Raw genomic sequence first — 57,671 nt, forward strand, 5'->3', positions numbered from 1 at the left:
GACTGAGGCAACCATCTGGTCGAATTATCATATCGTTGGAGAGTTACAGCCGGACTGGGTCAGTGTCCCCTATGGCAGGCCGATACAGAATGCCCGTTACTACATCCTTGATGCCGATTTACAGCCATTGCCCGTGGGCTTGCCAGGCGATCTTTATATAGGTGGCGATTGCCTGGCCGAAGGCTATGTGGGCCAGCCTGAATTGACAGCAGAACGCTTTCTGCACGACCCGCATGCCAAAGCAGGCAAAGCGGTTGCGCGCATGTACAAGACGGGTGACCGTGCCAGGTTTTATCCTGATGGCGTTATGGAATTCCTGGGCCGTCTCGATAACCAGGTCAAGATACGTGGCTTTCGCATAGAACTGGGTGAGATAGAAATCGCCATGGTCAGGCATGCAGCGATACGTGATGCGATCTGCATAGTGCATGACCACAATGAAGCTGGCCCGGCCTCGGGTAAATCCGACAAGGAATTGATTGCTTATTATGTTCTGCATCCGGGGCAGAATCTGGGGCCGGAAGAATTGCGCCTGCATTTGCAAGCGCAACTGCCAGCCAGCATGCTGCCCTCGCATTTCTTGCAGCTAAACAGTGTGCCTGTGTCCGTGAATGGCAAGGTGGACAGGAAAAACCTGCCGCTGCCTGAGCGCAAGGGCAGCGGACTTGGAGTGCAGCAGGTGGGTAATGATGCTGTGCAGGACATTATCGCTGCCGCATGGTCTGAAGTATTGTCTGTGCCGGCCGTGCATGCCACCGATGATTTTTTTTCGCTGGGTGGCCATTCATTGCGGGCAACCGCTGTCATGGCAAGGCTGCGGGCCGCCTTTGGCGTGGACTTGCCTTTGCGCCTGATATTTGAATACACTACACTGCATTCTTTGGCGACAGCAGTGCGTGAATTACTGAGTGGCCATGTGAAGGTGCAGGTGCCGACTTTACCCACTTTGAATCGCACTGAGGGCTTGCCTTTATCCCGAGCACAATCACGCCTGTGGTTTTTGCACCAGATGGAGCCAGACAGCGCCAACTACAATGTCGCACTGGCGGCGCGGCTGGACGGCAATCTGGACCAGGCTGCTTTCCAACGCGCTGTACAACAAGTGGTGGCGCGTCATGACATACTCAACCTGCGTATACAAAAGCAAGGACAGGGTGCAGTCATGCTGGCAGTGGCTGATGACGCTGACCTGGCAATTCATGTGGAAAATATCAGTGCACACAACCTGGATGAAACACAGATCAATGCCAGGCTCAAACAACTGGCCAGCCAGCCCTTTGATCTGGAAAGTGAAAGACCGGTACGGCTGAGTCTCCTGCTCAATGGCGACCAACAAGCATATGTGTTAATGCTGATACACCACATCGCCACAGATGGTTGGGCAATTGCCCTGTTTGCACAAGAACTCTTGCAAGCCTATGCCGCTGAAGTAAGCAACGCCCAGGCATTTGCAGAGCCCGCATTGCAATATGCTGACTTCAGTCACTGGTGGGAACAGCAGGTGCAGGACCAGTATGTAAACAAGGAAATGCAATACTGGAAGCAGCAACTGGCTTCTTTGGCACGCTTTAACTTGCCCACTGATTTCCCACGTCCTGCAAACTGCAGCCATGCCGGTGCGCGTATCAGCTTCGGGCTTGATGCCAAGCTGTCCGACGATTTGCGCCGTGTCGCGCGGCAGCATTCAGTCACCCTGTTCATGCTTTTGCTGACGGCATTTCATGTCGTCTTGCGGCAAAGGTCAGGCCAGGATGATATCGTTGTTGGCAGCGATATCGCAGGCAGGGATCATCCGCTGGCAGAAAAAATCCAGGGCTTCTTTGTCAATCAACTGGTCTTGCGCAGCAATTTTTCTGATTGCCACAGCTTTGCCGACATGTTGGGCAAGGTCAGGCAAACCAGCTTGCAAGCCTACTTCAACCAGCACCTGCCGTTTGATTTGCTGGTGCAGGAGCTGAACCCGCCGCGTGATGCTGGTGGCATGCCGCTGTTCCAGCACAAGTTTGTCTTGCAAAATGCACCGCTGGCTCAACTGGATAACAAGCACTTCCAGATACAGGCTGTTGACTTGCATACTGATACCGCCAAATACGATTTGCTGCTGACTGTCATTGATGAGCCACAATTACGTGCCACACTGGAATTCAGTACCGAATTATTTACTGCAGCAACTGCCGCAAGCATACAGCGTGAATTTCTCGCCGTACTGGGCCAGGTCGCAGCCGATGCCAGTATCAGCTATAGCAGCCTGGCGAGCATGCTCACACTAGATGGGACAGAGCGCCAGGAAGCTGCAAAACGTGATTTGCGCAAGAGCGGTCTGCAAAGGCTGAAAGACTTGCGCAAGCCTGGGGCAACTACATCATGAAAGATGCGATGACGGAGCAAGCAAGCATAACTGCCCATAAAGTAGAACGGATTTTGTGGGATGTGAGTACAGAGTCACCTGAACTGCATATGGCCTTGTCAGCTATTTTGCCCGATATCGATGCCCGGCTGGCAGCTCTACGCCTGAACCTGCCTTGCGCGCACGGTATCAATCCTTTCCAGTCGGGTGAATACCAGCGGCCTTACCGCCATCTGCGGGCCTTTTACCAGGATACTGGTGCAGGTGTGCTGGCGCACAAGGGTACAGAAGTGTATGCTCATGACCGTGACCAGCACTTGGCCGTCCTGTCGCAATTCCGCATTGATTACCCTGTACGAGGTAAATCGCTGTTTTCTGCGGCTGAGCATTTCGCGCTGGTCGAACAAAAAATCCCGCTGGCCATCAGTGCTTTTGAAGCAGTGGAAGATGCGAAGGCTGCCTGCATGTTGCAGCAAGCGCATCTACGGCATTTCGGTCAATTGGCTTGCCTCCCGACACCCTTGCTGGTGATTTCCTGGCCTGCGTCTGCACGCGATAGTCATCTCAATGCCTTGCGCAGCCTGCTGTCAGAAAGGGCGATGCGCATAGTGGAAACTTCGTCCGCAGATGGCTTGGCTGCAATCATTTACCATTACCCCAGCTTGCCTTTACGCGTTGCGCATTTGCCAGTGGAATTGAAAAAGTTTGGCAATACTCCCTGGCTGCAAAGACTGGCCAGCCTGACTGCGGGTTATGGCATGAAGCCAGAACAGGTTGTTGATCGCTGGATAGACCTGGTTGCGCGCATTCTGGCACTGGGTTTTTTGCCTGGCCGCACGGAGCATATAGGCATAGGCCATTGCCTGGAAATGCAAAATGCCGTTATCGATGGCGGCTTTGTCGATCTGGGTTCCATCATCCCAATGACAGAAGTCAAAACGGATGCCGCCTTTTTGGAAATGTTGATGGCTGCCTTTGCCGACCTCAGTAAAACCGTGCGTCACTTCATGCTGGGGCCAGTGGCTGATGTAGAAGCGGAGTACCGCAACCCATCGTTACTTATGCTGGCCTGCCTACAAAGAGTCGTACCTGCACTCTTAAAAAGACTGCATACCTATCCTGATCTGGAGCCGCGCCTGCAAGCCTATCTGGATCGCAGCGAAGGGAGCTGTTTCAGCGCACTCGTTGAAGAATTTCAATACTTGAGTCCGGCCATGCTCAACCCGGCGGAGCACGCATGATGACAGCGCGACTGCTTTCTGAAATGGTGCCTGGTCTGGATGCGATGTATAAACCTGTCGACCTGGTACAAAGGCCGACCCCCATTAGCCACGAAACTGGGTTGGCGGCACGCTGGAATTTGCAAGAGCTATGGGTAAAACGCGATGACCTCAGCTCACCGATATACGGAGGCAGCAAAGTCAGGAACCTCGAATATTTCTTTGGGGATGCGATCGCCAAAGGCGCGACCAGTGTTGCCACCATGGGACCGCTGGGTAGCCATCAGGTCTTGGCGACAGCAACCTTCGCCCGTATCCACGGTCTGCATGCCCGTGCCTTGCTGACGCCACAGCCAAACGTGCATGAGGCCGGGCTGAATAAGCGACTGCTGCCCGCATTGGGGATGGAATTCCTGCGCTGTGAACGCTTTCTCGACGTACCCATGGCTTTTCTTCGCATACGTTATTCCCGCCATCAGGGGCTGCGTCCTTACTGGATACCACCAGGTTCGCACCATCCCATAGGTGTGCTGGGCGTCATCGAAGGGGCTCTTGAAATTGCGGCGGCCATCAAAAGTGGAGAATTGCCCATGATTGATGACATCGTCGTCCCTACCGGTACTTGTGCCACCGCATCCGGGGTCTGGCTGGGTCTGGCGATGGCGGGTTTGCCTATACGTGTGGTGGCCGTGCGCATGGTGCCGATGATGATCACGGGCCCAAGCAAGATGAAAAAACTGGCGATGAAAACTTTAGCTTTGTTGCGGCAGGCTGGTTATACAAAAGAGCCACAGTTTGGCGAAATACTCTGGGTCGATGATTTTGCCGCGCCAGGTTACGGGCAAAGTAATGCCGATGCCGACGAAGCCGCCAAAGAAGTGGCAGAGGTCAGCAACTTCCGCACTGAGACTACTTATATTTCCAAGACCCTGGCCATGTTCCGCAAACAAACCCTGCAAGGGCGGCGTGTATTGTTCTGGAATACCTATAGCGCCGTTGACCCTGATCCTTCCTCCATTCTCGCAAAGGCGGCAGCATGAGTAGCTTGAGCTTATCCCTGCTAGACCTGGGCATCATCGCACCTGGCCAGAATGGTGAAGATGTCTTGGCGCAAACCTTCAGGATGGCAAAACTGGCTGACCAGCTAGGGTATGAAAGCCTGTGGCTGGCCGAGCACCATGAAGCCCATTTTTCCTGGGCGGCACCGGAAATGATGCTGGCTGCGCTGGCGCAAGCCACGCAACGCATAGGCCTGGGTTCAGCAGCAGTATTGTTACCTCTGTATAGCCCGCTGGCTGTCGCTGAAAATTATCGTGGATTATCTGCATTGTCAGGCGGGCGGGTCGTGCTGGGAGTTTGCGGCGGCGTGCCTGCCGATCCCGTTGCCCTGGCTGCACTGACAGGTACGGACGAACCACCGGGTGTCATCACCAGGCAGTTTGCCGATAAACTGGCAGCCTTGTTGCGTTACCTCGATGGTGATTTTCCTGAAGGACATCGCTTTGCCCATGCTGCGACACCATGTTTTGCAGAGAGTCCACCGCTGTGGATCATGGGCTCAGGTTTTGGCACGGCACAACTGGCAGCGAAGTCTGCCGCCAGTTACGCCTATTCGCTATTCCACCGGGCCAGTACGCAAGATGCCGCCATCACCAGTGCTTACAAACGCCAGTATGGCGAATATCAGGATAGTGCAGATAAAGCAAAAATCGCCATCGCCCTCAGTTGCGTCTGTGCCGACACCGATGACATTGCGCAAGCTCAAAAACAGCAAGTCGAAAGCTGGATAGGGGCTGCCATGCGCGTCAATATCAGTGGCACACCGGCATCCTGCCGCGACCAGATACTGGCGATACAGGAACGCTATGATGCCGCGAACATCATCATCTATCACATGTGGCATCTGGAAGAACGCAAGCGCGCAGCCATCGTGGCACTGGCTGAATTATTTCAATTGCAAACGGAATGGTAGACATGGCAGATATGAGGGCTAGCCCGCTGACATTGATGGATCAATATCGCAACTATATGGAGATGGATGCGCATGCCCCGGCCATGTCCTGGGTGCCAGAACGGTCGCAAGACCTGGTAGAGCACCTGAGCCGCCAGGAGTTGTACGCTGCCAGTGAAAGCATAGCCCGTGGCTTGCTGCAACTGAGCTGGCCTGACGATCATCCACGCATGATCATCCTGGCGTTTTCACCTGGGCTGGATTTTATCCAGGCCTTCCTTGCTTGCCAGTTGGCAGGCGTCATCGCCATTCCCATCGCCATGCCCCGGCTCGGACGTGAGGCACATATACTGGAAGCCATCGTCAGCAATTGTGGCGCGACGATGACCTTGACCAACGAGACTGAAGTGTTGCGTCTGGAAGATGTATTTGCATCCAGCAAGGCCTTGAATGGCATGCATATACTCAGCACCATACAATTGAAAGTATTGGGTGAAGGGCGTGACATGGCAGGGCGCAAGGCGCAGGATTATGCCTTCATCCAATACACCTCCGGTTCCAGCAGTCTGCCCAAAGGCGTGCTGGTCAGCCACAGCAACCTGGCAGCAAACCTCGCGCTGATACAAAAAGACTTCAAGGTCGATCCTGAATTTGTCATGGTCAACTGGCTGCCGCATTATCATGACATGGGTTTAATAGGAGGCTTGTTGACGCCAATTTACGGTGGCATACCTGGTGTGAGCATGGCACCATCCGCCTTCATCAAGCGCCCGGTGCGCTGGCTGCAACTAATTTCTACACAAGATGAAGGGCGTAAGGTCATGTCTGGTGGCCCCAATTTTGCCTATCAACTGTGTGCCGACCGGATAGCTGATGCGGATATAGCAGGTCTGCGCCTGCGAGCCTGGAAAACTGCCTACAACGGCGCTGAACCGATACGCGCCATCACCCTGCAAAAATTTGAACAGCGCTTTTCACCAGCAGGTTATTCCAATACAAATATGCTGACCTGTTATGGCCTGGCAGAGACCACGCTGTTTGCTACTGGCAACCATGATCCCGTCATCCGCATGGTATCGGTACTGGGACTGGAGCAAGGCAAAATCAGTGCAGCACTCAGTGTGGAGGACAGTCGCCAACTGGTCGCCAGTGGCGATGCGGATCCTGAACGTATCGCTATTGCTGACCCGGTCAGCAAGCTCAGGCTGGCCGATGGCAAGATAGGTGAAATCTGGATTACTGGCCCCAGTGTACCCGAGACGTATTTCAATAATCCTGAGCAAAGCCAGCTTACTTTTCATGCGCGGCTTGCAGATCAGGCACTCGCACGTTATCTGGTGACGGGTGATATTGGCGCCATTGTTGACGGGCAACTCTATGTGACAGGGCGCAGCAAAGAGTTAATGATACTTAATGGCCGCAATATATATCCACATGATGTGGAAGCATTGATACAGAATGCGGTAATCGGGATTGAGGATGTTGCTGTTTTTTCTTATGATGATGCGAGCGCGAAGAATGAAAGCATTATCGTCATCTGCGAGCTGGCACGCACTGCGCGAAGCTGGTTTGTCGACAGCCCTGAACAGACACTGAGTACGGAACTCGAAAAACTCGCCAACCAGATCAGGCTGGCAGTGGCCCCGTCAGAAATTGCGATTACCCATCTGCGCTTTGTCGGGCCTATGGGTATCAGCAAGACCACCAGTGGCAAGACCAGTTATGGGCAGAATCGCAGGGCCTTTGCTGACTTGCCACAAAGTGTCAGATCACGCAATGTATCAGCAGAATTTCGCAATAAAAACTAATTTCAATTGTAGCCAGGGTAGACAATGACAAACGTGACGGCAAGCAGGCAATGGGGCGCTGAACAGCTCGAGGACTGGTTGATAAAGCGTGTCGCAACCATTCAGCAGCAATTACCTGACGATGTCGATCCTGACATGCCTTTTAGTAGCCTGGGCCTTGATTCTGTTGATGTCATGGATCTCATCGTTGAACTCGATGAATTGCTGGGAATTGAAATTGAATCAACCATTATTTGGGATTATCCGACGATACGCCTGTTATCTGGCTATCTTGCCGATCTGCTTTCCGGGACACACGCACTGAAATGAGGTCATCATGTCAGTTTCTTGCTATACCGTTTGCCGTTCTACCAAACAGCATTGCCTGAACAAATTGCTGTTGTTCGTATTGCTGCCTTTCATGATGACAGCCTGTGGCGACAAGCCCAAGGCTGTGCCGCCAGATATCACACCCAGGGTGAAGACGGTGACAGCACAGGCAGGTGGCGAGCAGCGTTATCGTTCTCTTGTCGGTGAACTGCAACCGGCCGAGGTATGGAACCTGGCTTTCCCGGTGCAGGGCAGGGTCATGCAAATTGCGGTCAATGAAGGTGACAAGGTAAAAAAGGGGCAGGTGCTGGCCAGGCTGGACCCTCTTGCTTATGAACTCAAGTTGAAAAATGCGCAATCCGGTTTGCAAAGCGCCATAACAGAGCGCAAGGAAAAACTCGATGCCCTGGCCGCCCAGTCCAAACTCAGGGAGCAGGGCTACATGACTGGCAATATGCTGGAGAAGCAGCGGGTGGAATTGGCTGCTTCTGAAACGCGGCTCAGCAATAGCGAATCTGCCTTGGCACTGGCGAAACGCGACCTTGATTACACCGTCCTGCTGGCCCCGGCTGAGGGCAGGATTTCTGCACGTTTGATAGAAGCCTTTGCTGACGTGAATGCAGGGCAATCCATCATGCGTCTGGATGGTGCTGCAGGTTTGCGGGTAGCGATACGCGTGCCTGACAAATTAATGTCAGGCTTTAACCTGGGCACAGCCGTCAAGGTGCAAATAGGTGAGCGCAAGCTGGATGGCAAGGTCAGTCGCATAGATGCCAGGGCCACTGCTGGCGATGCTTTTCCCAGTTACATCAGCCTGACGGGTGACACCACAGGTTTGCGTCCTGGCGTGACGGCCAATGTGCAGTTTACGCTTGGCAGTGACGCTAGTCAGGAAGCGCAAACCAGGAAAAACATGGTCCTGCCCTTGCAAGCCATCGTTCCCGGTAATGCGCCAGGCCGCGGTTTCGCTTTTGTGCTGGATGGGCAAAGTGGCAAAGTCAGAAGGGTGGAAGTCAGGATCAAGGCAGTCAATGAACAGGATGTAGAGGTCGATGAAGGACTGAAGGCTGGTGATGAAGTGGTCGTGGCAGGTGTAGCCTTTTTGTCGGACGGCCAGGTGGTGAAAGCGCTACAGAAAGACGGCAAGGGTGGCAGCAGGATTTGAATGATGTATTTTCATAGGCCAAGAAATGATCAAGCTCACTGCATATGCATTCAAGAATCCGCGCCTGCTGATCGCCTGCATCGTCCTCATTACCGGTCTCGGCATCAGTCTGTTCCTGAACTATCCAGCGCAAGAAGACCCGCCCATCAAGGTCAGGGAAGCCATCGTCAGTGCTTACTATCCCGGTATGTCGCCAGAACGGGTAGAGCAATTGCTGACGCGGCCTCTGGAAGAAAAAATACGCGAAATCCCCGAAGTGCAAAGAATCACATCGACGGCTTTCACAGGCGGCACCATCATCAGCGTCAAACTCTATGACAAGTACTTCCAGCTTGAGCCTTTGTGGCAAAAGCTGCGCAACAAGATGGCCGATGCCCGTTCATCCCTGCCAGATGGTGTCAACGGCCCCGGCGTCAACGATGACTTTGGCAATGTTGCCATAGCCACGCTGGCAATTACTGCAGATGGCTACCGTATGGCAGAGATGCGCCAGGTGGCGCTGAAGTTGCGTGATAACCTGACTGGCTTGCCCGGCGTGCGCAGGGTAGAAGTGCATGGCCTGCCTGCTGAACGGATATACCTGGAGGGCTCACCCGCGCAATTGTCACGTTTGGGTCTGTCGCTGGGTGATGTGCTGGCCAGCTTGCAAAAACAAAATGTGGTGTTGCCTGGTGGCCAGGTCATCGCAGACAAGGCCATCGTCACGCTGGAACCCACCGGCAATTTCAGTGACATGGCTGATATAGAGAAAACCCCCATCCTGATCCCCAAAACTGGCCAGGCGATTGCCTTGTCCGATGTCCTGACTTTGCGCCGTGCCTATGTAGAACCACGCAGCACGGGTGCCTTGTTCAATAATAAACCTGCCATCGTGCTGGCGATATCCATGGCCGAGGGTGGCAATGTGGTGGCCTTTGGCCAAAGTCTCAAGGCGCGCATCGCCGAAGTCAAGCCTGGCTTGCCACTGGGATTCATGCTCGATTTTGCGACTTTCCAGCCTGAAGTGGTCAGCCACCTGATTGCCGATGTAGAGCGTACCCTGTATGAAACCCTGGTCATTGTGCTGATCGTTGTCATGGTTTTCTTGGGTATGCGTACCGGTCTTATCGTTGGCACTATCGTGCCGCTGACCATGCTGATGTCACTCATCATCATGAGCCTGATGGGCATAGAATTGCAACGTGTCTCCATCGCCTCGATGATCATTGCCCTGGGTTTGCTGGTGGATAATGGCATTGTCATTGCGGAAGACATCATGCGCCGCCTGGTTGCAGGTGAAGATCGCAAGCAAGCCTGCATAGATGCGGGCACCAGTTTATCCACACCCTTGCTGACTTCTGCACTGACCATCGTGCTGGCTTTCATGCCCCTGTTACTGGCCGATGACCAGACCGGGGAATATGTGCGCTCGCTGGCCCAGGTGACCAGTATCGCCGTACTCAGTTCCTGGGTGCTGGCACTGACTTTCACACCCTTGGTTTGCTACCATTTCATGAAAGTATCTGCCAGCCACCAGCAAGAATCGGAAGAGCATTATGACAGTCGCTTTTATCGCGGTTATCGTCGCTTGCTGGAAGGCATACTCCGGCAACCCCTGATTTTTTTGGCTGCGGTCACGTTCGCCTTTGTCCTCGCCATCTCAGGATTTGGTTTGGTGTCACAGCAATTCTTCCCGAATTCTGAACGTAACCAGTACATGATATTGGTCAATCTTCCGGCTGGTTCACCCTATGCAGAAACCGAGCAGGCTATCAAGAAAATCGATGCATGGTTGCTGGACCGGAAAACCAATCCTGAAGTCAGCAGCGTGGTTTCTTATGTTGGCTATGGCGGCCCGCGCTTCGTGCTGGCAATGGCTCCGGTGGCGGGCGCACCGCATCGCGGCTATATCGTCGTTAATGTCCCGCTGGGAACCAGTGTGGATGCGCCGCTGGAACGTACCCGCAACTACCTGTATGCCAACTTCCCTGAATTGCGCGCCGAAGTGAAGAAGTTCTGGCTGGGCGGTTCTGAAACTGGTTTGGTCGAGTTTCGTATCACTGGCAGTGATGCCACTACGCTCAAGACCCTGGCAGAGCAATTGAAACAGCAATTGCGCAGCCTGCCCGATACGATCGATGTCAAGGATGACTGGGAAAACCGTACCTGGAAATTGCTGGTCAAGGTAGACCAGGCCATGGCCAGACGGGCAGGTATTACTTCTTCTGATGTGGCGCTTTCACTCAACGGTGCATTGACAGGTATACAGGTCAGTGTCTTTCGGGATAGTGACCAGACCATCCCGATAGTCGTCACAGGCAAGGACAAGGAGATGATGTCCTACGACAAACTGAAAACCCTGAATGTGTTTTCCGAGAATGGCCAGACCTCGGTGCCACTGATACAAATCGCAGAACTCATCGGCGTGCCTGAAGACGGAGCCATACGCAGGCGCAATGGCATCAGGACAGTGACCGTGTCCGGCAAGAGCCTGAGTCTGTCGGCCAATGCCCTGGTCAAGCGCATGCGTCCGCAGATAGAAAAGATCAAACTGGATGAGGGCTACCGCATAGGTGTAGGCGGGGAGCTGGAAACCTCGGGCAATGCACAGGGCGCACTGGTAAAATTTTTACCTGTCGCACTGGCTTCCATATTACTCTTGATGCTCTGGCAGTTTTCTTCATACAGAAAAGTATTGATCATCGCCATTACCATACCGCTGTGCCTGGTCGGCGCCGTCGCAGGTTTATTGCTGACCAGGGCAAATTTTGGTTTCATGGCCATCATGGGTATCCTGGCGCTGGCTGGCATCATCATCAACAATGCGGTATTGCTTTTGGAACGCATCGCCGAAGAACTGCATGAGGGCAAGCCACATTATGAAGCTGTGGTCATGGCTGCACTCAAACGCCTGCGTCCGATAGTCATGACCAAGCTCACCTGCATACTGGGCCTGGTGCCACTGATGCTTTTTGGTGGGGAGTTATGGTTTGGCATGGCAGTTGTGATCGTAGGCGGACTGGCACTGGGAACGGTATTGACACTGGGCGTCATCCCCGTGATGTATACGATTTTGTTTAGAGTTAAAAAGCAGGTGTAGATTAGAACTCATTTCATAAATAGGATGAGTGCGAACAAGGCGATTTGGGATGCAGTGCAAGGCGTGCCCTCGCTAAGGCTGTTGCCTTAGCGAGGGATGGGTGACACACTACGCGCTGCAATGCGCCCAAATCGTCAGTTCCCGAAGGGTTTGCCTCATAACGCGCGCTGGACTGCAGGCGCTGACAATTCGACTCGTTGTCAATAGGGAAGCTATTGACTGCCTCGTCCGCCTTGCCAGCCCACGTTATGAGGCAAACGCATCTCACCCTATTTATGAAATGAGTTCTAGCTATTCCACTTCAACAGATGCAGTGACATTGAACCGGTAAACTGGAGCAAGCATGAACGATCAAACGGCAACACCCAAGAATGAATCAGGTAAGGCAGCGGAGGAACATAAAGTCAGCTTCTGGGCTTTCATCGGCCAAGCCCTGCACCTGGCTTTTACCTATCGCCTATTGGCCAGCCTGGTGGCATTGGCCTTATTGGTGCAGATAGCTTTTAATCTGCTGATGCCTTTGAGTTACCGCTATATCTTCGATAATGCCATCCTCAACAAGGACATGGGTTTGCTGGCGATGTTGCTGGGGATACTGGCGGTCGGTTTTCTACTCAATGCCGGTGCTGGCCTGATGCAGGACTATGGGACTGCCACCATAGGTTCCAGGGTATCCAAGAGCCTGCAGGAAAAAATGTTCAGCAATTTGCAAAAACAATCGACAGACTTTTTTTCCAAAACACCACAAGCTGACATCATTGCCTGCTTTGGTCCCGACGTGATGGCGATAGAAACGGCACTGGTGCGTGGTTTGCCCAGCTTTTGCATGCGCCTGGTCACCATAGTCACCAGCCTGACCTTGCTGTTTGTCATCGAGTGGCGGCTGGCCATGGTGGCATTGCTCCTCATGCCGATGATCGCTTTTGCTCCCAAACCATTCGGTCCTCGTGCGCGAAAATTTGGCCGCTCCAGGGATGACTTGCAATCCGGCAATGCAGGCATGGTGCAAGAGAATTTGCTGAACCACCTGACCATACGCACCTTCAATCTTAGCAAATATCGCGAACAGCAATTTGGCGACAGACTGACGCGCTTGCAGGAAGATGATTTCAAGGCCAATTTTTTCACCTCCATGATAGGCCGCTCTACCAATGTGGCTGCGGGTTTCTTGCAAATAGGCGTATTGGGAGTTGGTGCAGTACTGGCTGTGATGGGCTTTCTGACCACAGGCTTGCTGATTGCCTTTATCGGTCTCTTGCTCAACATCGGCGGTGCTACCGACAACCTGACTCAGGCAATCCCGCTACTGGTGCAGGGTATGAACAGCTATTCCCGCATACAAAAACTGCTGGGAGCGCAGGCAGCCTTGCCGGATAGTCCAACGGCAAAGGTGCTGCCAGCCATACAAGAGAACCTGAAGCTGCAAGGTGTGGAATTTGCCTATCAGCCAGATCATCCTATCTTGCGCGGTGTCGATATAGAAATCCCGGCAGGCAAGACGGTTGCCATTGTGGGTGGTTCCGGCTCAGGCAAATCCACGGTCTTGTCATTGCTGATGCGTTTGTATGATCCCAACAAGGGCAAAATCCTGCTTGACAATGTGGACTTGCGTGACGCCACAGAAGCATCGCTGCGCGCACAAACCAGCGTGGTCTTGCAGAACACGGCCTTGTTTGATACCAGCATCGCAGAAAACATACGTATGGGCAGGCTGGATGCAACAGATGATGAAATCGTTGCTGCCGCTAAAGATGCGGGCATCCATGATTTGATCGAGACTTTCCCGAATGGCTATCAAAGCGTGGTCGGTAGTCAGGGTGGCAGCCTGTCTGGCGGCCAGCGCCAGCGTATCGCCATCGCCCGCGCCCTGTTGCGAAACCCGCGCATACTCTTTCTTGATGAAGCCACTTCGGCACTTGACGCCCATACCGAAGCCGAGATAGGTGCGACCCTGGATGCCATTTCGGCGGACTGGACCGTGGTATCTGTCACCCATCGTTTTACCCACATCACCAATTACGATCTCATCATCGTCATGGAAAAAGGTTTGGTGGTGGAATCAGGTACGCATGAAGAATTGCTGGCCAAGGATGGCCGCTATGCCATGCTATGGCGCAAGCAAAGTGGTTTCACGATTACCGACGATGGCAAGGCCTCCATTTCAGTTGAGCGCCTGAGAGGCATACCTTTCCTGTCAGAATGCTCGGATGAAGTCTTGCTGAAGCTGTCGAAGTCGCTGGTGTCGGAATCTTTTGCCGCAGGCAAGCCTGTGTTTGAAGAGGGCGAGCCTGGCAGCAAGTTCTACATCGTCGCCCGTGGCAAGCTGGAAAATTATGTGAAGCTCGAAGGTGACAAGGAAACACCACTTGGCATGCTCGATGATGGAGATTATTTTGGTGAGATGGCTTTGATACGTCCCGTGCCTCGTACCTGGTCAGTGCGTGCCGTCGTTGACAGTACATGTATCAGCCTTGATCGCCAGCAATTCATGGAACTGATGGACGCTGATCCTAAACTCAAGGAAGCAGTGACAAGCACTGCCTATGAAAGAGCTGCGGAGTGGACGCAGGCCATCATGGAAGCTGCAGATGCATAGTTAACCCGGAGCTCAGTAGTCAAAGCCCTTGCAAAAAAATGCAAGGGCTTTTTTATGACGGTGTGATGAAATCAGAAACGCGTCAGCGCGGCATCCTTGTTCGCCTGTATATCCAGGATGGTATTAAAGCCGCTCACCAGGAAAACCTCATTGATTGAATCACTCAGGCTGCACAATACCAGCTTGCCAGTGGCTGCTTTGGTCTTCTTTGCAGTCAGCAAGATGACACGCAGTCCAGCGCTGCTGATATAAGTGAGATCGGAAAAATCAATCAGTATGTGGACTTCACCGGCGTCGATGGCACTGAGAATTTCTTTCTCAAATGCAGCAGAATTATTGCTATCGAGGCGACCAGCAGGAGTAAAGGTCTTTATGTTTGGCATATCATTCCTGACAGGAAAGTTTGTGGGCTAATTGCTCCATATTTTAGACGCAATTTTGATGCGCGCCATCCTTTTTACAACGCAAAAATAATAATATTTTTTTTAACTTTGTTAAATGCTAGACATCATTTCTGTGCGAGTGTACTATAGCCTCGCTGCCTAAAATTTCAGCTCGAAATTTAGACTTGAATAGGTAGCAAAGAGTTTCGTTTCATTCCGATATTAACTTCGTTGAACCACGTAAACTAGGGGTAAAAAAATGGCACATCTTTATGACCAACTGGCAACTGCAATCGCAAAATCCGCACAAGATCCTGCATACCGTACTAAACTGCTGTCAGATGCAAATGGCACACTGAAGGCTGATGGTGTTGACATCGGCGGTGCAAAAATCACTATGGAATGGACAGAGATCACCAATGTTCTGAGTATCCTCGTTGAAAACGGTGGTGCAAACTGGAACGGTTCTATCGTTCTCAGCATCAAGAAGTAACTCCCCGCTAGAAGAGTAGAGCACATGGCTCATCCGGGCTATGTGCCTGATGCGAAGATCAGTGACGCATTCATTTTTCTGAACAATATTCCCTCAATAAAGACAGTGCATCCTTAAAGACGGGCATGCAGCGTGTCGGCGTGTACCTGCTGTCATCAAGTTCGGGTACGTCAGTTTTCCTGCTCGCTAACGCAAGCACATGTCGCTGGTCATATAGCCTGAGAAAAAAATCCCAGGTATGAGCAGGGCGATTATCCAAGCCTTGCAACAAGCTGACGGAAGATACATCATCTACTGTGAACATCAGGCGTCGCGCGTCCGCAGATAAGCCTTCTCCAGTGGCTTTCAGGTAGGCTTCTTTCAATACCCAGAATTCATAAAATTTCTGTATCCGGCTTTTCTCGTCCTGGCGATTGACTTCAGTGATTTCCTTTGCGCTGCAAACGACGCCCATCAAGTCATCCAAATTGACATCATTGTGTAATAATTCTACGTCAACACCGATGTCGGCAGCGTAGGTGAGCGCTACCACGACCAGTTCGCCAGCATGCGAGATACTGATGGCGGGTGCAGTGATTTCATCCTTTGCAAATGCAATGGCAGGTTTGCCAGATGTCGCCAGGGTGATGCTGATATCTGCAAGCGGCAAGCCAGTCAATTTTGCGACGGCAAGTTTGCTGAGCGCACGTCCACCCAGGTATCTGTCCCTGTCATCCTGTTGCATATAGCGTGCGCAGCGGGTATGTTCTGCACTGCTCAGCAGTGTCAGTAGTTTTTGTCGGTATGCACGCAGATCTGGCAGTCTGGCTATCCAGATTTCAGGGTGTGCAATCAAAGCGAGATTTTTATTCTTGTCGGTCATGCCTGGGTTATAGTCGTTTTTAAAATTAATGTGTGTCAGGGGAAAACCATATTGAAGATTATTGCCTATCCATTTGCTGGTGGCAGCGCTTATAGCTATGCCAGGCTGGCGCGTGAGCATGCCCATGAGTGGATCACCTTTGATCCACCTGGCCATGGCAGCAATATGCGCTATCCCTTGCTGCATAGCATACCCGAGATGGTGACTGCCTTGCTGGAACCAACTTTGCGCGCCACCGCAGGTAGCCCCTATATCTTGTTTGGCCACAGCATGGGAGCCTATATTGCCCTGGCCATGCTGGACAGGCTGGTGGAACTTGGTGCCAGCCCGCCTCAAAGACTGGTGTTGTCAGGCGCTGCCGCACCTCATCGCCGCGCATTACATCGTCACGCAGAATTGCCGCACAAGGAATTTCTGGAATGGGTGGCAAACATGGGTGGCATTTCAGCAGAAGTGCTGGCAGAACCACAATTGATGGAGTTGTTTGAACCTATCCTGCGTGCCGACATAGGTGCCGCGGAGGCTTATTTTGATGGCAGCCAGCGCCAGTATGATGTACCTGTAAGGGTGCTGCTTGGGCTAGATGACAGGATAGCGCTGGCAGATGGCCTGGCCTGGGCGGATTGTTTTGTAAATGCGCCTGAAGTACACTGCTTTGCAGGGGGACATTTTTTCCTGTTTGACGAGGTCGAAAAGGTGCAAAGCCTGATCGCCTGAAAAAAAGCGTGGCCCTGAACAGGGTCACGCTTGGCTATTAATAAAGAGCAGTTTTAGAATCGATACAAGACAGACGCCTCAATTGCACGACCAAAGATAGGGCGGGCAAAGACCACGCTGCTGCCACTGCCGATGACGCGGGAATTACCCTCGGTCAGGCCGAGTTGATTGGTCAGGTTGGTGCCAGCCAGACGGAATTCCAGATTGTCACCCAGACCCACCAGAATGCCAGCATCTAGCGTGTAATACTTGGGCAGGGATTGCTGGTTTTCTGCGTCAGCAAAGCGTGCATCGACATGGGTGTAAGTGCCATACAGCTTGATATCACCATTATCGAGCGGGATACGGTAGCTCGGCGACAGACGGAACTGTAGCTTAGGCTGACGTTTCACTTCATTGCCAGTGTTGGCACCATAGTTTTCATACTTCGATTTCTGGTAGGCGCCACTCAGTGAAATCTGGAAATTTTTGACAGGGCGTGCTGCCACTTCAAATTCCAGGCCAGAACCGCTGGAACCACCTATCGCATTCACATTGCGGCCATCTGCCAAGAACTGCTGGAAGGGCAGGCCGGTAAAGGTATTGTGGAAGAAGGTCAGGTAGGCACTGATGTATTCAGACACACTCTTCAGGCCTATCTCATATTGCTTTACCTTGGTCACGGGTGCATTGACGCCATTGTCGCGTATGGTGTCGAACTGCGGCAGCGCAAAGCCAGAATTCAGACGAGCAAACACGCTGAAGTTTTCTGAGACCTTGTAGTTGCCACCCAGGGTATAAGACACTTCATTGTCAGAACGATCGACCAGAGTGTTGCTGCCGCTCAGTACCGATGCGCTGTTGTTGTATAGCGTCAGCGGGTTATTATCGAGATCGACTGATTTTGGATTTGAGATAACACCATTCAAGCGACGGTTCTCGGTACGTACGCCAGCATCAACACGGATACGGTCATTGATCTTCCATTCATCTGCGAGGTAAAACGCAGTATTCTGTGCCGAGAAATTTTCATTCAAGGTGTAGAAGGATGCGCCATCATGGCCATTGCCGCTGACGACCACGCCATTATTCAACTGCACATTGATAGGGCGGGCATTTGGTGTTGCTGTCATCAGGACACTATTACCCAGATACCACATGTCCTTGGATGAATAGTCAGCATAATAAAGGCCAGCCGTCATGGTGTGATCCTTGATGATTTCTTTGCTGATGCGCAGTTCATCGGTGAAAGAACTCAGTTTCTTTTCTACTGACCAGATACCTGCTGACATCACTTGCTGGTCACCCGCAACTGCAGCGCCACCATTCAGATAAGTTGCCGTGCCTGAAATAGCCTGCTTGCCACCTGCCGCAGCCACCACATTGGCCTGGCCATTAGCTGACTGGATAGCGCTACGGATATAGCTGGACATGCTCACAGGACTATTGCCGGTGAAGATCGCCAGCGTAGGTGCATCGCCAGAAAAATGATTGAGCTTGTTGCTGATATTCCAGCCATTGATGGTTTGTGAGAAATCCACACCAAACAGATTGGCTTGCAAGCCACGGCCATTTGCCAGATCTTTATTCAATACCTGACCAGGGCCAACTTCCAGAGAAACATTGCGCAATTCATTGCCATACAGCGAACCGGTCAGGGGATCAAAACCGGGGAAGGCAGTTGGCTTGCCACCCGCAGAGCTGGCAGAAATCAGCGGCACGCCAGTATAAAAAGTATTTTTGTCATTAACGGTGCGTGCATAAAAAGTCAGCTCGCCCTGATCCAGCTTCCTGGTGGCGCTGGCAGTGATTTGCCCGCCATCGTCTGCCGGGTATTGCCCGTCACGCACGCCTTGCGCTACGCGATAAAAGCCGCCTATCGTGCCATACCAGCCATCAGCAATCTTGCCGCCATAATAGCCATCGATACGGCGCAGATTGCCGGTGCCAACGGTGGCGCGCAAACTGCCTTCAGCAAGATCACGGCCTTTCTTGAGCAGAAAGTTCATGGTTGCACCAGGCTGTCCATTTGAGAAGATAGGGCTGGGGCCGCCGCGCAAGACTTCCACCCGTTCTATGGTGTCGTCAATACGGAACAGCGATGATCCTTCAAGGAAAGACAGGGTGGGTGGCGGGAACAAAGGCGAGCCATTCATTTGTATCGTCACAAACGGCGCATCACCATCAATAGGGAAGCCACGCACACCAATATTGGCACCGGCATTGCCCCCGCTGGATTCGGCATAAATACCCGGCACGATTTTCAGCAAATCGGCGGTGCTGCTGGGAGCAGCCTGTTTCAGTTGTTCTTCATTCGCGGTGGTGATGGAATAAGACGCATCGATCTTGCGCTGGCCACCGCTACGGGCATTGCCGGTCACGACGATTTGCTGGACTTCATCTGCCTTGGCTGGAGCAGTCGTAGCGGTAGTAGCGGCTGCATTGGTATCTGGATTGCTGGCGACCTGGGCTTGTGCCTGGCTCAATAATGTCATCATGGCGATAGTAATCGCCGACAAGCGGAAAGGCTTGTTGCAGTTCATGTTGTGCTCCTGAATATTATTAAAGTTTGTCGTCCCTAACATCCGTTCAAGGGCAATCCGCAGACTTTCCATCATACGCATTGTTGCCTCTTGCCACTTCCTAAATGAGCCTGCCCTGGTTTTTTTTGGCCTGTATCCCTGGAACTCAAGTGACGAGATGTAAAAACAAGCCCATTGAAACAATAAATGTTATCGATGTCAATTGAAATGTTATCGATGTCATTTATTCGACACAGGTAGATTTGCTGATTAAAAATACAGAGATTTCTATCGAGAAATGAATTTCTGCCGAGTTTGCCAATGCATAGGTTGCCATGAGACCCGCAAAATTGCAGACGTATTTTTGGCAGATATGCACCTGCATTGTGCGGTGGCCATAGGGGCGGGCGGTGTGCACTTTGTACGCACAGGCTGTGGGATATATCGCAGCCAAACAAGCTCTGTCATAATGCGCGGGAAATATTCAGTTTCAGAGGCGGCGAGGTCAGACAGCGTATCGAGTTTGCGAGAACCTGAAATCACTACACCTGAAACTCCTACACCTGGCAATTGTTAACAAGGTCTTTGCATGTCGGCAAAAAAACGCAGCACACCTAATCCCGAATCCGGGGTAACGATGGAACACCTGGCAGCCATTGCCGGGGTTTCGACCATTACGGTGTCACGCGCCTTGCGTAATAGCCCGCTGGTGACGGTAGAGACACGTGAAAAAATCCGCAAGATTGCAGAAGAACAGGGCTACCGCTTCAATGTCAGCGCCCGTAATTTGCGCCTGGGCCGCAGCCATTCTGTCGCTGTAGTGGTTGAGATGACACCCGCCAATGACAGACCCATGTCCGACCCCTACCCGCTGGAATTATTGGGTGGCATCACCCAGGAGCTAACGACGGCAGGTTACAGCGTGGTGCTGACTTCCATGCAGCTCATAGACACACCACCGGTGCAAGGCGCTGACGGCATGATCTTGCTGGGGCAGGGCTCACATGGTGAAGCCGTGCAACGTTTGCAGCGCTTGCAACGCTCCGGCCTGCCGCTGGTAATCTGGGGCGCACCGGATGCCAATCAACCCGGCATCGTTGTCGGCAGTGATAACCGCAAGGGCGGTGCCAGCGTGGCGGAGCGCTTTATCCAGCAGGGGCGGCGCAAACTCTTGTTCATCGGTGATATTGATCATGCTGAAGTGCAGGAACGCTGCTCCGGTTTCATGGAAGCGTTGGGTGAGCAACAGCATGCAGTGAGCATCCTGCGCCCCAAGGCGTTTACCTTTGAAGCTGGATTTGACTGTATGTCTGCCTACCTGAATGAAAAAGACAAGACCTTCGACGCCGTCTTCGCCGCCAGCGACTTGCTGGCCATGGGGGCAATACGGGCAATCACTGAAAGCAACCTGGCTGTCCCCGGCCAGGTATCCGTCATCGGCTACGACGACACTCCCGGTGCGGCCAGCTTCATCCCGGCACTGACCAGCGTCCACCAATACCTGCGCGACGGCGGCATCCTGCTCGCCAGGAAAATCCTTGGCCTTATCAATGAAGAGCCTGTCGAGTCCGAGGTCTTGCAGACCATGCTGGTGGTCAGGCAGACTTGAATGCGGTAGTGTTAAGGTCGCCATCGCCGCTGTTCGCTAGTAGCTGTCATTGCTCTGCGTAGTTGTTTTAGATAAGATAGTGGCAGCACTGTCATTTAGTTGTCAGTATGTGCCAAGAGTTGCCAGTCAATGCGCAGCGCCCCACTACAGCCAGCATTTTCCTGTTTCTCTAAGAATAGCCAGCCATTTTTTCAGCCTGGATATTCACCATGTTTTTCTGCAAACCTCGATTTCACATGATCTCAAATGGCCGCTATGACGGGACTGTCTATGTTGCCTAAGTCAGCGCGTACGATATTGCTGCGTTTGCACTTGTGGCTGGCACTCACATTTGGCAGTGTATTCGTGGCATTGGGGCTCACTGGTAGTATCATCAGCTGGATGCCTGAGCTTGATCGTGCACTCAATCCAGCACTGTTCAATACCGTGCATCAAACTCACCAGGCTGAGCCCTTCAGAGCAGAAATGGCACAGACCGCTCTGGATGCCCTGACGGCAAATCCTGCTTATGGCCGGCCCAGGCAATTGATGCTGCCAGCCAGTACTGCAGACGTCATCACCGCCTGGTATCCAACCAGATCAGCTTCAGGCAAATCTGCGTTTAGCCAGGACTGGTCACGCCAGGTCATGCTTGATCCGGTTACGCTGGAAGTAAAAGGCGAGCGCAACTGGGGGCAATATGGCATATCAGGAAGATTGCTGATACCGACCCTGTACCATTTGCACCGCTATGTTTTGCTAGGTGAAATCGGCAAGACCGTGATCGCAGTCAGTGGCATCATGCTCATGCTGATGTCGCTTATTGGCCTGTTTTTATGGTTGCCCAAGCCCAACTGGAAAGCCTTGCGACAGGCGCTGACGGTGAACCTGGCAGCAACCCCGGCTGCTATCAATTTTCGTTTGCATCGCATGCTGGGATTTTTTGCCTTGCCAGTGCTCTTGCTGCTGGGATTTTCTGGTGCCTACTTCAATCAGCCACAATGGATACTACCCGTCGTAGGCAAAGTATTACCGGTGACACAGACACGCAAGCCGGGGGATGCAAATGTACCTCCTGGTCAGCACATCACCGCTGTACAGGCCATGCTAATAGCTCAAGGTGTATTTCCGCATGCCAGGATTTCGCGCCTGGGTTTGCCGTCGGGTTCCGCTACCGTTTATGAAATTCGTTTGCGCCAGCCTCAGGAAATGCATAGCGGCGATGGCGCAAGCAGGGTCAGCGTAGATGCGGGCAGTGGCCGCATCTTCAGGGTGGCCGATCCGCTGCAAGGGCAGGCTGGCGACCGCTTTTTGGCCTGGCTGTTTCCTCTGCATAGCGGCATCGCTTTTGGCATAACGGGCCGGATATTTATTTCATGCTTTGGCCTGGTTCCACTGATTTTGATGTTGACGGGCTGGCGCATGTGGCGCAAACGCAAATAAAAAAGCCGGATGCACGATGCACCCGGCTGATTTTGCCAAGGAGGGGCAAGCCCCTGTGTTTAGAAATGTGTATTCAACACCAGATAGGCATTGAACGGCGCCCCAGGTTGTATCTGCACATTGTTGTTGGCCGACTCCATGTAGCGGGTATTGCCGAGGTTATTGAGTTTCAAGGTAATGTCATAACGGGCTTGCATATAAGTCAGTGCCAGGTCAACACGGGCGTAACCTGGCAGGCGTACTGTATTGTCAGTCAGGGCATATTGCTCACTATGGGCAACAATGCCTGCACCAACGCTCCAGTTTTTGTTAAAACTTTGCTTTAACCACAGACTGGCATTGTGGGATGGTGTCATTTCTGCACGGTTGCCTATGCGTATATCATTGGATGCGACGATTTTGGCATCGTTATAGGTATAGCTGGCATTGAGCTGGGTAGCACTGAATAGTTGTCCCTGAAGTTCCACCTCCAGCCCCTGGTTGCGCTGGCGACCAATTTGCAACTGACGCAAGCCTGTCAGGTCAGCAGGGTCAGCAGTCAGTTGATTGCTTTGCTCTACCCTGAACAAGGCCAGGCTGGTATACAGGCGCTTATCCAGCCACTCTTGCTTCAGACCGATTTCCTGCAAATCAGTTTTCAGGGGCTTGACCTGGCTCAGCGGATTGCTGCCTGTGTAGAGCAGATCTCCACCGGCAGGCTGATGTGAGCGGCTGACCGTGACATAGGCAGACTGTTGCGGAGTGATTTTATAGACCAGCCCCATGCGCGGTGAGAACAGATTATCAGTACGCTGACTGACGGTATTGTTGAGCAAGCGGTTGGTTTGCTTTTGTTTGAACTGGTCAAAACGGCCACCGAGCAGGACGTCCCATTCATTCGTCAAGGCAATCTGATCCTGGAGGTACAGGGCAGTAGTATCGGCATTGAAACGGCTGTCGATGGCCACAGGCAGAGCTCTGAAGTCAGGAGCGGCCAGCAATTGCTGGGGCCGGTATAGATCCACAGGGTAAGCCGTGCCGGTTTGCCTGACCAGGGAATCGCGTTTTTGCCGGGATAATTCCAGGCCAGCCAGCAGGAGGTGATTACCGATCGCGTAAGTCAGTTCAGTCTGGTTGACCAGGTTCTTTTGCTGGATAGGGAAGTAGGTAATCTGGCGCGACACGGTGCTGCCTGCATTCACGCGCCGATTGCGGGTATTCACGCCATCGAGATCAGTCTGGCTGTATTGCAGGTTGTTGACCAGGCTTAACTGCTGATTGAATTTGTGCTCTAGGCGAGCTTTAAAAAGATCACTATTGGTTTTGGTGAAGTCAAATTTTTCACCATAAAAAGTGCTGGGATCAACCGCTACGGCGCGTCCATTCATAGAAGGTATGCCACGGTCAGGTGTGTGGTCTTCGCGTTGTATTTCAGTCTGCAGCAGCAAGCTGGTTTGCGGGCTGATATTCCAAGACAGCGATGGTGCCAACAGCGTGCGCTTATGATCAACTATATTGCGGTAACTGTCACCCGCGTCATAGGCAGCAATCAGGCGGGCATTGAGCTCATTGCTCACGGCACCACCTGTATCAATGCTGAGCCTTCGCTGGCTGTTCGAACCCAGGGCCAGTGAAATTTCATTGTCTTGGTTTGCTTGCGGTTTTTTGGTTATGCGGTTGATCAAACCACCGGCTGCGCCACGACCATAGAGGGCGGCTGTCGCACCCTTGATGACTTCAAGTTTGTCGGTAGTGGCGAGGTCGCGGAAGTAAAGACTGTCATCACGCATGCCATCCAGCAGGGTTTCCCGCGGGGAGTAAAAGCCTCGTATATAAAATTCATCACGGCGGCCTTCACCTTGCCCGGCGATAATGCCGGGCGTGTAGGCCAGTGCATCCTTGCTGCTGTTCGCTGCACGGTCCCGCAAATCTTCATTGTTGACGACAGAAATCGATTGCGGTGTTTCCAGCAAGGTCCCATTGGTTTTACTGGCACCGCTGACACGGGTAGCACCTTGCCGTGACTGTGCCTTGACTTCAATTAATGGCAAGTCATTTTGCGTCGTGTTTTGTGCCATCACTGCGTGGCTATATGCCTGGCAAAGCAAGGCGGGGAGTATCAGTGAAAAAGGTTTTGAGTACATAATTAGTGCATCATTTTGAGTTGAAAAAATTGATTCAGAGCATAGGCTACGACTCATTCACCACGCCCAGCGGGTGATACAGTGGCAGGTAAGCCGCCTTGCGGTCAGCCTGCTTTAAAAAGCGGATCAGCAAATTACCCTTGACTGGCAAGGGTTCGCCAGACAGCAAGCCTTGTATGCGGCGTGCTGCCTCAGGGTTGGGGAAGTTGGCAAGATAAGCTTGCAAGGTATTGCGCAGGCAAGCCCACAACTCCAGGTAAAGTTCATGATTCCCATTCGCCAGGGTGGCGATGACTTCACAGATATTATTGACTAGCAGGCAATAGCCTATGCGTGTCCAGCCTGCTTCATCACTGCAACAGATTTCTTTACGGGTATGCTCATCGAGCTGTATGGTGTTGATCAGTTCGTGGGCTGTCGGTGTGAGTCTGGTCAGCTCCAGGTCACGAACGATAAAGCGTACCGGAGCACCATCTTCTGCAAGCCCGACTATGCTGTTTTGCATATGCGGTTCAAAGGCGATACCTTTTTCAAACAGCAGGTAGAACACGGGATAAATCGCCAGTTCAGCATAACGGCTGAACCACAGGCGCATGCCTTGGCGCAGGGACAGGCTATGTCTGTGGGAAAACCGTTCTATCAACGCTGCCACTTGCAGCCGGCCCGCCTGGCCGTTGCCAAATAGCGCTGCACATATCATGGGCGTGATGCCTTGCGCCATGAAGGCTGCCAGACCTTCGCGTAAAACCAGGCCAAAGCCGTCTTCGATTTCCTTGTGTTGTCTGTCACTCTGTTGCCGGTCTTCCGGGAAGGCTACACTCATGTAAGCCTGTTCTTCCAGTGCGTGAAAATGCGGGAACAGTGCCTGCATGTCTGCCTTCATGGGCCGGTACAGGCGGCTGGCAGTCAATGCTGCCGCCAGTTCATGCCGGGCATTATTGCGTATGCAATTGGTGATGCGCAGGTTCAGCGACAGTTTCAAGAAAGCATTGCCATCTTCGGCCAGCATGGTACGGATGGATGCCGTTGGATAAAACTGTTTGCCACTACAGCCCAGGTCGCGTATTTCTCCAGCAGCCATGGCGGTTTGTATGCGTGACTGCTGCATGAGCCAGTCGGCTTGCCAGGGGTGTAGGGGAAGGATGATGTGTTCGCTATCGGCCTGCCGGCCATGACCAGTCAGTTGTTGCAGGCGGTCTGACAAGTCTTGCGCATCCAGACTATCGCTGATGATCCAGCTGCGCGGAATCTGGAAGTAGCGTAATTGCAGTCTCGCGCCATGTTCAGGCGAATATTTTTTTTCTTCCGCTTTTGTCCAGCCCGAACGGCTTTTGGGCGTAGGGTGAAAAGGGTGGCCCGTCAGCAAATGCTGTTCACTACGTATGTATTGTGCTAAAGCGGAGTCCGTGTGAAGAGAACGTAATTTGCCTTGCTGCGCCTCCAGCAGATGCTGCATGGTGGCGATGCTCTCCTCGATTTGTTGCAGCAGGTCGGCATTAAACTCAGTAGCTTCGCGCAACGACAGGTCAGCGACGATCAGCTCCGCAATGTCGCGCCAACTGGCTATTGACCAGGTTTGCTGATGGTCTTGCAGATAGATGTCGGTGATGTAATCATAATTACCAGTGACTGACACATGTTGTACCCCCACGCAAAAACGGCTTTGCATGCGCGGTAACTGTATGTCCAGTACCTGGCCCTGATACTGGCGCAGTGCTGCGGGTGCCAGCCTGGTGTGGACGATGGAACGGACGGCGAGCTTATGTTCCTGCATGGCGACTTCACGCGCATAGCAGTTCAGCAGCACGCGGGCATGTTGCAGCTGGGCGTAATCCCCGGCTTCGACGGGGACAGCATTGTTGGCTGCCTGCCTGGGATGTGGTAAAGCACGTGGCAAAGACGGCAGATGGAGTAAGGGCAGGGTGTCAGGCGAATGGTTCCAGGCGAACCGCGGTAGGCTAGCGTTCATAAGCGTTTACTTTCTATAAAAATGGAGAGGCCGGCCAACAGCGCACAAGCCAACCAGATGGGAGCGGTATAACTCAGTGAAGTAGCCAGACCGCTTGCGAGAATCCCTGCCATGACAGCGCCCCATTTATTGGCACCTTCCAGCTTGCCAAAATGCTGTCCTGCACTGGCTTGCCTAGTGGTGGATGCAGCCAGGGCATTGATGGCCAGATAAGCGCCGGTCATCCCAACGCCCATGAGTATCCGACCCGTGGCCAGCACCGGCAGATCATTGGCCAGCAACTGCAATAACAAGCCTGCGCAGGTCAGCGCGGAAAATCGCGCTAGTGCTGTCTGGGCATTGGAAAAATTGACATGGCGGCCGATAGGCCAGGCCAGCACCAGAAACAGTGCATGTGGCAAGCCAAACAGGGCACCTGCCCAGGCCGCAGACATATCCAGGCGTTGCGCCAGATCGATGACAAAATATGGATATGTCAGTACCGTCCCTAAGGTGAACAGCGCCTGGTAGCGGTACAGACTGCTTGCACTGAGTGTGCCCGCCTGAGCAGGAACTTGTCCAGTGCTCCCTGTTACGGAATGTTCAGAAAGAGTGCCGGTTTTTGCTGGCAGCAGATAGAGTATCAATCCCGCCAGGCCAGGGAATACAGCCAGGTAAAAAAAGATATGCAGCAGATTTTGGCCATCGCTGAACAGACCTATGATGGCAGGCCCTGCGAACAGGGCGGTGCGGGCCGAGCCTTGCATGACACTCAACAGTGTAGCGAGGCGCTTGCCAGGCAGGAAAGAGGCCAGAAAAGCGTTCGATGCCGCAAAGGTGCCGCCCAGCAAACCTTGCAAAGTCAGGCCAAACGCAAATTCCCAGGGAGTGCGTGCCATGCCCGTGACAATGAAGCTCAGGCAGAGGCCCCAGTGAGCGCGTATCAGTGAAGCGCGTATGCCTATGCGGTCAGCTAGCTTGCCCCACAAGGGATTGGAGATCGCCGCCGCCAGGGTTGGCAGGGTAAAGTACCAGCCAGCCATAACCAGGGTCTGGCTGGAGAAGTTCTGCTGCAGTATATGTGCATAAAATGGTGGCATGCACAGCGCAGCAAAGGCTGCACCAAAATGCCCTAGTACCGTAATGAAAATGGTTTGCCGCATCACGCACCCTGAGACGGCATGAATTGATGCAGGGGGTTCGGGACAGTATGAAAAGCTTGCGCGTTGGCCGCAGAAAGACGCCTGCTGGCCAGTTTTTCCATTTGCAGTTCGGGTACAAACAAATTGAATTGCTGAAAGCTTGCAGACAACTGCGGCACTTGCTCCTGGTAGCACAGCACGATTTGCGCAGCCAGATGCCAGAAGCGGCTTTCATCAAAACCATGATGCAGCGCCAGTCTGTGAGCCAGTTCAGACAGGTGGATAAACAAGAGCACTTCAAGCAGATAATCCCTGGCTTCGTCCGTAGTGCCCATGGCAAAACCGTTGCTGGCATTGGCGGCATTGCGGTGTGCCGGAGCCTGGCGTAACTGCTGCAAGTGTGCTTCGTTGGTGGTTTGCCCGGCGATGTAATGCAGGCCTCCGGGCAAATCACGAATAGCAACACCTGCTGGCAAGCCATCCCTGACGATGAGCAGGGTATTTTGTGCATGTGCTTCCAGCAAGACACCATGCGCCAGCATCAGATGGATAAACGGTGGCAACATGGCTCGCAATAGCGCCTTGACCCAGACTTCGGTGCCATGTTGTTGTAACCAGGGGAATATATTCAGTTGTTGCTGATCATCGATTGTGGTCAAGGCAGTGCAGGGAAATATCTGCTCGCCTTGCCTGAGTATGGATGTGGGTGACTGCCGCCAGATCGCGCCCAGCAAACCATATCTGTCTTGGCGTGATGCAGCAGCTGCCAGGGTGATGCCCATGGGTTCTGCCAGGACCGCCAGCCTGCAGTGCTGCTGCAAAAAAATATCTTCGCTGCACAGCTTGTCAAGCCATTGGGAAATCAGTGGTGCATTGTGAACATGGTGATCAGACAGGATGCGGTCCGCCGAACTGTTGGCGATGGCGAGTGGTAGCTTGAGGTTGTGGCTGTCATGGCTAGCCAGAGATGTCAGTGAACGTATTGATTGCTGTGCGAGCCAGACCGTTTCTCCCGCGCCAAGGTAGAGCAGGCGGCCATCTGCCAGCCAGTCGGCGTACTGGATTTGCAGGTTCTCTTCCCATTGCCAGGGATGGGCGGGCAGCAGATAATAATTGTCTTCCTCCCTGCCTGAGAGCGTGATGGCCTGCTGCAAACGCAGCACTTCTGCTGCGCCAATTTCCGCCTGCAAAAACTGTGTGTAGTCAACACCGGGCAATCCATGGATATCAGCCAGTTGCATATCGAGTGCCAGCCAGACCAGACCAAAAGCCTGAGCAAATTCCGGTCCATAACGCTGATGGTCAGCCAGGTTAAAACCTATACGAGAACGATAGCAAGGATGGTAGAGATGTCCATCACCCAATTGCGCTTCTTGCCATGCATAAGGCAGATCAAGTGCAGCGCGGCCCTTTGCTGCCATGGCCTGGGCCTGCAAAGAACAAGCTTGCTTTGCTGCCGTATGAATTAATTCATTGATGAAGCGCGGGCCATTCTGCGCTGCATGCGGCCTTAGCAAATCACCTGAGACAACGGCAATATCATTGGTAGCCATATCACTGCTGGCTTCGTACACTGGGCCATGTAATCGGCTGCGGCCAAAGCTGCTTGCATCATGTGCGGCTATCCGGTATTCAATCGCCTTGCCCTGCTCATTGATCCCCCGCAAATACAGATTAGTTTTGCCATCAGTCTGTCTTTCCAGATGCCCATCTAAAGCACCTTCAAACCAGAACGCATCGATGAACTGACGTAGAGTACGTTCGGCTGCCGCTGCATAAAATGGATTATTGCTGGTCGCTTGAATTTGCTTGTTGCTGTCCATATTGTTTTTCCAAAAAATGAGGGTGAGCAGATCCCTTGCGATTGCCGAGGCAATCACAGCTTGCTGCACGATGTGAAATGAAAATTACTTATGGGGCGACGACTAGCCAGGGCAGTCGTAGTACTGCTTCATGAGAACGTTTTTCAAGGCAGCAGCGACGATTGGTCGATATAAATAAGAATAAGAAATGACGATGGACATGATTCCCCGCGGGTATGGCACATGGTTTTTTCACTTGCCCACGTAGGGATGCTGGCATACGTGTGTAGCTGGGGCTGGCGCTTGAGAGGGTGTGAAATTGCTAAAGTAAAATCATTATAAATGAGAATCGTTATCATTTGCGAGTTATTTAATAAGTAACCTGAAAAGACCAGGGACAATTACCGGCGGCAAATCTGGGTTTGCCGCCGCAGCAGAGGGTCGTTTGCTTTAAAAGCTCTATTTTGAAGCGTCAAACTGATCGCTGGATGTACCTGAATCCATTTCCTCCCGGCAGCAATCTCCAAAGCTATTCTTAAGCCCTAGTTGGCCTTCCTCAAAAATAAAAATTTAGTTTGTTGACTTTTAAAACCGGTTTAAATAGAATTAATTTAGAAGTCAAACCGGTTTGAACGACTTTGGCAGTTTCAAGCCGATAGAAGCTAATCGCAATATCCAAGAAATAAAGAATAAAAATGAAGGACGAGACCGTGCAAACAAGCGATGCCTTGCAACATCAATTTCCACTGGAAGGCTGGGGGATTACAGAAAATCAACTCGATGACGGGCATCACCTGCTCAACGAAACCCTGTTTGCCCTGGGTAATGGCTACATAGGCTTGCGCGGCACGGCAGAAGAAGGTAACCAAAGAACAGCGGCAGATTCACTGAACGGCAGTTACCTCAACGGCTTTTATGAATCCGAAGCGATACAATATCCAGAAAATGCCTATGGCCTGGCGCGCACCAATCAATTCATGCTGAATGTACCAAATGCCAAGTGCGTGGAATTGATGCTGGAAGACGAAGCCTTTGATTTGCAACAAGGCAGGGTCGATAGCTACCAGCGTCAACTGGACTTCCGCACCGGCCTGCTGACACGCACCCTGCAATGGACATCTGCCCAGGGGCGCAGCATACGCTTGCACAGCCAGCGTCTGGTCAGTTTTGACAACAAGCATGTGTACGCAATGTCATATGAAGTCACGCCTTTGAATTTTTCTGGTCAGGTCAAACTAGTTTCTGCTATCGATGCTGCGGTAAAAAATATTGTGGCTGGGGATGACCCGCGCGTAGGTTCTGCCATCAGTGGTCCGGTGCTACACAAATTGGAAGTAGTTCAGGAAGATGATTTCTCTGCCTTCCTGCACCGTACCCACAATAGTGGCCTGAGTCTGGCAACAGCCATGCAAAATCATTTGCAAACAGAGAGTACCTATGCCAGCAATTTGCAACAAGGTGATGACAAGCTTGAACAGCAATTCATTATCCAGGCAGTACAAGATCAAACGATAAAGCTGGATAAATTTTGCAGCTATTTTTCATCACGCGATTATCCTGCATCATCTTTGCTTTCACTCAGCCAACAGGCACTGGGCAAGGTGTCTGACCTGGGCTTTGCACAACTGGCAGCGAGCCAGCAAGCGTACCTGGATGACTTCTGGACACAGGCCGATGTGCATATCAGTGGCGACGCCGCCTTGCAGCAGGGCATGCGTTTCAATATGTTCCATCTGCTGCAGTCAGTAGGGCGTGATGGCAAGACCAATATCGCTGCCAAGGGTTTGACAGGTGAAGGCTACGAGGGTCATTATTTCTGGGATACAGAAATTTATATCTTTCCCTTTTTCCTCTACAACAAGCCAGAGATCGCCAGAAAGCTGCTCGAATACCGCTATCAATACCTGCCGCAAGCCAGAGAGCGTGCCCGGCAACTGTCGCATACCAGCGGCGCACTCTACCCATGGCGCACCATAGATGGTGAAGAATGCTCGGCCTACTTCCCTGCAGGCACGGCGCAATACCATATCAATGCTGACATTGCCTATTCCATCAAGCTGTATATGGAAGCAACTGCAGACATGGATTTCTTGCTGACGCAAGGGGCAGAAATTGTGCTGGAAACTGCCCGCCTGTGGATGGGCCTGGGTCACTACACTCGCTTGCCAGGTCACGATGAGGAGTCGTTCTGCATTAATGAAGTTACTGGCCCCGATGAATACACGGCGCAAGTCAATAACAACTATTACACCAATGCCATGGCGCAAATGCATTTGCGTTTTGCTGCCGGTATCATCAAGCAATTGCAGGTTGAACAAACAGAAAAGTTTGCTGAACTTGCTGCAAAGATTGATCTGCAAATAGATGAAGCAAGCGCATGGCAACGTGCCGCCGATAACATGGCTTTGCCCTATAACAAAGAGCGCGGCATCCATGAGCAGGATGATAGCTTCCTCAATAAAAAGGTCTGGGACTTTGCCAATACCCCAAAAGAAAATTATCCCCTGCTGCTGAATTACCACCCGCTGGTCATCTATCGCCACCAGGTCTGTAAACAGGCAGATGTGGTGCTGGCCTTGCTCTTGCTCAGCGACCAGTTCAGCCTGGATGACAAGCGCCGTGACTTTGATTTTTACGAAAAAGTCACGACCCATGATTCATCCCTGTCCACCTGCATCTTCAGCATCATCGCGGCTGAAGTCGGTTATCAGGACAAGGCCTACGACTATTTCATGCAAACCGCCAGGCTGGATCTGGACAATACCCATGGCAATACCCACTATGGTGTGCACACAGCAGCCATGGGTGGTACCTGGCTGGGTATTGCCTACGGTTTTGCAGGCATGCGTGTCAGCAAGGGGCAACTGAGTTTTGCACCGGTCTTGCCCAAACAATGGCAAGATTACCAGTTCCGCGTGCATTTTCAGGGGCAACTACTGGAAATCACCGTGAGTCAAACCCATGTCGAATACCGCCTCATGCGCGGCACGGCATTGCAATTTCAGCATAGAGGACAAAGCCTGCAAGTGACTGATCAACAAGCCACATGCCGCGTGCCTTTGCATCAACCGGAGCTGGCTCATGCGTAAATACGAATATCGCGCTGTGATCTTTGATCTGGATGGCGTGCTGACTGACACCGCACATTATCACTACCTGGCCTGGAAAAGACTCGCTGAGAGTGTCGGTGCGAGTTTTGACGAAGCTTTCAATGAGCAATTGAAAGGTGTCGATAGAATGGGCTCACTGAACCTGATCCTGGAAGCATCCGGCAAGGACTTTAGCGAAGCATATAAACTGACACTGGCAGATGAAAAAAACCTGCATTATCAAAGTCTGATTGCCCAACTCAGTCCTGCCGACTTATTGCCCGGCGCGGCAGTATCCTTGCAACAGATACGAGCAGCAGGTTTAAAAACAGCTTTGGCATCCGTCAGTAAAAATGCCCAGGCGGTAATTGAGAGACTTGGTATCGCAGACCAGTTTGATGTTGTCGTTGATGCCGCACAAATAAAGAATAGCAAACCAGACCCTGAAATTTTCCTGACCGCAGCAGCGGGATTGGGCTTAACTTCAGATGAATGTTTTGGCGTAGAAGATTCTATAGCAGGCATACGCGCCATCAAATCTGCCAACATGTTTGCGTTAGGTATAGGCAGCCCAGTAGTATTGACGGAAGCGGATGTTGTCATCGCAGGTTTGCATCAATTCAGTTTGCAGGATTATCTGAAGTAAGAGCAGTAAAAGCAGTAAAACAAAAGTAAGCATTAAATAAAAAATACAATACAAAACAGGACTTATGCAAAATCGTCCCAGCAAGGCGTAGCGACGAAGACAGTACTTTAGTACGGCGAGGAGCTGCAACGCAGCTGGGGCGGTTTTGCGTAAGTCCGGAAAAAATAAAAAGGCAGGAGTCGATATGACCCAGCAACACCCGCAGCCAGCCAGCAGGCGGCGCATCATCTTTGCGCTATTCCTGCTGTATTTTGTATTCGCGATTCTGCTCAACAGCGTGGGCACGGTAATACTGCAAGTCATCCAGACTTACGGTGTCAGCAAATCTACTGCCAGTGTGCTGGAGGCTTTCAAAGATATCCCCATCAGCATAGTTTCGTTTTGTGTAGCTTCTTTCCTGCCGCGCCTGGGTTATAAATATGCGATGCTGATCGGTATGGCCATCGTCACTGTCAGCACGGCAACCATGCCCTTGTTGCCCGGCTTCTTGATGACCAAGCTCCTGTTCCTTAGCGTGGGTGTCGCTTTTGCTCTCATCAAGGTATCCGTCTATGCAACTATAGGCCTGATCAGTGCAGACCGCAAACAACATGCCAGCCTGATGAACACGCTGGAAGGTTTTTTCATGGTGGGTGTGCTCAGTGGTTACTGGATATTTGGCTATTTCATCGATGCCAATGATCCCGCCTCGCCAGTCTGGCTGCACGTCTACTGGCTGTTGGCAGCCTTGTGTGCCTTGACCTTCCTGCTGGTGGCGACCACCAGCTTCACCGAATTTGAAGCAAAGCTGACAGTCAGTCACAGCAGCCTGCTTACCGATTTTGCCGATATGCTTAAACTGATGGCGCGTCCCCTCGTCTGTGTTTACATAATCTCGGCTTTTTTATACGTACTGCTGGAGCAGGGCATAGGCACCTGGCTGCCCACTTTCAATAATGAGATACTCAAAATGCCGGTGGACATGAGCGTGCAAGCCACCAGCATCTTTGCGGCTTGTCTGGCGATAGGCAGACTGGGTGCAGGGGCCGTCATGCGCAAGCTTAACTGGTATCTGGTATTGAATATCTGCCTCATCAGCATGGCCGCGCTGGTCTTGCTGACCTTGCCATTAACCCATAACATCGTCGCCAACCCTGATCTGCGCTGGAGCAATGCGCCGCTGGCGGCCTTCATCTTCCCCTTGATAGGTTTGTTCATGGCACCGATTTATCCTGGTATTAATTCTGTCATGTTAAGTTCCTTGCCGACCAACCAGCACGCCGCCATGACGGGTTTGCTGGTCTTGTTTTCTGCCCTTGGTGGCACCAGTGGTTCCATGATCACTGGTTATGTGTTTGGTGCGATGAATGGACAAACGGCGTTTTACCTGTCACTGCTGCCTTTGAGTGTGATCTTGTTGACTCTGTTTTTCTTCAAGCGTGCAATTGAGCGACTGGACTGATATGGTCATGGATGAACTTGGCAAGCCTGCGCAAGTATATAATCCCAGCTTCTGTCCACCTTTGCCATTTGCCCTATGTCGATTACTTTAAAGGAGCTTGCTGCCAGCCTGGGTATGTCCAAGACCACGGTCAGCCGTGCCTTGAACGGCTACCCTGAGGTTGGTGAGCAGACGCGCAAAAAAGTATTGGCGGCAGCAGAGCAGCATGGTTATGAAGCCAACCCCATGGCGCGCAGCCTGGCCGTGGGCCGCACCAATGTATTTGGCCTGATCTACCCCTTGCTGCCATCTGACCTGGGCGACCCCATGTTTCTTGGCGTTGTGGGTGGTATGGCCGAGGCATTGGAAGCGCGCAAGATGAATCTGATGATCGCGCCTGTCTCGCCCGGCAATGAATTGCCCTCCTATGAGCAAATGGTCAAGGGCCGACGCGTCGATGGCTTGATCGTCAGCCGCACCATGGTGCAAGACCCGCGCATTGCTTATTTATCCAGGCAGGGCTTCCCCTTCATTGCCCATGGCCGCACCCAGACTGACAAGCCTTACGCCTGGTTTGACTATGACAATGCAAATGGCATACGGCTGGCTGTACAGCACTTGTTGGCGTTTGGTCACCAACGCATCAGCCTCATCAGCGCACCGCTGGAACTGAACTTTGCCCGGCAAAGGCGCACCAGTTTTGTTGAAGCCATGAGCGGTGCCGGCCTCGACATTGATACCCGCTATCTGATACAGGATGCCCTCGACAGGCGCAGCGGTTATCTGGCTGTGCAGCAGCTATTGAACTGCACACCCAGGCCCAGCGCCATCATCGTCGATAACCACCTCTCGGGAGTAGGTGCCATGCGCGCCCTGATGGACGCAGGTATCGCCATAGGCCGTGACATCTCCGTCATCGTCTGGGGTAACATGGAAGACACCCTGGTCGGTGACCAGGTCACCACCATAGACCAGCCTGACCCCCGGGCGGCAGGCGCCAAGATGAGTGAAATGCTGCTGGCGCTGATGAATGGAACACCTGCAGCAGACTTGCAGGTGCTGTGGCAGCCGGTGTTGATCGCGGGATCAACCACCGGCCCTTGCAAGAACGCTCACTGAGCTTTCAAATACTCCAGCAAGTCCAGCCTTTGCTCTTTCGTTAGCACTGGCAAATCTCCGGGTTTTGTCGGCGGCTTGTTGCCATAGTCATGGCCAGAATTGTGATTGCCATTTAACCTGGTGTCGAAGGTAAAACCTTCGTAAGCAGCGCTCTTCATGCCGACTTTTTCTGCATCAAATTCACGTGAACCGACCAGGAATTTTTCAGGGCGGCATTCTGCATCCTTTTGATCGGCAGGGCAGGTCGCTGGCAGCAGCAAATCATACAGGGTAGGTACAGAGCCATTATGCAAGTAAGGCCCGGTTGCCCAGATGCCATTCAGTGAACGCCCCTTGTATGCCTGTAGGGACGAGTAGGGGTTCATCGTGGTATCGGGGATGTAATTTCCATGCTTGTTTGAATCCTTGATCTCATTGCCAAACAAAGCCTGGATAATATTGTGCAACCACTCAGACCAGCGGCGTATAAAGCCCTTGTCAGCATCTGGCGTGGTCACTACACCCAGCGTTGCCTTGGTCAGCAGGGCAGCGATGGGGGCTTTTTTATCCAGCAAGACATCACCCACACCCGCACCCACATATTGATTGCGCAAGATGCCTGAATAACCTTCATATTTGATACTGTTGTCGGCCATGGTGGGATCGGTGCCCACTTCTTCCAGCTTGGACATATGCGCCACCACGCGCCGTTGTGGCGAACTGCGGTCTATCTCTGCATGGCAACTGACGCAATAATTGGCAAACAGTTTTTCACCACGCTTGATGCGGGTCTGGTCCAGCTTGCCCAAAATCTCTTGCGGCCATTTAGGTGACTGCAATTCAGTCAACTGGTTTTCTATGCGGCGCAAGTTCTGGGTATTGATGGAGCTGTCATATTCAACCACCTTCTTGGTCCAGCCCTGGCCAGAAATCAATGAAGTAATAGAGAAGCGCTTGCCTTCATGCCAGTCCAGAGAGCCAAACACACCTATCACTTCGCCCGTATTGCGCCCCAGCGGCCCCAGTCCACCATTGCCACCCAGACCATTCCACTGCACATAGTCATGCTGCGCGATATCCCACAAGAATGGGTAACTGACAGGTGCATCTGCCTTGATGAATAATTCCTGCCTGAGTTTGACGATGTTCTTGGCCGAAGTCGCCACTCTTTCTACGATCTTGTCGCGGTCGGCAGAACTGATTTCTGGCCCTATACCCGCCAGTGCCGTCCGCACTTCTTCTTCAGTCAGCACCTTGCCCAGCACTTCTTCTATCTGCTGGCGATTCAGCAAATGTTCCAGCGTGCGGTTATATATACGGCCAAAGGCATCCAGCCTGGCATAGCCATAATCGACAGGGCTGTGATTGATGATGTTATAGCTGGTCAGGCGCAGGGTGTAAGTCTTGATATCGGCAATCACATCCGCTTCACTGCTATATGCACCCAACCTCAAAACAGCCTGGACAAAACGTTTTTGTACATCCGGCTTGTCCCGGACAGCCACCATCGCCTGGGTCAGGCCTTTCAGGAAACCCGCCATGTCCGCACTGGCCGGCCCACCATCAATACGCATGCCCGTACCCTTGAAATTGACTTGCGCAGTATGGCAAGCTGCACAGGTAAAACCCATGTAATCCTTGCTCAGATAATTGTCTTTGACAAAGCCCACGGGCAAGGCATCTGGGTTGCTGGAGGTTTTTTTCTGCGGCAGATAGCGATAGCGGTTGATGTTCTCATCACTGCGGAACAACTCTGGCTTGTCGTCCTGTTCCAGCACCAGGAAGAAATCATAAGGCAGCAAGTTGGAACCCTGCGTCGTGGTGTAGAACCACAAGCTCTGCTCGGGTTTCCAGTTCTGGTCCAGATAAACAATCTTGTCTGCATTGTCACCAAACACATCCTGCTTGACAGTCATCGCACCGCGATCAGGATCACTGTCAGACACTTCCCATCTCTGCGACAAGGTAATGATCAAAGGTGGAATGATGAACAGCAAAGCCAGCAACAAGAAGCCATGCCATATTTTGAGCTTTATTTTTGGAATTTTCATGACTGCTCCCTGAGTGGAAAGACCTGAGAAATCGGGTGAATTGGAGAGGGATGTGATTGTAATTTTATCATGTCTATATTATAAGTCTTTTTTTGTGAGGCGAAGTTGTCGTTGAGGCGGATGTGCGTATTTAGCAACAATTTTTTCAAGCAGCCCAGTTTGTTTCTGCTCACCGGCATATGCCAAGAATTGCCAGCAAGTAGCCAGGCGCATTGTTTCCATCATTGCTTTGCTTGAATACTGCTTGACCCCGTAGTGACTACGGGGTTTTAAATGGATGCTGTATTCATCCTTAACACTGAAAGGCAAGCAATCATGACTGATATGACAATTGAAGGTACGATTAAAGGCGCACAAGCTGGCGGTTTGGAGGGCGCCAATGTGTTGTTGCATCCCAGTGCTTTGCTGGACTACCAGCACCCATCCATACAAGCATTGATTGCCGGGCGTGGGTGGCGTAGCCTGGATGAATTTGGCCGCATAGGTGCAGTTTATAATTTTGTGCGCGACGAAGTAGCCTTTGGCTATAACACGGCAGATGATCTGCCTGCCTCTCAAGTGCTGGCGGACGGTATAGGGCAGTGCAATACCAAGGGTACTTTATTGATGGCATTGTTGCGTGCGCTGGACGTACCTTGCCGTTTCCACGGTTTCACCATAGACAAGGCTTTGCAAAAGGGTGCTATCACTGGCCTCGCTTATGTCCTCGCACCTCGCAGCATCATCCATAGCTGGGTTGAGGTCTGGTTTGGCGGGCGCTGGCTTAATCTGGAAGGCTTTATCCTCGATAAAAAATACCTGTGCCAATTACAGCAAAGATTTTCAAGTCAGCAGGGAGCGTTTTGTGGCTATGGTGCCGCAACGCCAGATTTACAAAACCCGCAAATTGACTGGAAGGGAAGTGACACCTATATACAAAAAGATGGCATCAACGCTGACTTTGGCGTATTCGAGACGCCTGATGCTTTTTATATGAAGCATGGCGCAAACTTGTCCGGGATCAAACGATGGATGTTTTTATGCTTTATCAGGCAATGGATGAATCAAAATGTGACGAATATCCGCGGATAGGAGAAAGCAGCTCACCATACATGCTGTCCAGATCAACTCAAGTGCAAGCTTGTTGGAATTGATAATGATACTCATTTGTGTTAAATTTTGGTCTTCTTATCGCTATTAGGTGCCACAAGTGAAAAATCTGAAATCGGTGATTGCTGCATCCCTTGCTTTGTTGTCCTGCTCCACAGCTGCCTGGTCTGAAGAAGTGGTTGTCTACTCGGCCCGCAACGAACAATTGATCAAACCCCTGTTTGACGCTTACACCAAGCAAACAGGCGTCAATGTCAAGTTCGTCACCGACAAGGAAGGGCCGCTGATGGAGCGGCTCAAAGCTGAAGGTGCAAATACTTCTGCCGACGTATTCATTACTGTGGATGCAGGTAATTTGTGGCAGGCAGCCAATCAGGGTTTGTTGCAAGCAGTTAATTCCCCGATACTCAATGCCAACATCCCGGCGCACTTGCGTGATCCTAAAAATATGTGGGTAGGTTTGTCGGTGCGTGCCCGTACGATTTTCTACAACACACAAAAAGTCAAACCAGAAGACCTCTCAAGCTATGAAGATCTGGCTGATGCAAAATGGAAGGGGCGCCTGTGCCTGCGTACTTCCAAGAAGGTGTACAACCAGTCCCTGACCGCAATGATGATAGAAGAACATGGTGAGCCCAGGACAGAACAAATTATCAAAGGCTGGGTAAGTAATCTGGCAACAGATGTATTCCCTGACGATACCAAGATGCTTGAGGCTGTGGGCGCAGGTCAATGTGATGTTGGTATTGCCAACACTTATTACTATGGCCGTTTGATGGACAAAAATCCCAAATTGCCGGTTGCCGTGTATTGGGCCAACCAAAAGACCAAGGGCGTCCACGTCAATGTGTCGGGTGCGGGCATCACCCGTCACGCAAAAAATCCGGCAGGCGCACAGAAATTGATAGAATGGCTGTCTTCGGATAAAGCACAAAATCTGTTTACCGATCTGGACATGGAGTACCCTGCCAATCCAGCGATCAAACCGCATGCAAAACTGCTGGCCTGGGGAACATTCAAGCAAAACTTGATCAATGTCACCAAGGCGGGCGAATTGCAAGCAAATGCAGTCAAGCTGATGGACCGGGCGGGTTATAAGTAAAGCTGTTCATTGATAGTCGATGCTTGCTCTTGAAAGAGGGCAGGCTTACAAAAAAGCGAGCAATCCAGTGCTCGCTTTTTCCATTTTTTGAATTGTCGTTTTTAAGTATATTTTGATACCTATATACCAATACTGCTTGGCTGCAAAAAGGTGGTTGACAGGGTGGCGTTTGGCCGCCGGTCTGGTTTCTATGCTTACCTTGATACCCCTGGTCGTGGTGTTGGCTTCGTTTTTGACGCCGCAGCCAGAAATTTGGAAGCATCTGGCTCAGTATGTATTGCCAGACTTGTTCTTGAACACGCTCTGGCTGCTACTGGGCGTGGCGGTGGGTACTGGTTTGCTGGGCGTCAGCCTGGCATGGCTGACAGCCGTGTGCGAGTTTCCAGGGCGACGGTTCTTCGCGTGGGCACTGGTATTGCCATTGGCCATCCCGGCCTATGTGACAGCCTTCGTCAGCATAGGTTTGCTGGACTTTACCGGGCCGTTGCAGACCTTGTTGCGCGACTGGTTTGGCAGCAGTGCCTGGTTCCCACGCATACGATCTACCGGTGGCGTCATACTGGTGATGTCCATGGCACTGTTCCCCTATGTCTATTTACTGGCGCGTAATGCTTTTTTGACGCAGGGCAAACGTTCGCTCGAAGTCGGTCAGTCGCTGGGCCTGTCGCGTTGGCAAGGCTTCTACAAAATCGCCCTACCCATGGCGCGCCCGTGGATAGCGGGTGGCATCTTGTTGGCCCTGATGGAAGCATTGGCAGATTTTGGCACAGTGTCAGTCTTCAATTATGATGCCTTCACCACCGCAATCTACAAAGCCTGGTTTGGTTTGTTTTCACTGTCGGCAGCTTCTCAGCTAGCTTCGATTCTGGTGCTACTGGTATTGATGCTGGCGCTGGGCGAGCATTTTTTGCGCGGTGATAAGCGCTATAACGTTATTGGCAAATCCAATCAATCCAAAATTCATCTGGGCCGACGTTCGCGCTGGCTGGCTTGTTGTTATGCCAGTGCCGTGCTGGCAGTCGCATTTGTGATACCAGTGGCGCAGTTATTGGTGTGGAGTGTGCAGGTATTTGCAACTGATTTCGATGCCCGTTACCCTGCATTTGTCTGGCATTCGATTTTATTGTCCGGCATGGCGGCTGTTTTGGTCGTGGCTGCAGCACTGGTACTGGCTTATGCATTGCGTCTGTACAAAGACTGGCCGACTTTGTTCTTTGCGCGCCTGTCTACCCTGGGTTATGCCATCCCCGGCACCGTGCTGGCGGTCGGCATTTTTATTCCGGTGGCCTGGCTGGATAATCAGATGCTGGCATTTCTCAAGCACTGGCTGGATATCAAGGACAGCAGCATCCTGCGTGGGACGCTGGTCGTGATGTTGCTGGCGTATGTCGCACGCTTTCTGGCACCTGGCTTTAACGCCATAGACAGCGCAATGCAGCGCATTACCCGCAACCAGGAAGACGCAGCGCGCAGCATGGGTGTCACCGGCCCAGCACTATTCCGGCAAGTGTATTTCCCCTTGCTGCGTGGAGGTATCGTCAGTGCAGGCTTGCTGGTATTTGTCGATGTCATGAAAGAGATGCCGATTACCTTGATGACCAGGCCATTTGGCTGGGATACCTTATCCGTACGCATCTTTGAAATGACCTCAGAAGGACAATGGGATCGCGCCGCCTTGCCCGCCATGGCTCTGGTGCTGGCTGGTTTGATACCGGTGATCCTGTTGACTCGCCAATCAGAACACTAAAGCAAAAATATGAGTGCATCAGCTACACCAGAAAAGCGCGCCAATCCGGTACTGACATTGAGTGGAATTGCCCATGCCTATCAAGACAGGAACACCTTCTCAGGACTGGGATTCTCTCTGGAGAAAGGGCAGATAGCATGCTTGCTGGGGCCATCAGGATGTGGCAAGACAACAGTCTTGCGATGTATCGCAGGTTTTGAATCCATAGGCCAGGGCAGCATACATGTGAATGGCCAGCTGGTCAGTACCGCACAATTTTCCTTGCCTGCGCATCAGCGCCATATTGGTATGGTGTTCCAGGATTATGCCTTGTTCCCGCATCTTGATGTGCAGAGCAATATCGCATTTGGCCTGCATGCCATGGGCAAGGCAGAGCGTGGCTTGCGCGTGGCAGAATTGCTTGACATCGTAGGTCTGAATGAAGTCCGCCATGCTTATCCGCATGCACTGTCTGGCGGGCAGCAGCAACGTGTTGCCCTGGCCCGTGCACTGGCACCCAAGCCAGACTTGCTATTGCTGGATGAGCCATTTTCCAATCTTGATACAGAATTGCGTGAACGCCTGGGCCTGGAAGTCAGAGCCATACTGAAACAGCAAAACACCACAGCGATACTGGTTACGCATGACCAGAATGAAGCATTTGCCATTGCGGATGAAATCGGCGTCTTGCATCAGGGCCAGATGCAGCAATGGGATACGCCTTACAATTTATATCATCAACCGGACAATCGCTTCGTCGCCGACTTCATTGGTGAAGGGGTCTTCATCTCCGGCACCGTACTTGCACCCGATAAAATAGAAATCGAATTGGGTATCGTACCCGCCAGAATGCCAGAAGACTGCTGCCTGGGTTGCATGGTAGATGTGCTCGTCAGGCCCGACGACATCATTCACGATGACCTCAGCCCCGTACTTGCAACCGTGGTGTCCAAGGCATTCCGGGGAGCAGAATTTTTGTACACACTGGAATTAAGCAGTGGCAGCCGCGTACTGTCCCTGGTGCCCAGTCACCATAACCATGCGCTGGGTGAGCAGATAGGGATACGGCTGGAAATCGACCATGTGATCGCGTTTCATACCCGTGGCGATGGCAGCTGAGCAGGCGCTCAAAGGGGGGGGCGTAGCGCTATACAATGACGCAAGCTTGTTGATGACCAGGGTATAGGATATGCGCTCTTGCTCCAGCCTTAAATTAGGGTTGATGCGCTGGTGGTACCGTCCGGATTATATTGATTCAATCATGATCAATGCTTGAATTTCTTTGACTTCAGAAAGTCTTTTTGCATTAGGAATGAGTATGAAACTTAACTTCATCTTGGTCGGTTTGACGATTGGATTTTCAGCGGTTACCCATGCACAGATGCAAAGCGCCGCCAACAAAAATCAAGCGACGGCGGTTGCTGCAAACACTCCTGTCAAAACAAGCTCAATGACCATATCACTGACTGCAAAAGGAGCTTACACACTTGGCTCGGACCAGGATAAGAGCCAAAAAAAATCGGGAGTATTGGTTGGCGCTGGTCAATTAGCTACATTGAATAAAGAATTGCTGGAAGTGAAGAGTGGCGCAAGTGATGTTGCGATCACCATCAAAGCGGAGCGCGCTACCAAATTCCAATACCTTGTTAGTGTTATGTCCACAGTGGCTTTGCAAACTACCAGGAAATTTATACTGGCGACAGAAACGAGTCAATGTACTGTGCATGTGCCGTTAGATGGCTTACCCAAGAACGCTGTATATCTCACTGTCCAGATTTCTGCGGGTGGCGACTATGCCTTGCAACTGAATGACAAAGATGGGAAAACCAAGGCGCCGATTGTAGCCTATAAGCAGGACAAGATCGCGAACCTGAATGATGCCTTGGTCCAAGCCAGAAATACGCATGCAGCTAGTTACGCTCTCATCAACGCCGACAAAGACGCACCAATTCAGGCATACGTTGATTTAATCAATATGCTGAACTCAGCGTCTATTGATAGACACATGATTATTGCCCAGAGTGGCGGTGGATCGACACAAAATGCGCCTGAAAAAAATCAACCCAAAACACAGCAACTTCGCCTAGACGAGCTGGGCGAGCAGCAGAAGCAATTGCTGGAGCAGTTGAAGAAAATAAAATAGTCTTTGAGAGGAATTACGCAGGTGCAAAAACACCACCAATTTGCGTCTTAAACCTGCCACTGATTTTCACTCAAACCCGCCACAAGTTTTTGAGATCGCCTGCAGTATTACCCGATGCCTTCCTGCTGTCACTTTGCGGCCGAACTCCGCGACAGCAAATCGAAGCAAGATCATCGACAGCTCTGTCTCGCTTTTAATCGCCTCCAGAATCACTGTATTGAGGTGGAATTATTTGGACGCAGTGCTTATCTCACCGAGGTCAGAATGAATCAAACAGGTTCTGCTATGGTCGCAAATGACCAGAAATAGCCACCAAATCCCCATGGACCGTCGCTCACTCTGAGCCCACGGCAGTTTCCTGCGGTTTCTTTCCTGGAGTCCTCCCAGTCGTCCGCCCGCAAGTGTTACAGGTACTTGATAGGTTTGCGCGTATGGGCGGGCAACTGACAAACCTTAACCCAAGCGGAAGTACGGCAATTTTGCCATGACTGGCCGCTGTCAATGGGTAAGCAGACGTTGGTCAACGTGTCGTCCACATCGAGGACTTAAGGAGAGCGTTCGTACAGAATTAATTCCAATCTCATTGCCAAACACACAACCGATCGACTGCTTTTTAAAAACCGAATGCCGCCTCCCCCTGCGGACGGCGACCTCTCCCTGTCGCGCCGTTCATTACGCGTCATTTTTAAACTGCGGCCAATCGCTGTACGCGCTAGTTGCTCCGTGCGTACGTTAGCACACAGACAATGCCCGCGTTGGGCCGTAAGCTGTAAATACCATGCTGCAAAACTGTTTAAGCTATATTCCACCCAGATCGGTAGATGGGTCGGTCAATGATGGGAACAAAATGGAATCGAGTGAGCTTCCGCGGCACCAAGTAATAGTAAATAACGTGATTCAGCGTACTGAGCAAGGTGCGGATCGCGTGATTCTTTTATGGGAAAAGTCAGCGGAAAAAATTATTCCAATCGTCGGTGAAAGTGGTTTTGAGTCTCTTTACGAAAGAAGTGTATGTCTTTCTCAAGCAACATTTCCTTGGCTCGCGCCGGATTCATTGTCAACACAGAATGATCACCGCTTCGCTGAATTAAAAATGTGCTTTGAAGGGCAAACGCGTGCGCAAGCCAGCGCAGCAAATGCTCTGCTTCTGATCACTTTCGCGGACCTGCTCGCCTGGTTAATTGGCGAGCAATTGACGGCCGACATTTTAAACTCAGCTTGGAGCACTGACGAGACGGATAGGATTGACAAGGAGCTCAAAATGAATGAAAAAGTGACGTCCGAGCGGCAGGAAACTGCTGATCTGATTGACAATGCGCTCAAAATGAATGGAAAAGTAACCATACGTCGCCTGAAAACGGGCGTATCTGGTCTGGACAACCTGTTGGGTGGAGGTTTGCCGGAATTCTCATTTAACCTGATTGCCGGCGCACCGGGAAGCGGCAAAACAACGCTCGCTCATCAGATCATGTTCTCTCTGGCAAGCCAGAATAATCGGGCTTTGTTTTTTACAGTGTTAGGCGAGCCAACTTTGAAGATGCTCCGACATCAACAGCAATTTCCATTTTTTGAAACCAGCAAGTTAAAAGACTCGATACGCTATGTCAACTTATCTGAAGACCTCGGAGATGGAGATTTTGACCGCGTCCTGTTACGCATTACCAAAGAAGTAAAAAGCTATGCGCCCAGCCTTGTTTTTGTTGACTCGTTTCGATCAATTGCGCATTCGGCGAAGGATACGGGGCATGGGGAGTCAGAGATTCAGCGGTTCGTGCAGCAACTTGGCATACAAATGACAAGCTGGCAGGCTACAACCTTTTTAATCGGTGAATATTTAATCCCGGAATCAGAATCAAGCCCTGTCTTTACTATTGCCGATGGCATTTTATGGTTGACGCAGAATTTGCTCCGCAATTCACTCGTGCGCAAGATTCAAGTGGTCAAAATCCGTGGTCAATCCCAGGCGCCAGGTTTGCATACGTTCCGCATTAGTAAAGAAGGAATTGAGATTTACCCACGCGCAATTGTCAATGCGGGTGCAGAGGCTGAGTCGACAGTGAAGGTGGCCGTTGAGGAGGAACGTGTTCCGATGGGAATAGCCGGCCTGGATGACATGTTGGGCGGTGGCTTGCCGCCGGGATATTCGCTGCTTGTGGTGGGGCCGTCCGGTTCGGGGAAAACGATATTGGCCACGCAATTTCTCGCCGAAGGCGCGCGCCGGGGCGAAAAAGGTGTGATTGCAGCATTTGAGAAGAGTCCGAGCCAATTGCTCAGCAACCAGGTCAATGCGTTGGTCAAGGCTAACCAAGTTGGCGTGATCGAGACGCGCGCCTTGGATTTGTCGATCGATCAAACCTTGCATGACTTGATCGATATGATAACTCGAATGAAAGCAACGCGTGTTGTCATTGACTCCTTGTCTGGATTTGAGCTGGCACTTGCACCGGAGTTTCAAGAAGATTTTCGCGCATCGCTATATCGGATGGTGGCCGAGCTTAATGGCATGGGCGTAACTATATTAATGACTTCGGAATTGGAAGATCGTTACACCGATTTGCGCTTTAGTCCATTTGGAAGTGCATTTCTCGCTGACGCCATTATCGTGCATCGCTATATTGAAATTGACGGCGAATTCAAACGCGCCATGTCGGTCGTGAAGGTCCGTGGAAGTCAGCACAGTAAGCAGATTCGGCTGTTTGACATTTCAGACGAAGGCATAATTCTTGGCGCGCCCTTATCTGCGTATGCCGGAATCATGACGGGTCGGCCCAGGATTGCTCCGGGGCTAGAATGACCAGTTGGTAGAGATCGCTAATGAACAGAAATGACAACGACAATGACAAAAGCCTCTCATAGCGATGACCCCGGCAAACCGGATGCGTCAGGCCAGCACCAAGACGAGTTGTCAGTTGCTGTGCCCGAAAAAAATATCCTCTCTAGGGAAAGCGCTGTCATTGAGAGCGAAGCATCTGTTATAAACCGCGAAAAATTGATCTCTTCACGAGAAGACGCCGCGCATTTACGAGAAAATGCCGTCGATTTGCGTGAAGACGCGACCCATCTGCGCGAGGGATCGGCGCAGGCGCGAGAAGGAGACGCACGGACGCGCGAAGGTGCAGTAACCTTGCGCGAGCAGGAAATTTGCGCATCAGAGACGATATTGGGGTCGGCCGACGATCGCCTGGTTATGTTACAGCAAGCAAACGCGCATCTGGTCACCGCAACAATTGAAACACAGAAACTGCTTGAAACTATCGAGACGACGAAAGTCGAGCTTGATCATTTGGCCCATCATGATGTCCTCACCAATTTGCCGAATCGAATTCTTCTGCAAGACCGACTTGGCCAAGCGATTGAGTTGGCGCGTCGCGAAGGCAGGCAACTTGCGTTGATGTTTATGGATCTGGATCGCTTTAAAAATATTAACGATTCTCTAGGTCATACGGTTGGCGACCAATTATTGCTGTCAGTTGCCCAACGCTTAGTGGCTTGCGTGCGTCACTCGGACACCGTCAGTCGTCAGGGAGGGGACGAATTCGTCGTGCTGCTTCCCGCGATAAATAACGCAGAATACGCGGCGCTGTGTGCGCGAAAAATACTCGCGACGCTCGCGTTGCCTCACTCGATCGACCAACACGACCTCCATATCAGCGTCAGTATAGGTATCAGCATCTACCCCGACGACGGTAAGGATGCCGAAGCGCTGATCAAAAGTGCAGACACCGCGATGTACCATGCAAAGGAAAACGGACGCGACAATTTTCAATTCTTCAAGCAAGAAATGAATGATCGGGCCATCAAGCGGCAATCCACTGAAGCGAACCTGCGTCGCGCTCTGGAGCGGCAGGAATTTGTGTTGCACTACCAGCCGAAAGTAAATCTTCATAGCGGCGCCATAGTCGGCGTCGAGGCGCTCATCCGCTGGCAGCATCCGGAACGAGGCTTGGTACCACCAGAGCAGTTTGTGGACATTGCCGAAGAATGTGGTCTGATATTGCCAATCGGCCGCTGGGTGCTGCGCGAAGCCTGTACCCAGGCCCGGGCTTGGCAGCAGGCTGGTTTGCCTCCAATTATCGTCGGAGTCAACTGCTCCGCGCTTGAGTTCCGTTCCGAGGGTTTTCTTGAAAATATAAGTGCGGTCCTCGCGGATACGTGCATGGAGCCGCGCTATCTGGAACTCGAATTGACCGAGAGTGTTCTCATGCAAGACGCTGAATTTACAAATTCCGCGCTGCTTGCGCTGCACGACTTGGGCATAAAGCTTACGGTCGATGATTTCGGCACTGGCTATTCCAGTCTGAGTTATCTGAGACAGTTTCCGATCGATACCCTGAAGATCGACCAATCGTTCGTGAATCACATGACCAGCGACACGAACGATGCCAGTCTCGTCAATGCCGTGATTAGCATGGGCAAAAGCCTAAAGATGCGCGTTATTGCGGTAGGTGTGGAAACACCTGAGCAGTATGCAATTCTTCTTGATCAGGAGTGCGACGAGGGCCAAGGCTACTATTTGGCCCGCCCGATGACTGCAGAAGCGATGGCATCCTTGCTGCAATCAGGCGCATCACTCCCCCCTTTCAATGGATGACCAGATTGGGCACTGCGCCAGTTTGACCACTTGACAGAGGTCGGCAAATGGGCGTCTGCTATGGGATCGAATCCGGTCATTCTCACCGTTATATTGAAATGCCGCAGATGAACCACGCAGGGCAGATTTTGATAATTGTATTTTATATATTAAAAATAGGTATGGTAGCGCCCTGTTTTGCGACTTCGCTGTACCGGCCCTTGTAAGCGTTTTCTGCGGGACTTGAGCATTTAATTAAATACATTTGCGCTATATCACTTCCTGACGGTATTTCTATAACCCAAGGGGAATGATTTACTAGCTCAAATGTTATATATCCTTCAAATCCTGGCTCTATTTGTCCGTCATTACATGACGCCACAACAAAAAGTCTGGCAAGAGTTCCTTTCGTCTGAAGCAAACCAAAATAATCAAGTGGGATTTTATAAATATGTTTGCTGCAAGTTATAAGCTGCTCACCGGGTTTCAGTACCAGATTTTGTTGGAGTGTTTCTTTTTCATGAAAAATATCAGTTGGATTGGGAAGCAACCCAAAAACCACAGGCTTGTCATATATTTTAGGTCTATAGCAATGATTCCCTAGTTGAACTTTGAGGGAAAAATCGTCAACTAAGCTCCTGTCACAAATGCCGTATTGCTGGGTTAGCTGCTCTAGATTTTTTTCTATTATGATCATGATTCTTTGATGTTATGGTTTTGGCGCTACTTGATTTGATGTGGCTTGCTTAGTGTTAGATGTCTGCGGCGATTTACTTTCCAACATTGGTTTGTAGTATAAGAGGTAGGTTAATACGAATGTTGCCAGCGAGCCAGTTAAGAAGGTAATAAGCCAAGTTATCCAAGTCGTTGGATTTGCGGCGAGCCATCTTTTCAATTTGGCACATTTTGTTTCAGGAATATCTGAAATCTCTGCGAATCGATGAATTGGTTCATGTTGGATGGTTGATTCGGTTGAGAGAAAAATAACTGAACCAAGTTTTGCTCCCCGCGCAATTTCGACTTTTCTACTCGTAGTATTAAAGAGTCTGAGTTTCAATTTCCCGTTAAAGGACGGTTCTACTTTTGCGGGTGTTACTATGATCCCACGGGACAAGAACATGCTTCCTGTAGGAAGTACAATTCCATATCGATTATGTGGAACCCTTATTTCTTCGGCTACTTCCACGACTATTGATTCATTTCGTTGAATTGTGATTGAGTCAGTAATCTTAATCAGATTTTTGTTTTCATCACTATAGTTTTGGTTCCAACCTGCACCGAGTGATAATTCAATTGAATATTCTTCTATATTTTCGAGTTTTGCATTCGTATATATCAGACTATTACTTGACATGGAATTGCGTATGAATTCCTCTTGGTTTTGAACCGTTCTTCCTTTTATTTTGAGGATTGTCATTAGATTTGCTTTTCATCATCGGGTTGTGAAATCCTTCCTTCATTCCATTGGCCTCTGTACGGGTCAACTTGGCCATCGACCGCCATAATCACTACGTGCGCAAATCTAGCTCCGAATTGAATTTCAAAATCAGTGTAGTGCGTATTTGTGAGTGCAAAGGTCATCGGACCACTATAGCCAGGAGGAAGGATGCTAGATTGAAAGAGTATGCCACTACGGAAGAGTGTACTTCGTGGGAAAAAAATTGCACTCAAATGTATGGGTAATGAAAATTCCTCAAGTGTAGTAGCCAAATAAGTTTTCCCTGGCCGCAAAATGAAAAGTTCATTTGAGTTTAATTCGAGTTGCGTTGAGTCTGGTGTGCGTCTAGTTTCTCGCAAAAGGCTGCCACTTCCGTTCGTAATCTCTGACAGTGACGCTACTCTTAAGTCAAACCCCACACCTTCAGGCTCATTTAATTCCCGCTCAGAGAGATTTTGGATTATTTCACCTCGCTGAATTGCATCTAACAGAGCGTGTGGCGGATAAATCATTTGCACTCCTTTTTGTTGAAATAATATTTTGATAATGAATTGATTTCCTCTCAATTATTGCCTCTTTGTCACTCATGGCAATTAGGAATTTCTACATTTAAATATATTGATCATTAAGTTTTTGTGGGTTTTATGGCGAACTAATTCCCAAATTAGAATTAGTCTTAGAGACTAAGGTCTATAATATAAATGCTTAAGCCAAGCATAACTAGTTACATAGACTGTAAAATTTTTATTTGTTGCTTTTGTAACTTGCAAGCTTCTCGGATACGTAAATCAAGTATTAATGAGTGTGCAGTGTCATCTATTCATCCCCGCGTGCCGTGTGTTGTATACCCACTAAATCAATCAAAATAAAAAAACCACCCAATAAATTGGATGGCTTTTCATATTCTGGTGGAGTCGGCGGGAATCGAACCCGCGTCCAGAAGCACTCTACAGACAGTTCTACATACTTAGTGCTGCCATTTGATTTAATCCTGACGACGCGGACGCACACGCTGCGGCAGGACGAGTTACCTATTATTTAATCGAGAGTCAAGTAACCCGGCTCAAGACGATTCCATATGAATGTCCTTACTGCTGTTGCCAGCCCACCCTATGGACGAAGTGGTGTAAGGTTAGCCGGTATTAAGCGGCTAATGCGTACGAGTTATCGTTTGCAGTTATATAGTTCAGATTGTATTTACGAGGTAGTCTGGCCTCGGTATGCCCTGCGCTGCTTTGCAACCCCTGTCGAAACCTGGTCGACCCCTAAGCTTTGCTAGTATATCCCATATATAGCCTGGTACGGAAGTTTCAAGAGCCTACGGCCTGTAAATGTTTGGCGCGTATCAGCTCCAGCAGTTCCAGCGGGCTGTCGATGATGGCGTCGGCTTTCCAGTGTTTGGGTTCGGTGGCACCACAATAACCCCAGGCGGCGGCGACGCTGGTCATGCCGGCGGCTTCGGCGGCTTGGATATCGCGCAGGTCGTCACCGACGTACCAGCAATTTTCTGAGCGTATGCCCAATTGCCTTGCGGCTTCCAGCAAGGGGGCAGGGTGGGGTTTGGAATGGGGAGTGGTGTCACCGGAGATGACGCAGCGTGCTTCCTGCAAATCCAGCAATGGCATCAGCGGGCGCGTGAAGCGCATGGCTTTGTTGGTGACTATACCCCAGGCTACGCCCATGACATCCAGGCCGCGCAGCAGGTCAGGCACTTGCTTGAACAGTTTGCTGTGGACGGCGATGGCAGATTCATACTGATTTAAAAATTCAACGCGCATGGCTTCGTAGTCTGGGTGTTCAGGCTTGATGCCAAAGCCAGCGCCCAGTAAACCGCGTGCACCGGCCGATGCATGGGGACGCAAGCTTTGGTAATGGACGGGTGCCAGTTGGCGGTTTTTCCGCATGACATTGACGGCTGCGGCCAGGTCGGGGGCTGTGTCGGCCAGTGTACCGTCCAGGTCAAACAGGATTGCTTGTGGAGTTTGCATAATAAAAAATCAAAAGCACGCCCTCATGATTGATGAAGGCGATTTGTTAAGTTCACAGCGGGCGCGTACAGGCAACCATGTAGTTGACGCTGGTATCAGCATTCAGTGAATAGATTTGGGTGAGGGGGTTGTAACTCAATCCCTTCATCGCATGTAATTCGAGACCGGCATTGCGTATGTCTTGTGACAATTCTGCGGGCGTGATGAACTTGGCATAGTCATGCGTACCTTTGGGCAGCATTTGCAGCAGGTATTCTGCACCGATGACTGCGAACAAATAGGCCTTGGCATTGCGGTTCAGGGTCGAAAAGAATAGATGGCCACCGGGCTTGACCATTTTGGCGCATGCCTTGATGATGGATGCGGGGTCGGGCACGTGTTCCAGCATTTCCATGCAGGTGACGATGTCGAATTGGCCAGCCTCAGCTTCTGCCATGTCTTCAGCGGCGATTTTTTTATAGCGCACACTCACACCAGATTCCAGGCCATGCAGGTCTGCCACTTTGAGCGCCTTGTCAGAGAGGTCTATGCCGGTGACTATGGCGCCTTTTTTTGCCATGGATTCTGCCAGGATGCCGCCACCGCAACCAACGTCGATGACTTGCTTGCCCGCCAGCGGTGCGCGCTGGTTGATCCATTCCAGTCGCAATGGGTTGATTTCATGCAGTGGTTTGAATTCGGAAGTGGGGTCCCACCAACGATGGGCAAGTTCACTAAATTTCTGGATTTCTGCGGGATCAGCGTTCAAGGTCGACATGATGTGGTCTGAAGTGCCGGGTCAGGGCATGAGCTGCGAAACCGCTATTGTAGGCGATTCGGACTAGTACTGCATTGGTGAAAGACAAACATAGAGAGCAATAGTTTTGCGTGTCCAGAAAACGACAAACCCCGCAAAAGCGGGGTTTGTTACTCATATCAAAGCTTAAAACCTTGATTGATGAGAATTATTTCTTCAAGTTGCGTGTACCAACAACTTCGATTTCAACGCGACGGTTTTTGGCGCGGCCATCAGCTGTTTTATTGTCAGCTACTGGTTGTTTTTCGCCTTTGCCTTCGGTGTAAACACGGTTAGCTTCGATACCTTTGCTTACCAAGTAAGCTTTGACTGCTTCAGCGCGACGGATAGACAATTTTTGGTTGTATTCGTCAGAGCCTACAGAGTCAGTGTGACCAACAGCAATCACAACTTCCAGATTGATGGATTTCAATTTGGATGCCATGTCGTCGAGTTTGACTTTAGCTTCTGGTTTCAGAACAGCTTTGTCAAAATCAAAGAATGCATCAGCTGCGAACGTTACTTTTTCAGAAGTAGGTGCAGGTGGAGCAACTGGTTTTGGAGGCACAACTGGTGTTACTGCCGGTGCTGGTGTTACTGCGGCTGGTGCAGCTGGTTTTACCAGTGGTGCATCGCAACCTGGAACTGCGTCAGCAGGTGTCCAGTAGCCTGTGCGCCAGCACAGACCAAATGGGTCACGTGCAATTACACCGCGACCATCTTGTACATAGGCGCTGTGTGGCTTGTTGGCCATGATGTCTTGTTGTGCGGAAGCAGAAAAGGATGCTACTGCGGACGCTGCGATAACGAGCTTGACTAAATTTTTCATATTTCTCCTCTCGGGTGAGATTATTACCGCAGATGAACTGCGCGAAATTACTGCATAAAACCACATATTAACACGGCGATGATGACATTACTATTTCGTCAAACATCATCAAGCCATTTATCAACATTCGTTCTATTTTGCCATATTCAGCAAGTTTAAGACGAAAATTGTTAAATCGGCAAAGTTACACTTAGTCAAATATGTCGCATATTTACAACTTAATATGCACTTTGGCAAGTTAATACCAGTTTCAAAAGGGGAAATTGTTTATTTAAGGCCAAGCTTTGGTGACTTTTCCCCGTTGAGTTTATTTGGCCAGGCCACGCCCCTCTATGACAATGCGGCGGTTTGGTGCCATGCATTCCATCAATTTGGCTTTGGGCTGTTTGTCGTCGCAAGCCTTGATTTGTTGGGTTTTGCCCATGCCCATGGTCTCCATGGAAGTATTCAGACCCTTGCTGCCGAGGTAGGCAACCACGGCATCGGCATTTTTTTCCGATGATTTTTGGGTTTGCGCATGGCTACCGTTCAAGTCAGTATGGCCACTGACGACGATCAGGTCGACTTTGGCACAGTTGGCTAATTTGGCCATGACTTCATTGTCGATGCGTTCCTTGCCTTTGCTGTTAAGTGTAGATTTGTTGCGCTCGAAAATTTCATCGCTAGGCAGGGTGAGGGCAAAGTCGCAGCGTTTGGGTGGGGCAGGTGGTGCTGGCGGGGCGACTGGTGCTGGAGGTGTAGCTGGTACGGCGGCCGAGGCGGGGGCTTCTGCGCCTTGTGCTGCTGACGCAGGTGCTGCTGGATTGGATTGGGCAAATACTGTTGCGATAGGGAGGGTGAATGCTGCAAGCGCGCAAAGTGCTGTCAAATTCTTTAACATGGTTGTCTCCGTGGGGGTGTTGATTATTTTGAGGGGTGTTTTTTATTATGCTTTTGATTAAATCATATAAATTTGCGCTCAGGCTGTCATTTGAACGACAGTGTTGCAAACCCTTGCTTGGCAATTTTGCTGGCTACAGGCAGAGTTTGGCTGACTTAATTGCTATAAATGGAATTCAGGGTGGGAGGCATGTTAGAATCAAGAGTTAAACGTCAGTCTTTAATAGTCTTAATAAGATGTTATTGAGGACGTAGTCGAAGACGTTATTAATTAACCAAGCTCTAATTCGCCGGCCGCCAATGGATCAATTCGCAAAAGAAACACTCCCGATTTCCCTTGAAGAAGAAATGCGCAAAAGCTATCTCGATTACGCGATGAGCGTTATCGTAGGTCGCGCTTTGCCGGATGTGCGTGATGGCTTAAAGCCTGTGCATCGTCGCGTATTGTTCGCGATGCACGAAATGAACAATGTCTATAACCGCCCATTCGTCAAATGTGCGCGTGTGGTGGGTGAAGTCATGGGTAAGTACCATCCCCACGGCGATGCCTCCATTTACGACACGCTGGTGCGTATGGCGCAGGATTTTTCCCTGCGGTATACCCTGGTCGATGGTCAGGGTAACTTCGGCTCCATCGATGGCGATAATGCTGCGGCGATGCGTTATACCGAGTGCCGTCTGGACAAGATCGCCAATGAAATCCTGGCTGATATCGAAAAAGAAACAGTCGACTTCGTCCCCAACTATGACGGTAAGGAAAGAGAGCCGTCAGTTCTGCCTACCCGCATCCCGAATCTGCTGATCAACGGTGCATCCGGTATTGCGGTGGGTATGGCGACGAATATCCCGCCACATAATATTACAGAGATCATCAACGGTGCCCTGCATGTCTTGCGCAATAGCGATTGCACGATCGATGAACTGATCGAGATCATCCCTGCGCCAGATTTTCCTACTGGTGGCATTATTTATGGTGTGTCTGGTGTGCGCGACGGTTACCGCACTGGTCGTGGCCGTGTGGTCATGCGCGCCAAGACCCACTTTGAAGAATTTGGCAAAGAAAATCGCACGGCACTGATCGTTGACGAACTGCCTTACCAGGTCAATAAAAAATCCCTGCTGGAACGTATCGCTGAACTGGTACGTGACAAAAAGCTCGATGGTATTTCTGACATCCGCGATGAATCCGATAAATCGGGCATGCGCGTGGTTATCGAACTCAAGCGTGGCGAAGTACCTGATGTGGTACTGAACAATTTGTACAAGCAAACGCAGTTGCAAGACACCTTCGGCATGAACATGGTGGCGCTGGTGAATGGCCAGCCTAAACTGCTGAACCTGAAGGAAATGCTGTCCTGCTTCTTGTCACATCGCCGTGAAGTTGTGACACGCCGCACTCTGTTTGAGCTGCGCAAGGCGCGTGAACGTGGTCATGTGCTGGAAGGCCTTGCAGTTGCGCTGGCGAATATCGATGACTTTATCGCCATCATCCGCGCTGCACCGACGCCACCGATCGCGAAACAGGAATTGATGACCCGTGCCTGGGATAGTTCCATGGTGCGCGAGATGCTGACACGTACTGCGGCTGACAATTTAGCTGGCATTGATGCTTTCCGCCCTGAGAATTTGCCCAAGCATTACGGCATACAGCCTGATGGCCTGTATAAATTGTCTGACGACCAGGCGCAAGAAATCCTGCAAATGCGTTTGCAACGCCTGACTGGCCTGGAACAAGACAAGATCGTCAACGAATACAAAGACGTCATGGCAGAAATCGCCGATTTGCTGGACATCTTGTCCAAGCCAGAACGCGTCACCGTCATCATCACTGATGAGCTGACCCTGGCTCGCAATGAATACGGCGAAGGCAACAAAGACGTACGCCGTTCAGAAATCACCCATAACGCTACTGACCTGGGCACAGAAGACCTGATCACGCCGCAAGACATGGTCGTGACCTTGTCGCACACTGGTTATATGAAGTCGCAACCTTTGTCTGAATACCGTGCGCAAAAACGCGGTGGTCGTGGCAAGCAGGCGACTGCAACCAAGGATGATGACTGGATTGAGCAACTCTTCGTGGCCAATACCCATGATTACATCCTGTGCTTCAGTAACCGTGGCCGCATGTACTGGTTGAAGGTATGGGAAGTGCCACAAGGCTCGCGTACTTCACGCGGCAAGCCTATCGTGAACATGTTCCCATTGCAGGACGGTGAAAAAATTACGGTCATCCTGCCTTTGTCTGGTGATAACCGTACTTTCCCTGAAGACCATTATGTCTTCATGTCCACCAGCCTTGGCACGGTCAAGAAAACACCTTTGACTGACTTTAGTAATCCACGTAAAGCCGGCATTATTGCGGTTGATCTGGATGAGGGCGATTTCCTTATCGGTGCAGCGCTGACGGATGGCAAGCATGACGTCATGCTGTTCTCTGATTCTGGCAAGGCTGTACGCTTTGATGAAAACGATGTACGTCCTATGGGCCGTACCGCCCGTGGTGTACGTGGTATGAATCTGGATGAAGGTCAGCAAGTCATTGCATTGCTGGTAGCTGAAAATGAACAGCAATCTGTGTTGACTGCGACTGAAAACGGCTTCGGTAAGCGTACACCTATCACTGAATACACGCGACACGGCCGTGGTACCAAGGGCATGATCGCGATTCAGACTTCCGAGCGTAACGGCAAGGTTGTGGCAGCTACTCTGGTTGAAACAACGGATGAAATCATGTTGATCACTACTGGTGGTATCCTGATACGTACCCGTGTTTCCGAGATCCGCGAAATGGGTCGCGCAACTCAGGGTGTGACGCTGATTGCTGTGGAAGATGGCACCAAGCTGTCCGGTCTGCAACGTATTGTTGAAACAGATGCGGATGTAGATACAGGCGATAACGGTGCAGGCGAAGCGGAAGGCAGCGCACCAGAAGCTGACGCAGCGGAGTAAAACATCATGACGACGATCTACAATTTCTCTGCAGGCCCGGCAGTATTGCCGAAAGAGGTATTGCAGCAAGCCGCTGCCGAAATGCTGGACTGGCATGGCAGTGGCATGTCCGTCATGGAAATGAGCCACCGCGGGCCAGAATTCATGTCCATTATCGCTGCTGCGCAAAGTGATTTGCGCGAGCTGCTGGCGGTGCCGGACAATTATAAAATCCTGTTCCTGCAAGGTGGTGGCCTGGGTGAAAATGCTATCGTTCCCATGAATCTGATGGGGCGCAAGCCGCAGCCGGCAACGGCTGATTTCATCCACACTGGCTCCTGGACTGGCAAGTCCATCAAGGAAGCAAAAAAATACGGCAATGTGAATGTCGCTGCTTCTGGCGAGGCCAGCGGGTTTACT

The 57,671-nt window shown here is 51.3% G+C and carries 41 protein-coding genes and 1 other RNA gene (2 of these 42 cut by a window edge); 26 read left to right on the forward strand and 16 right to left on the reverse strand.

Translation table 11 applies throughout. The features are described 5' to 3' along the window. The 9 genes from Q8K39_RS17490 to Q8K39_RS17530 form a co-directional block, all read left to right on the forward strand. On the forward strand, positions 1-2,368 hold the 3' portion of the coding sequence (locus Q8K39_RS17490; protein ID WP_305262197.1) for a non-ribosomal peptide synthetase. 2,255 nt of this gene lie to the left of the window's left edge; the window shows 2,368 of its 4,623 coding nt (coding positions 2,256-4,623); the start codon falls outside the window, past its left edge; the stop codon is at positions 2,366-2,368. 8 nt (positions 2,369-2,376) lie between these two features. After that, entirely contained in the window at positions 2,377-3,588 is a 1,212-nt protein-coding gene (locus Q8K39_RS17495) for a hypothetical protein (RefSeq protein ID WP_305262198.1), read from the forward strand. Next, the gene (locus Q8K39_RS17500) at positions 3,585-4,607 is read left to right on the forward strand and encodes a 1-aminocyclopropane-1-carboxylate deaminase/D-cysteine desulfhydrase (protein ID WP_305262200.1); all 1,023 of its coding nucleotides are present in this window, start codon (positions 3,585-3,587) and stop codon (positions 4,605-4,607) included. Before Q8K39_RS17495 ends, Q8K39_RS17500 begins: the two co-directional genes overlap by 4 nt. Further along, the gene (locus Q8K39_RS17505; RefSeq protein ID WP_305262202.1) at positions 4,604-5,539 is read left to right on the forward strand and encodes an MsnO8 family LLM class oxidoreductase; all 936 of its coding nucleotides are present in this window, start codon (positions 4,604-4,606) and stop codon (positions 5,537-5,539) included. The genes Q8K39_RS17500 and Q8K39_RS17505 overlap by 4 nt, the downstream gene beginning before the upstream one ends. Before the next feature lie 2 nt (positions 5,540-5,541). Further along, positions 5,542-7,326 carry a fatty acyl-AMP ligase gene (locus Q8K39_RS17510; protein ID WP_305262204.1) on the forward strand — a complete coding sequence of 595 codons (1,785 nt, stop codon included), beginning with the start codon at positions 5,542-5,544 and terminating at the stop codon, positions 7,324-7,326. 24 nt (positions 7,327-7,350) lie between these two features. Further along, a complete protein-coding gene (locus Q8K39_RS17515; RefSeq protein WP_305262205.1) occupies positions 7,351-7,635 on the forward strand; it encodes an acyl carrier protein in 285 nt (94 codons plus the stop codon). Between the two features lie 7 nt (positions 7,636-7,642). Then, complete coding sequence (locus tag Q8K39_RS17520) at positions 7,643-8,800, forward strand: efflux RND transporter periplasmic adaptor subunit (protein WP_305262206.1); 1,158 nt, start codon at positions 7,643-7,645, stop codon at positions 8,798-8,800. Between the two features lie 25 nt (positions 8,801-8,825). Continuing rightward, the gene (locus tag Q8K39_RS17525) at positions 8,826-11,879 is read left to right on the forward strand and encodes an efflux RND transporter permease subunit (protein WP_305262207.1); all 3,054 of its coding nucleotides are present in this window, start codon (positions 8,826-8,828) and stop codon (positions 11,877-11,879) included. Between the two features lie 343 nt (positions 11,880-12,222). After that, positions 12,223-14,475, forward strand: coding sequence for an ATP-binding cassette domain-containing protein (locus Q8K39_RS17530; RefSeq protein WP_305262209.1), 2,253 nt, complete (start codon positions 12,223-12,225; stop codon positions 14,473-14,475). Positions 14,476-14,546: 71 nt separating this feature from the next. On the opposite strand, the gene Q8K39_RS17535 is transcribed toward Q8K39_RS17530, so the two are convergent. Continuing rightward, entirely contained in the window at positions 14,547-14,858 is a 312-nt protein-coding gene (locus Q8K39_RS17535) for an STAS domain-containing protein (RefSeq protein ID WP_186952849.1), read from the reverse strand. 259 nt (positions 14,859-15,117) lie between these two features. Here Q8K39_RS17535 and Q8K39_RS17540 point away from each other — a divergent pair, with 259 nt between their 5' ends. Then, a complete protein-coding gene (locus Q8K39_RS17540) occupies positions 15,118-15,351 on the forward strand; it encodes a hypothetical protein (protein WP_186952852.1) in 234 nt (77 codons plus the stop codon). 70 nt (positions 15,352-15,421) lie between these two features. Here the strand turns inward: Q8K39_RS17540 and Q8K39_RS17545 are convergent, their stop codons facing one another. After that, the gene (locus Q8K39_RS17545) at positions 15,422-16,213 is read right to left on the reverse strand and encodes a 4'-phosphopantetheinyl transferase superfamily protein (protein WP_305262212.1); all 792 of its coding nucleotides are present in this window, start codon (positions 16,211-16,213) and stop codon (positions 15,422-15,424) included. 51 nt (positions 16,214-16,264) lie between these two features. Between Q8K39_RS17545 and Q8K39_RS17550 the strand changes: the two genes are divergently transcribed. Continuing rightward, complete coding sequence (locus Q8K39_RS17550; RefSeq protein WP_305262213.1) at positions 16,265-16,930, forward strand: thioesterase II family protein; 666 nt, start codon at positions 16,265-16,267, stop codon at positions 16,928-16,930. A gap of 53 nt (positions 16,931-16,983) precedes the next feature. Here Q8K39_RS17550 and Q8K39_RS17555 read toward each other — a convergent pair whose 3' ends face one another. After that, positions 16,984-19,452: a TonB-dependent siderophore receptor gene (locus Q8K39_RS17555; RefSeq protein WP_305262215.1), complete on the reverse strand. Its 2,469-nt coding sequence runs from the start codon at positions 19,450-19,452 to the stop codon at positions 16,984-16,986. Positions 19,453-20,020: 568 nt separating this feature from the next. Between Q8K39_RS17555 and Q8K39_RS17560 the strand changes: the two genes are divergently transcribed. Both Q8K39_RS17560 and Q8K39_RS17565 read left to right on the forward strand, forming a co-directional pair. Then, complete coding sequence (locus Q8K39_RS17560) at positions 20,021-21,040, forward strand: LacI family DNA-binding transcriptional regulator (RefSeq protein ID WP_305262218.1); 1,020 nt, start codon at positions 20,021-20,023, stop codon at positions 21,038-21,040. Positions 21,041-21,310: 270 nt separating this feature from the next. Continuing rightward, positions 21,311-22,462, forward strand: coding sequence for a PepSY domain-containing protein (locus tag Q8K39_RS17565; protein ID WP_305262220.1), 1,152 nt, complete (start codon positions 21,311-21,313; stop codon positions 22,460-22,462). 59 nt (positions 22,463-22,521) lie between these two features. Here Q8K39_RS17565 and Q8K39_RS17570 read toward each other — a convergent pair whose 3' ends face one another. From Q8K39_RS17570 to Q8K39_RS17585, 4 genes are read right to left on the reverse strand one after another with little or no spacing between them, the layout of a single operon-like run. Then, on the reverse strand, positions 22,522-24,585 hold the full coding sequence (locus tag Q8K39_RS17570) for a TonB-dependent siderophore receptor (protein WP_305262222.1): 2,064 nt from the start codon (positions 24,583-24,585) through the stop codon (positions 22,522-22,524). A gap of 46 nt (positions 24,586-24,631) precedes the next feature. Continuing rightward, a complete protein-coding gene (locus Q8K39_RS17575) occupies positions 24,632-26,554 on the reverse strand; it encodes an IucA/IucC family siderophore biosynthesis protein (protein ID WP_305262224.1) in 1,923 nt (640 codons plus the stop codon). Beyond that, complete coding sequence (locus tag Q8K39_RS17580) at positions 26,551-27,696, reverse strand: MFS transporter (protein ID WP_305262226.1); 1,146 nt, start codon at positions 27,694-27,696, stop codon at positions 26,551-26,553. The genes Q8K39_RS17575 and Q8K39_RS17580 overlap by 4 nt, the downstream gene beginning before the upstream one ends. Further along, a complete protein-coding gene (locus tag Q8K39_RS17585) occupies positions 27,696-29,498 on the reverse strand; it encodes an IucA/IucC family siderophore biosynthesis protein (protein WP_305262228.1) in 1,803 nt (600 codons plus the stop codon). Before Q8K39_RS17585 ends, Q8K39_RS17580 begins: the two co-directional genes overlap by 1 nt. A gap of 674 nt (positions 29,499-30,172) precedes the next feature. On the opposite strand from Q8K39_RS17585, the gene Q8K39_RS17590 reads away from it, so the two are divergent. The 4 genes from Q8K39_RS17590 to Q8K39_RS17605 all read left to right on the forward strand — a co-directional run bounded on the left by Q8K39_RS17590 (position 30,173) and on the right by Q8K39_RS17605 (position 35,751). Beyond that, positions 30,173-32,566 carry a glycoside hydrolase family 65 protein gene (locus Q8K39_RS17590; RefSeq protein WP_305262230.1) on the forward strand — a complete coding sequence of 798 codons (2,394 nt, stop codon included), beginning with the start codon at positions 30,173-30,175 and terminating at the stop codon, positions 32,564-32,566. Continuing rightward, complete coding sequence (gene pgmB / locus Q8K39_RS17595; protein ID WP_305262232.1) at positions 32,559-33,212, forward strand: beta-phosphoglucomutase; 654 nt, start codon at positions 32,559-32,561, stop codon at positions 33,210-33,212. The genes Q8K39_RS17590 and pgmB overlap by 8 nt, the downstream gene beginning before the upstream one ends. A 184-nt stretch (positions 33,213-33,396) precedes the next feature. After that, a complete protein-coding gene (locus Q8K39_RS17600; RefSeq protein ID WP_305262234.1) occupies positions 33,397-34,653 on the forward strand; it encodes a sugar MFS transporter in 1,257 nt (418 codons plus the stop codon). 51 nt (positions 34,654-34,704) lie between these two features. Continuing rightward, positions 34,705-35,751 (forward strand): substrate-binding domain-containing protein, encoded by a 1,047-nt coding sequence (locus tag Q8K39_RS17605; RefSeq protein ID WP_305262505.1) that lies wholly within the window; start codon positions 34,705-34,707, stop codon positions 35,749-35,751. Here the strand turns inward: Q8K39_RS17605 and Q8K39_RS17610 are convergent. After that, positions 35,745-37,781 carry a di-heme-cytochrome C peroxidase gene (locus tag Q8K39_RS17610; protein WP_305262236.1) on the reverse strand — a complete coding sequence of 679 codons (2,037 nt, stop codon included), beginning with the start codon at positions 37,779-37,781 and terminating at the stop codon, positions 35,745-35,747. The two genes, Q8K39_RS17605 and Q8K39_RS17610, sit on opposite strands and share 7 nt — an antisense overlap. Positions 37,782-38,105: 324 nt before the next feature. Here Q8K39_RS17610 and Q8K39_RS17615 point away from each other — a divergent pair, with 324 nt between their 5' ends. The 7 genes from Q8K39_RS17615 to Q8K39_RS17645 all read left to right on the forward strand — a co-directional run bounded on the left by Q8K39_RS17615 (position 38,106) and on the right by Q8K39_RS17645 (position 48,432). Beyond that, positions 38,106-38,852, forward strand: a complete 747-nt coding sequence (locus tag Q8K39_RS17615; RefSeq protein ID WP_370868637.1) for a transglutaminase family protein — start codon at positions 38,106-38,108, stop codon at positions 38,850-38,852. A 118-nt stretch (positions 38,853-38,970) separates the two neighbouring features. Further along, entirely contained in the window at positions 38,971-39,972 is a 1,002-nt protein-coding gene (locus Q8K39_RS17620) for an extracellular solute-binding protein (protein WP_305262241.1), read from the forward strand. Positions 39,973-40,162: 190 nt separating this feature from the next. Then, the gene (locus tag Q8K39_RS17625) at positions 40,163-41,719 is read left to right on the forward strand and encodes an iron ABC transporter permease (protein ID WP_305262243.1); all 1,557 of its coding nucleotides are present in this window, start codon (positions 40,163-40,165) and stop codon (positions 41,717-41,719) included. A gap of 9 nt (positions 41,720-41,728) precedes the next feature. Beyond that, on the forward strand, positions 41,729-42,817 hold the full coding sequence (locus Q8K39_RS17630) for an ABC transporter ATP-binding protein (protein WP_305262245.1): 1,089 nt from the start codon (positions 41,729-41,731) through the stop codon (positions 42,815-42,817). Positions 42,818-43,016: 199 nt separating this feature from the next. Beyond that, a complete protein-coding gene (locus Q8K39_RS17635) occupies positions 43,017-43,841 on the forward strand; it encodes a biopolymer transporter ExbD (protein ID WP_305262247.1) in 825 nt (274 codons plus the stop codon). Positions 43,842-44,688: 847 nt separating this feature from the next. Further along, positions 44,689-46,635 carry an ATPase domain-containing protein gene (locus Q8K39_RS17640; RefSeq protein ID WP_305262249.1) on the forward strand — a complete coding sequence of 649 codons (1,947 nt, stop codon included), beginning with the start codon at positions 44,689-44,691 and terminating at the stop codon, positions 46,633-46,635. 30 nt (positions 46,636-46,665) lie between these two features. Beyond that, entirely contained in the window at positions 46,666-48,432 is a 1,767-nt protein-coding gene (locus Q8K39_RS17645) for a bifunctional diguanylate cyclase/phosphodiesterase (protein WP_305262251.1), read from the forward strand. A 142-nt stretch (positions 48,433-48,574) separates the two neighbouring features. Here Q8K39_RS17645 and Q8K39_RS17650 read toward each other — a convergent pair whose 3' ends face one another. The 8 genes from Q8K39_RS17650 to Q8K39_RS17685 all read right to left on the reverse strand — a co-directional run bounded on the left by Q8K39_RS17650 (position 48,575) and on the right by Q8K39_RS17685 (position 54,321). Further along, the gene (locus Q8K39_RS17650; protein WP_305262253.1) at positions 48,575-49,108 is read right to left on the reverse strand and encodes a hypothetical protein; all 534 of its coding nucleotides are present in this window, start codon (positions 49,106-49,108) and stop codon (positions 48,575-48,577) included. 12 nt (positions 49,109-49,120) lie between these two features. Further along, on the reverse strand, positions 49,121-49,828 hold the full coding sequence (locus Q8K39_RS17655) for a hypothetical protein (protein WP_305262255.1): 708 nt from the start codon (positions 49,826-49,828) through the stop codon (positions 49,121-49,123). Continuing rightward, the gene (locus Q8K39_RS17660) at positions 49,828-50,415 is read right to left on the reverse strand and encodes a hypothetical protein (protein WP_305262257.1); all 588 of its coding nucleotides are present in this window, start codon (positions 50,413-50,415) and stop codon (positions 49,828-49,830) included. The genes Q8K39_RS17655 and Q8K39_RS17660 overlap by 1 nt, the downstream gene beginning before the upstream one ends. 340 nt (positions 50,416-50,755) lie before the next feature. Next, positions 50,756-51,115, reverse strand: a transfer-messenger RNA (tmRNA) gene (ssrA, locus tag Q8K39_RS17665). Between the two features lie 44 nt (positions 51,116-51,159). Further along, the gene (locus tag Q8K39_RS17670) at positions 51,160-51,837 is read right to left on the reverse strand and encodes an HAD family hydrolase (protein ID WP_305262259.1); all 678 of its coding nucleotides are present in this window, start codon (positions 51,835-51,837) and stop codon (positions 51,160-51,162) included. Positions 51,838-51,889: 52 nt separating this feature from the next. Beyond that, positions 51,890-52,594 (reverse strand): bifunctional 2-polyprenyl-6-hydroxyphenol methylase/3-demethylubiquinol 3-O-methyltransferase UbiG, encoded by a 705-nt coding sequence (ubiG, locus tag Q8K39_RS17675; protein WP_186952909.1) that lies wholly within the window; start codon positions 52,592-52,594, stop codon positions 51,890-51,892. 187 nt (positions 52,595-52,781) lie between these two features. After that, a complete protein-coding gene (gene ompA, locus Q8K39_RS17680) occupies positions 52,782-53,441 on the reverse strand; it encodes an outer membrane protein OmpA (protein ID WP_305262261.1) in 660 nt (219 codons plus the stop codon). A 307-nt stretch (positions 53,442-53,748) separates the two neighbouring features. Further along, positions 53,749-54,321: an OmpA family protein gene (locus Q8K39_RS17685; protein WP_305262263.1), complete on the reverse strand. Its 573-nt coding sequence runs from the start codon at positions 54,319-54,321 to the stop codon at positions 53,749-53,751. A gap of 299 nt (positions 54,322-54,620) precedes the next feature. Between Q8K39_RS17685 and gyrA the strand changes: the two genes are divergently transcribed. After that, positions 54,621-57,272, forward strand: a complete 2,652-nt coding sequence (gene gyrA, locus Q8K39_RS17690; protein WP_305262265.1) for a DNA gyrase subunit A — start codon at positions 54,621-54,623, stop codon at positions 57,270-57,272. A 6-nt stretch (positions 57,273-57,278) separates the two neighbouring features. Beyond that, positions 57,279-57,671 carry the 5' end (the start) of a 3-phosphoserine/phosphohydroxythreonine transaminase gene (gene serC, locus Q8K39_RS17695; protein WP_305262267.1) on the forward strand. 711 nt of this gene lie beyond the right edge of the window, so the window shows 393 of its 1,104 coding nt (coding positions 1-393); its start codon is at positions 57,279-57,281; the stop codon falls past the right edge of the window.

This window comes from Undibacterium sp., assembly GCF_030683615.1.
GTDB classification, from domain to species: Bacteria; Pseudomonadota; Gammaproteobacteria; order Burkholderiales; family Burkholderiaceae_D; genus Undibacterium; species Undibacterium umbellatum.

Bases quoted from the DNA above. Each gene is read 5' to 3' on its own strand.
- Q8K39_RS17495 (WP_305262198.1), top strand. From the start codon at position 2,377: ATGACGGAGCAAGCAAGCATAACTGCCCATAAAGTAGAACGGATTTTG.
- Q8K39_RS17500 (WP_305262200.1), top strand. From the start codon at position 3,585: ATGATGACAGCGCGACTGCTTTCTGAAATGGTGCCTGGTCTGGATGCG.
- Q8K39_RS17505 (WP_305262202.1), top strand. From the start codon at position 4,604: ATGAGTAGCTTGAGCTTATCCCTGCTAGACCTGGGCATCATCGCACCT.
- Q8K39_RS17510 (WP_305262204.1), top strand. From the start codon at position 5,542: ATGGCAGATATGAGGGCTAGCCCGCTGACATTGATGGATCAATATCGC.
- Q8K39_RS17515 (WP_305262205.1), top strand. From the start codon at position 7,351: ATGACAAACGTGACGGCAAGCAGGCAATGGGGCGCTGAACAGCTCGAG.
- Q8K39_RS17520 (WP_305262206.1), top strand. From the start codon at position 7,643: ATGTCAGTTTCTTGCTATACCGTTTGCCGTTCTACCAAACAGCATTGC.
- Q8K39_RS17525 (WP_305262207.1), top strand. From the start codon at position 8,826: ATGATCAAGCTCACTGCATATGCATTCAAGAATCCGCGCCTGCTGATC.
- Q8K39_RS17530 (WP_305262209.1), top strand. From the start codon at position 12,223: ATGAACGATCAAACGGCAACACCCAAGAATGAATCAGGTAAGGCAGCG.
- Q8K39_RS17535 (WP_186952849.1), bottom strand. From the start codon at position 14,858: ATGCCAAACATAAAGACCTTTACTCCTGCTGGTCGCCTCGATAGCAAT.
- Q8K39_RS17540 (WP_186952852.1), top strand. From the start codon at position 15,118: ATGGCACATCTTTATGACCAACTGGCAACTGCAATCGCAAAATCCGCA.
- Q8K39_RS17545 (WP_305262212.1), bottom strand. From the start codon at position 16,213: ATGACCGACAAGAATAAAAATCTCGCTTTGATTGCACACCCTGAAATC.
- Q8K39_RS17555 (WP_305262215.1), bottom strand. From the start codon at position 19,452: ATGAACTGCAACAAGCCTTTCCGCTTGTCGGCGATTACTATCGCCATG.
- Q8K39_RS17560 (WP_305262218.1), top strand. From the start codon at position 20,021: ATGTCGGCAAAAAAACGCAGCACACCTAATCCCGAATCCGGGGTAACG.
- Q8K39_RS17565 (WP_305262220.1), top strand. From the start codon at position 21,311: ATGTTGCCTAAGTCAGCGCGTACGATATTGCTGCGTTTGCACTTGTGG.
- Q8K39_RS17570 (WP_305262222.1), bottom strand. From the start codon at position 24,585: ATGTACTCAAAACCTTTTTCACTGATACTCCCCGCCTTGCTTTGCCAG.
- Q8K39_RS17575 (WP_305262224.1), bottom strand. From the start codon at position 26,554: ATGAACGCTAGCCTACCGCGGTTCGCCTGGAACCATTCGCCTGACACC.
- Q8K39_RS17580 (WP_305262226.1), bottom strand. From the start codon at position 27,696: ATGCGGCAAACCATTTTCATTACGGTACTAGGGCATTTTGGTGCAGCC.
- Q8K39_RS17585 (WP_305262228.1), bottom strand. From the start codon at position 29,498: ATGGACAGCAACAAGCAAATTCAAGCGACCAGCAATAATCCATTTTAT.
- Q8K39_RS17590 (WP_305262230.1), top strand. From the start codon at position 30,173: ATGAAGGACGAGACCGTGCAAACAAGCGATGCCTTGCAACATCAATTT.
- pgmB (WP_305262232.1), top strand. From the start codon at position 32,559: ATGCGTAAATACGAATATCGCGCTGTGATCTTTGATCTGGATGGCGTG.
- Q8K39_RS17600 (WP_305262234.1), top strand. From the start codon at position 33,397: ATGACCCAGCAACACCCGCAGCCAGCCAGCAGGCGGCGCATCATCTTT.
- Q8K39_RS17610 (WP_305262236.1), bottom strand. From the start codon at position 37,781: ATGAAAATTCCAAAAATAAAGCTCAAAATATGGCATGGCTTCTTGTTG.
- Q8K39_RS17615 (WP_370868637.1), top strand. From the start codon at position 38,106: ATGACAATTGAAGGTACGATTAAAGGCGCACAAGCTGGCGGTTTGGAG.
- Q8K39_RS17625 (WP_305262243.1), top strand. From the start codon at position 40,163: ATGCTTACCTTGATACCCCTGGTCGTGGTGTTGGCTTCGTTTTTGACG.
- Q8K39_RS17630 (WP_305262245.1), top strand. From the start codon at position 41,729: ATGAGTGCATCAGCTACACCAGAAAAGCGCGCCAATCCGGTACTGACA.
- Q8K39_RS17635 (WP_305262247.1), top strand. From the start codon at position 43,017: ATGAAACTTAACTTCATCTTGGTCGGTTTGACGATTGGATTTTCAGCG.
- Q8K39_RS17640 (WP_305262249.1), top strand. From the start codon at position 44,689: ATGGAATCGAGTGAGCTTCCGCGGCACCAAGTAATAGTAAATAACGTG.
- Q8K39_RS17645 (WP_305262251.1), top strand. From the start codon at position 46,666: ATGACAACGACAATGACAAAAGCCTCTCATAGCGATGACCCCGGCAAA.
- Q8K39_RS17650 (WP_305262253.1), bottom strand. From the start codon at position 49,108: ATGATCATAATAGAAAAAAATCTAGAGCAGCTAACCCAGCAATACGGC.
- Q8K39_RS17655 (WP_305262255.1), bottom strand. From the start codon at position 49,828: ATGACAATCCTCAAAATAAAAGGAAGAACGGTTCAAAACCAAGAGGAA.
- Q8K39_RS17670 (WP_305262259.1), bottom strand. From the start codon at position 51,837: ATGCAAACTCCACAAGCAATCCTGTTTGACCTGGACGGTACACTGGCC.
- ubiG (WP_186952909.1), bottom strand. From the start codon at position 52,594: ATGTCGACCTTGAACGCTGATCCCGCAGAAATCCAGAAATTTAGTGAA.
- ompA (WP_305262261.1), bottom strand. From the start codon at position 53,441: ATGAAAAATTTAGTCAAGCTCGTTATCGCAGCGTCCGCAGTAGCATCC.
- Q8K39_RS17685 (WP_305262263.1), bottom strand. From the start codon at position 54,321: ATGTTAAAGAATTTGACAGCACTTTGCGCGCTTGCAGCATTCACCCTC.
- gyrA (WP_305262265.1), top strand. From the start codon at position 54,621: ATGGATCAATTCGCAAAAGAAACACTCCCGATTTCCCTTGAAGAAGAA.